The sequence below is a fragment of the Agrobacterium sp. K11 genome (assembly GCF_059429395.1).
Genome location: NZ_JCAHRB010000011.1, coordinates 284,298 through 332,648, shown reverse-complemented (window position 1 = coordinate 332,648; position 48,351 = coordinate 284,298). Strand labels below are relative to the sequence as shown.

The window sequence follows — 48,351 nt, the reverse complement described above, 5'->3', positions numbered from 1 at the left end:
TTGAAATCATTGGCATGTCGCACTTGAAAATAGAATGTACCCGGCTACATACGGTAATCGCATAAGATAGATTATGGAACTTATATTGATTGAAATGTCTTGCATTTTCAGTCCAAATGACCGTTAGGCAACCTTCAGAACTCGTTTTGAACCTTATCTGGTTGTTGCGTTATCACGCTGAGTCGAAGCGTAACGCATCCTTTCGCTCTAAACAAAACACCACTCAATTTCCGCCTCACATTATTGCCTCAAGCGATACTGATGGAGGTCGCTCTTGCTGCGAGTATGCCTTGTCAGTCGATAAGCAGGCTATGATCTTCAACCACATCTACATTGTACGGTTGATCAGTATTGAGCTTGCTGACGTCAATCGGCGCGGCGCACGTCGCCGTTTCCTTCAACAGCCAAAATGGCAACAGCAAAACCCATATCTATGACCCAGAACGCCAAGGCGGTCCGCTATCAGAAGAGCCGGTAAGGCGGCGTAACGACGCAACCATCTCTGAGAAGACGGCGTCACCCTCGCCCGTTTCTCGACCTTCCACCAGGTGACGTCAGACCCGGGCCCTTCGCGGCGATATACACGATTGTGAACCCTAAGGCGTCTTCCAGGTCTTCAACAGCATTTCCACGAATTTCTCCGCGGCGGGAGATAAGGCGCTGCTTCTTCTTTGCACGATACCAATGGTTCGGGAGACCACGGGATTAACGATCGGCCGCGTGACGAGGAAAGGATGGTCATCCTGTGGGGTAGCCAGTCGCGGCAACACGGAAATCCCCAACCCAGCCTCCACCAGGCCAAGCGACGTATTGAGATGGGTCACCTCGTAGAACCAGTTCAGCTTTAGATTGTGCCGCGCGAGTGCGCCATCCAGAAGCGTTCTATTGCCGCTGGAGCGATCGACGACAACCAGCGGGTAAGGCTCCAGTTGATTCCATTGGATCGTTTCGAAAGCCGCCAGAGGATGGTCTTTCCGCATCGCCAGCACAAATGGGTCATCGATGAGAGGTTCGAATGCCAGGTCTGGATCAGAATTACCCATGAGGTTTATCCCGAACTCCACCTCGCCCCGCGCAACCGCCTGCAGCCCCTCGTTTGCCGTAAGGTCTCTGATACGCAGCCTAATATGCGGATATTGCTTGCTAAATGTTTTGATCACGGTGGGTAGAAAATAAAACGCTGCGGTTGGAACGCAGGCCATCGTGATGAGGCCGCGCCGATGTGCACCATCTTTCATCGCAAAAAGCGATCCGTCGAACTCTTCCAGCATGCGCCGGACAAGCGGCATTACCTCCTGACCCATCGCTGTCGGGGCAACGTGGCGTGTGGTCCTTTCCAAGAGTGGCGCGCCAATGGCCTGTTCCAGTTTCTGGATGCGCCGGGTAAGCGCCGGTTGCGAAATATGCAACGCGTCGGCAGCCCTATGAAAACTTTCAAGCTCAACTACTGCTTGAAATGCTCTTAGATCCAAAATTTCGCAATTGATGCTCATATCGCAATAATACCTCCGAACATTGCATTTAACAGATTAGATTCTTTTGCTCATATTGCAACAACAAGGCGGATTGATCCACCAAATGCAAGATTGAGGCAATAAATGAACGACCTGCTTAAGATACCCTGTGTGCTGATGCGCGGCGGAACATCTCGTGGACCGTTCTTCCTGGCGTCTGACCTTCCGCGTAATCGAGCGGAACGGGATGCGGCACTTCTGTCCATCATGGGTTCCGGTCATCCGCTGCAGATAGACGGGATAGGAGGCGGCAATCCGGTCACCTCGAAAGTGGCGATCATAGGTCCTTCCACCGTCGAAGGCGCAGACATCGACTATCTCTTCGCCCAGGTTCGTACCGACAGGCAGTATGTCGACTATTCGCCCAATTGCGGAAATATGCTGGCCGCTGTCGGTCCCTTTGCGATCGAAGCGGGACTTGTCGAGGCTCGGGGAAGCGATACCGTGGTTCGCATCCACAACGTGAACACCGGAAAATTGATCGAGGCAAAGGTGCCGACGCGTGGTCGCGAAGTAATTTATCTCGGAGACGCATCCATCGACGGCGTTCCGGGTCTGGCTGCACCGATCGCCCTGACTTTCGTGGATGCGGCGGGGGCGAAAACCGGAAAACTGTTGCCGACCGGAAACCCTGTCGACACGGTTGAGGGAATAGATGTGACGGCGATAGACTGCGCAATTCCGATGGTCCTCATGCGTGCGGGAGACCTCGGCGTCACGGGATATGAAGATCCGCAGACCCTGACTTCCAATAGCGATCTCATCGAACGATTGACCCGCATACGCATTCAGGCAGGCAAATTGATGGGGATGGGGGATGTAACGGATATGGTCATACCAAAACCCGTGATCGTAGCGCCGGCCCGCAAGGGAGGCACTCTGTCTGTCCGGTACTTCATGCCCAATGAGTGCCACCCTGCCCTGGCAACGACCGGCGCCGTTGGCATAGCAACCGCAGCGATCACGGAAGGCTCCGTGGCATTTGAACAAGCGGGAAATCGATCTGTTCCGACCCAGATCTGCATCGAGCATCCCGCCGGTCGGCTCGACGTGCAACTTGAGATGCGGAACGGAGCAATAACAGCCGGGCTTGTGAGAACGGCCCGCAGACTTTTCGAAGGCTTTGCCTTCGCCAAACCAAACGCTGCGATTGAAGACGCAGCCTAGACAAAGCCATACTGGCTCAAAACATAGCAAAACTGGGAGGAGACCCTCATGCGTAAATACTTGCTTGCAACAGCGGCGCTCTGTGCGCTGGCAGCGTCGGCAAATGCAGAATCTGTCAGAATGAGTGTTGGTTCGTACAACCTCAACAACCTGCCTTTTCCGGTGGCGGCCAGCCTCGGCTTCTACAAGGACGAGGGCCTTGAGGTGACGACCGAGAACTTTGCCCAAGGCGGTTCGAAAGTCCTGCAGGCGCTCGTCGCAGGGTCCACGGATGTAGCCGTCGGTTTCTACGATCACACGATCCAGATGCAGTCCCAAAACAAGCACGTGGTTGGCTTCGTTCAGCTTGCCCGCAATTCCGGGCTGGTTCTCGCAGGAAAGAACGATACAGACTTCGATCCGGCAAAACCTGAAACCATCAAGGGCAAAAAGGTCGGGATCACCTCGCCCGGGTCTTCGTCCGATTTCTTCATTCGTTATTACATGAAGCAGCACAATCTGAGCGACAACGACATCGCCATCATCGGCGTTGGCTCCGGCGCTGCTGCTGTAGCCGCTCTGCAGCAGGGCAAGATTGACCTGTTGGTCAATTACGATCCGGCTGCGACGATCGTGGTTGAGCGTGGTCTTGGCAAGATCTTGATCGATGCCCGCAGCGATCAGGGCGCCAAGGATGTCTATGGCGGGATATACCCCACATCCGTCTTGTATGCGACGCAGGAATACATCGATGCACATCCCGAGGTGATCCAGAAGGTTACCAATGCCACGGTAAAGGCGCTGCATTGGATGAAGGAGCATTCGGCCGAGGAAATCGTTGCAAAGCTTCCCGATGATTTCGTGTCCGGCGACAAGCAGACCTACATCAAGGCCGTCGAAGCCGCCAAGGCGATCTTCTCCGAAGATGGAACCTTCAACCAGGCCGATCTGGAAACCCCGTTGGCGGTTTTGAAAAGCTTCAACGACGCAGTCGCGAAGGCCACGATCGATCTCAACACGACCTACACCAACAAGTTCGTCGAGGCTGCGGCTTCGAAGGGCGTAAACTGAGGGTCTTCAATGTCTTTGCCAATTAGAAAGTTAGAACCCGTGGCGGAACTCAATCTTCAGCCAATGGTGGCAATCGAGAACGTAACAATGGCCTTTGGCGCGTTCGTTGCGGTCCAGGATGTGAACCTGAAAGTTGGAGATGGTGAGTTTCTCTCGATTGTCGGCCCAACCGGATGCGGAAAGTCCACCATTCTCAATGCCATCGCGGGTTTGCTGAAACCGGCGCAGGGAAAGGTCTCCATCGATGGTTCAGCCGTGCAGGGCGTGCAGAACAACATTGGATATCTCTTCCAGCAGGATGCGCTGCTTCCCTGGAAAACGGCCTATCAGAATGTCGAGCTTGGCCTGCTGTTCCGCGGCGTATCCGAACATGAGCGCCGTACCAAAGTTCTGGCCTGGCTGGAAAAAGTTGGCCTGAAGGGGTTTGAAGAGCGCTTTCCGCATCAACTTTCAGGCGGACAGCGCAAACGTGTCCAGATGGCGCAGGCGCTTATCACCGAGCCGAAGGTCATCCTGATGGACGAGCCCTTCTCCGCACTCGACATTCACACGCGCCACCTCATGCAGAACGAACTCCTGAGATTGTGGCAAGAGGATCGCCGTGCAGTGGTCATGATCACGCACGATCTCGAAGAGGCGATTGCACTCGGGGACCGGGTTGTCGTCCTTGCTGCCGGCCCCAAGAGCCGGGTTATCGAGAGCTTTCCGGTTGATCTGGAACGGCCCCGCAACGTGGCCGAAATCAAGCTCGATCCGAAATTCATGACCCTATATCGCGATATATGGGCGTCTTTGCGCGGCGAAGTGGAGAAAAGCTATGCAAGCCGTTAATGTTCGCATCATCCAGATCGTGCTTCTGGTCGTGCTCCTGGGTGGGTGGCAACTCGGGGTAAGCTCCGGGGCGATCGACCGCTTCTTCTTCCCGGCACCCATCGACATCGTCAAGCAGGTCATCACCTGGGTTGCCGATGCCGGCTTTTACAGACATGTCGGTATCACCTTGAGTGAAACGGTTCTCGGTTACCTCATCGGTACAGGTCTCGGCGTCGGCGCCGGTGTCTGGCTGGGCCTCAGTCCCTTTGTGGCCCGTGTGTTGGATCCGTTCATCAAGGCAGTGAATGCCATCCCGCGTGTGGTCCTCGCGCCAATTTTCGTCCTTTGGCTGGGGCTCGGCCTCTGGTCAAAGGTCGCTCTTGCGGTCACCCTCGTCTTCTTCGTGACGTTCTTCAACGCCATGCAAGGTGTTCGCGAAGTAAACCCCGTCGTGCTTTCCAACACGCGCATTCTCGGTGCAAAGCGCTCTGATCTCTTGCGTCATGTTTATTTTCCGGCGGCAGCCAGCTGGATTCTGTCGTCGCTGCGCACATCCGTCGGATTTGCGGTGGTTGGCGCGATCATCGGCGAATATCTCGGGTCTTCCGCAGGCCTCGGTTACCTGATCGCCCGTTCGGAAGGTAACTTCGACGCGGTCGGCGTTTTCGCGGGTATCATCATTCTCGCCATTTTTGTTCTCGTCATCGATCTCATTCTCGATGTCGCCGAGAGAAAGCTGATCACCTGGAGGCCGAACGCGGGCGAAGAACGGCCTGCTTGAGGTTTCGACCCAGTCTCATATCAAGCGGGGCGGCCAGTTGGTCGCCCTGTTTTTGTTCTACTGACGTCATCACGCCGATTTCTCGGCTATCGGACGCCGGCAGACCTGCTCACGGACAATATGCAAAAAGATCGTGGATCCCCTACCCTGTAAAACAGGAATAATTCACTTTGTCGTTGGAACCAAATTCCCATTCAAACATTTTAGGGAACCGTTACCTTCAGGACCTTGCATGAAAGATAATGATCTCCTCCGGCAGGATGCTCAAGACGCTGGAGAGCGTCTAGTATCTAGCCACGCTTCTGAAGATCCGTTTGCGGCAGCCTTCAAGGCCACCCGCATGCCCATGATCATCACAAATCCGCTCCAGAAAGACAATCCAATCATCTTCTGCAATGCTGCTTTCAGCAGATTGACGGGCTATTCCGCCGAAGAGCTGGTTGGTCAAAATTGTCGTCTTCTCCAAGGTCCAGACACGGATCCTGGCTCAGTTACGAAGCTGCGTGAGGCAATCGCAGCCGAGCAGGATTTGGCGATCGACATCCTTAATTATCGCAAGGACGGATCAGAGTTTTGGAATGCTCTCTTCGTTAGTCCTGTTCGCGATGCTGCCGGAACCGTCATCTATTTTTTCGCCTCGCAACTCGACTTCACCGATATCAAGAGCAAGGAAGCCGAACTCGCTCGCGCCCGCCACATCGCGGAGGGAGAGGTGGCGCTGCGAACGGCGGATTTGACAGAGGCATTGCGGGCAAAAACAACCCTCGTCCACGAAGTTGATCATCGCGTAAAAAACAACCTCCTGACGATCGCCTCAATCGTGAAGCTTCAGGCGCGGATGACTGATAACGATGTTGTGGAGCGGACATTGATGTCTGTGCTGAACAGGGTCGAAGCACTCAGCACCGTTCAGCGCAAGCTTCTGAACGATGAAGATGTAGGGCATTTCGATGTCGCGGATTTTGCCAATACATTGATGCTCGACAAGATCGGCGCCTTGAAGCGAACCGACATCATTCTCACCACCGATCTTCACGAGGTTGTGGTTCCGGCGACCAAGGCCTCCCCCCTTGCGTTGATCATCAACGAACTCATCGGCGACGCCATTCGCAGAGGATTGAAGGACCGTGGCGGGCAATTGCACCTGGAGGTCAAGCGCCTAAACGGCCACTTCCTTGTCAGGGTTGCCGATACCGTCACGCCGGGCGAAGTGGACAAGGAAGAAGCAGCCTTTAGCAAAAAGATGCTGGAAGCGTGCGTAAAACAATTGCGTGCTACGATAGTTCGGACGGTTGAAGGTTGCCTCTCGGATGTTCGTGTCACGCTTTCTGTAAAAGACTGAAAGGATCTCCTGTGAAAATCTTGATCGTAGAGGACGAAGCTCTGCTGGCGATGGAACTTGAAAGCGAAGTGGAAGATGCCGGACACGAGATTGTGGGGATCGCTGCCGACAGCAAGGAAGCTATCGAGCTTGCCAACAAAGCACTGCCGCAATTCGCATTTGTAGACATTCAATTGCTGGATGGTCCAACGGGCATAGAAGTCGGCCGATATCTTTCCTCGAGCTCCATCCCCTATGTTTTTGTTTCGGGTAACCTGAAGAGAATACCTGAGGACTTTGCAGGCGCACTTGGAGCGATCGAGAAACCTTACACGATGAACGGTTTGCAAAATGCCTTGCAGTTCATTGAAGGCATCGTTATTGGCGCAGAGCGCTCCGCTACCCCTCCTCCCAGCCTTGTTGTTTCGCCCAAACTGCTTGCCGCCTTGTCGGCTTGACCAACGCCGCCCTTGTGCGGATAAGGATTGACCTTGAATTCACCGTCGGAACGCATTGACGCAGTTCGAAACTCTGGGCTGCTTGATGTCCAGAGCCCACCCGAATTCCAGGATATTATCGAGGTCGTCAAAACCGGCCTGAAATGCCCAGTGGCTTTGATCTCCATTCTGGACGAGCACCGGCAGGTTTTCATCGCTCATGTCGGGTTGCCACCCAAATGGGCTGAAGCAGCGGAAACGCCACTCACGCATTCATTCTGTCAGCATGTGGTTCGCGACAGACAGCCTTTGATCATCGGGGATGCGACGGTTCATGATCTCGTTAGAAATAATCTGGCCATAACCGATCTGGGTGTGATCTCCTACATGGGAGTGCCTGTAACCCTCCCTGATGGCATGGTGATCGGCGCGCTCGCAGCAATCGATGGCGAACCACGCACATGGACGGAAAGCGAGCTGCAGTTACTGAACCAGATCGGAAGGGTCGCCTCGAACCAGATTGCGACCTTCCTTTCCGAGCGACGCTGGGGTGCGCTTTTCCAGCAATTGGAGGAAGGCATCGTCGTAGGCTCGGTGATCCGTGACGTCGACGGAACGATTGTCGATTGGCGGTACGAGACGGTCAATCCCGCATGGAGCACTCTTCTTGGATTACCAGGCGATAATGTGCCTGGTCGAACCATGCGCGAACTCTTTCCAGAATTCGAGAATGAGTGGGTTTCCGATGTGGTGGAGGCCGTCGAGACCCAACAAAGCAAGCGTTTCACCCGCAAGATCGGATCGATGGACCGGTGGTTTGACGGCTATGTTCAAGCCACTGGTGAAGACGCGTTCGTCATCATGTTTGTTGAAGTCACTGACCGTATGCAAGCCCAGGAGGCTTTACGCGACAGCGAAACGAAGCTTCGCCTGATCGTCGAAGGCGCCAAAGACTATATTATCATGACGATCGATGAAGACCAGCGCATTACAAGCTGGTTCGGTGGAGCGCAGGAGACATTTGGCTGGTCGGAAGCCGAGATGCTCGGACGGCCGTTTGAGTCGATTTTTACTGAGGAGGACCGGGCAGCCGGCGTTCCTGCGGCTGAAGTGAGCAGAGCCACGTCCGAAGGGGTTGCACCCGACCGCCGATGGCACCTCGCTGCTGATGGCTCCAGCATCTTTCTGGACGGCACGATCCGGCCGATGGCCAACCATTCGTCGCCCAAGGTCCCGGGATATATCAAGGTCGCACGCAACGCCACCGCTCAAAAACTGTCGGAGGACAGGCAGCTTGCATTCCTGGAACTCGGCGAAAAGATCCGCGAGCTGGATACTGTTGCGGAAGTGGCATTTGCCGCCGCCGAGATTTTGGCACGGAGTCTGAGAGGCGCGACGCGGGCGGGCTACGGCATCGTTGACCCTATCGCCGAGACGGTGCAGATGCTTCCCGACTGGTGTGCGGAGGGAATGTTCACCGTCGCGGGGCTCCATCATTTCAGGAATTACGGATCCTACATCCAGGATTTGAAGCGCGGCGAGACGGTCATCATACCCGATGTGGCGACAGATCCGAGAACCTCCGCTTCAGCCGAGCTTCTACACTCATTAGGCATCTCCGTCCTCGTGAATGTGCCAATCATCGAAAGAGGTGCATTCGCGGGGGTCATGTTCGTACACTACGACAAGCCGCATGAATTCTCGTCCGAGGAGCGTGATTTTGTGCGTGCGATAGCGGACCGCACGCGTGAGGCGATCTCCAGGATTCGGGCCGAGCAGGAACAGCAGGTTCTCAATCACGAGATCAGCCACCGGCTCAAAAACACGATGGCCATGGTTCAGGCGATTGCGACACAGACGCTTCGCCCCGTCACCGACAGAGCCCCTGTCGAAGCCTTCACGAGCAGATTGCGCGCGCTTTCCAATGCGCATGAGGTTCTCCTGAACCAGGACTGGTCGTCGGCGCGCATGGTGGCAGTGATCGATTCCGTGCTTCGCCAACTTTCTCTTCCCGAGCGATACCGCATATCGGGCACCGACATGGAAATCGGGCCTAGGACTGCGCTGTCGCTGGCTCTCCTGATGCACGAGCTTGGCACAAACGCTTTGAAATATGGAGCCTGGTCTTCTGATGCCGGAACCGTCGTTATTTCATGGACGATAGAAGATGCAGGCGGCGAGAACGCGCTTGTTCTGGAATGGAAGGAGCAGGACGGCCCGCCGGTGACCGCTCCATCGGGTAAAGGTTTCGGATCGAAGCTCATCCAGCTTGGTCTGATGGGTACAGGCGGTGTCGAGGTCAATTTTGATCCTGACGGCCTGCGGGTAACGATGCAGGGACTGGTTTCCCATTTGAGACAGTCATGATGACCGTGACCTCGAATGCTGCCGATGTGGCAACCATACTCGTCGTCGAGGATGAGCCGCTGCTGCGCCTTGCCGCCGTGGATCTGGTTGAAACCGCAGGATACACAGCGCTTGCTGCGGCAGATGCTACGGAGGCGGTCAATATCCTTGAGGCACGCGCAGAAATACGAATTGTTTTCACTGATATCGATATGCCACGCGGCGTCGACGGCCTGCAACTGGCAGCCATTGTTCGTGACAGGTGGCCCCCTATCAAAGTTATCCTGGTTTCCGGCCATCTCGAAGATCCCGGTCATATGATCGCGGCAGATACGGCTTTCTTTACGAAACCCTACTGCGAAGAGCAGATCGTGGAGACGATAAGACAGATGCTGCGGTAGCCGGGAATTTTTGAGGCTACCGGGATTCACCGCTCCGCTTGAAATTTGGAGATGGTGACAGAGTCGGATAAGGCTTGGCAGTCGATCTGCCGACTGATTGCCGCTGGTCCCTGAGGTTGGAATTGACGGATAAATTACCTGCTGAACTTGATGGTTTGCATCGCAATACCTTTGAATATTTCTGGTCCGGGAGCCACCCGGAGAGTGGCCTACCGCGGGATCGTATGCGATCCGATGGTCTTGCGATCCATGAGATCGCGTCGGTCTCCGGGATCGGGTTTGGTTTTCTTTCGCTCATTGTTGGTGTCCGCCGTTCTTGGATAACCGAACAGGAAGCCATCGCCCGGGCGAGCCGGATGTTGAGATCGCTGGCAAGTGTGAAGCGTTTTCATGGCGCCTTCCCTCACTTCATCGATGCGTCCAGCGGAAGAACGATACCCTTCGCGAAATTCGACGACGGCGGAGATCTCGTTGAAACCGCTCTTCTGGTTCAGGCGCTGATCTGCGTCAGACAGTTTTTTGGCGCGCAGACATCCTCCGAAATCGATTTACGCCGGTCCATAAATGAAATCGTCGAGACGGTGGAGTGGGGCTGGTTTACCAGGGGAAAGCCCGGGCCGCTGTTCTGGCATTGGAGCCGTCGGTATGCATGGGCGAAAAACTTGCCGATTGTGGGCTGGAACGAGGCCCTCGTCTGTTATGTGCTCGCGGCGGGTTCAACGACGCATGCAATCAGCGCGGAGTCTTATCATTCCGGATGGGCAAGCGATGGCGAAATCCGGAACGGATCGATGTATCTCGGTGTTCGGCTGCCGCTTGGCCAGCCGTATGGAGGACCGCTTTTCCTGTCGCACTATTCCTTCTGCACACTCGATCCGCGCGGTCTCGGCGATGTTTATTGTCACGACTATCTGGAGCAGGTTCACGCGCATTGCATGATCAATTACCGCTATTGCCGCACGCGTTACCCAAGTGAGGCCGGCTGGGGTCTGTCTGCGTGTGATGGGCCAAAGGGCTATGTCGTAAATTCTCCGACCGACGACGACGGCATCATTGCGACAACGGCAGCCCTCTCGAGCATGCCCTTCTTTTCTCATCGGTCACGCGAGGCGGCTTTGCGTTTTCTGCAATGGAACAATGGTGCACTCATCGGCCGCTTTGGCCTCATGGATTCATTCCAGCCCTCAACCGGCTGGGTGTCCGGAACGCATCTTGCGATCAATCAAGGGCCTGTTGTTGCGATGATGGAAAACTATCGCAGCGGCCTGATCTGGGATTTATTCATGAACGCGCCGGAGGTGAAAAACGGCTTGGCCAAACTGGGCTTCCATCAGGACAAGTCGTTCGAAAAGTCGAGCCTGCAGGAAGGACGGACCGACCCCTGAGAACCGGTGTTTGAGTACCGCAAATGCATCCTTGAAGACAACGCCGGAAGGCCTTGGCAATTCCTTGGCAAGGCCTTCCGGCGCGCAGGATATGCTGGGGTAAAGTCGTGGTCATCGTCTCAAAACTGCGGGAGTTTTGATGTTCGATAAACGGCGTGCCGTCATTCGGCTGGTTTCGAAGACGCGCTTTCGATATAGGCGATAAGATTATCCAGTTCTTCCGGTTTGCTGATGCCCGCCAAGGCCATCTTGTTTCCGGGGATTTTCTTCTTGGGAGCGCTGAGAAAATCTCGCAGTTCCTCCGGTGTCCACACCAGCCCTTCCCCGCCTGCTTTTTTCATCGCATTCGAGTAATTATAGTCCGGATCGCCGCCCGCAGTGCGGCCGATGATCCCGTTAAGCTGCGGGCCGACCTTGTTTTTCGCGCCCTCGCCGATGGCGTGACAGGCGGAACAGCGCTTGAAGGCCGCCTCCCCCTTGGCAACATCGCCCTCTGAAAAAGCGGGAATGGCGCTTACTGCCAGCATTGCCGCCGTGATGATCATTCTCTTGCGCATCGTGTCATCCTTGTTCTGCCGTATGAACGCGCCCGCCTGCGAATGCAGGCGGGCGGCTTGTTCTCAATTCAGGTCGTGCCCCAGGCGGGCGTACCCTTCTTGTAAGGAACGCAGGTCTCAAAGCCGCCGGGGATTTCGTCGTAAACGAGAACCTCGGTGGCGCCGATCTTCGAGGTGAAGAAACCGAGCAGCGTCAGCTGCTTGACGAGTGTGAAGGGATGCGGTGCGGTCGGTGTCTGTTCCGCCCGGGCCTGTTTGTCCAGCGCAGAAATCAGCGTCTGCCGCTCCTGCGACGTCAGCTCCAGAAACGCCTTCTTGTATTCCGTCCGGCTGCGGTTTTCGATGTCAGCCATCGCGGAGAGGAAGAGTTTCCGCTGTTCGCCCGTATAACAATCGGCCGCATAGACTGCCATGAATGCGCCAACGGCGGCGTCCTTCGCACCCGGGGTGGATGTGCGAGGGATGATCGTTTCAGCCACCTCGTCCAGAAGCCGGATTTCCTCCGGGCTGAACACGTGGACGTCGCCGGCGGGCTTGGCGGCGTTTTCCGCCGCAGTGACCACGTCAGCGCCGATCAGCGGAAGACCGGAGGCAATGGCTATCAGTTTCAGCAGTTCACGTCTGTTCATCACAGATTCCCCTTCTTGCGTTCGGAAACGGCAAATTCGGCGGCACGCGCCGTCAGCGCCATGTAAGTGAGCGACGGGTTGACGCAGGACGCCGAAGTCATGCAGGCACCGTCAGTGACAAAGACGTTCGGCGCATCCCAGACCTGGTTGTTGCCATTGAGCACGGAAGTTTTGGGGTCGCGTCCCATGCGGGCCGTGCCCATTTCATGGATACCCATGCCCGGCGCATAGCTACCCCTCGACGGTTTGACGTTCTTGATGCCGACCGCTTCGAACATCTCGACTGCGTCATTGACCATGTCTTCGCGCATATCGAGTTCGTTCTGCTTCATCTCGACATTCATCGACAGGACTGGCAGGCCCCATTTGTCCTTCTTGTCGTGGTCAAGCTTCACGCGGTTCTCGTGATAAGGCAGCATTTCACCGAAGGCAGTCATGCCGATAGTCCAGGCGCCCGGCTGGGTCAGCGCTTCCTTGTAGTCGGCTCCGATGTTGAGTTCGGCGATTTCCCGCTCCCAGCGCGAACGGCTGGCGGATCCCTGATAACCGAAACCGCGCAGATAGTTCCGCTTGTCGTCGCCGGTGTTGCGGAAACGGGGAATATAGAATCCCGCCGGGCGGCGGCCCTTGAAATAAAACTCTTCGAAACCTTCCACCTCGCCGGTGGCACCCATGCGGAAATGGTGGTCCATCACATTGTGGCCGAGTTCGCCCGAGCTGCTGCCGAGCCCTCCCTCCCACACGTCTGTGGCCGAGTTCATCAGAACCCAGGTGGAGTTGAGCGTCGAAGCGTTGAGGAAAATCACATCGGCGGTGTATTCATAGGTCAGGTTCGTTTCGGCATCGATGATCTCGACACCGCGAGCCTTCTTCTTGTCCTTGTCGTAAAGGATTTCCTTGACGATGGAGAAAGGCCGGAGCGTAAGATTTCCGGTGGCGACTGCCGCCGGCAGGGTCGATGACTGCGTGCTGAAATAGCCGCCGAAAGGACAGCCCAACCGGCACTTGTTGCGGAACTGGCAGCGCGTGCGCTCCTGATCGGGAAGTTCCTGGGTGATGTTGGCGCAGCGCGAATTGATGAGGTGGCGCGTGCCTTTAAAGGCAGTTTTCAACCGGCGTGCCACATCCTCTTCAACGCAATTCAGCGGAATAGGCGGCAGGAATTCACCATCAGGAAGAATGTCCAGCCCCTCGCGGCTGCCGGAAATGCCGGCGAAACGCTCGACGTAATCATACCAGGGAGCAATGTCCTGATAACGGATCGGCCAGTCAACGGCGATCCCTTCTTTGGCATTGGCCTCGAAATCGGTCTGCGACCAGCGGTAGGTCTGGCGTCCCCACAGCAGCGAACGGCCGCCGACGTGATAACCACGGAACCAGTCGAAACGCTTTTCTTCGACATAGGGCGTTTCCTGCTCGTCGGCCCACATGCCGAGCGTGGCCTCTTCCAGCAGATAGTCGCGGCTGAGCACCGGATACTTCGCCTTCATCTCCTGCGTGGCGCGGTTGCGATGGGGATAGTCCCAGGCTTCCTTGTCGGCATTCTGATAGTCGGTAATGTGCTCGATGTTTCTGCCGCGCTCCAGCAGCAGGACCTTCAGGCCTTTTTCCGTGAGTTCCTTTGCAGCCCAGCCTCCACTTATGCCTGAACCGACAACAATCGCATCATAATGATTGTCCGCCATGATAACTCCTCCGATTGGTACTTGGGTAAAAAGTCGACGAGACAATGCGCTCCCCGTCGCAACGCGGCGGAAACTTCATCATGCGTCTGTCGAACCTTATGCACCCCGGCGAAACCGGCCGCCGGGGTGCGGTTCTGGTTTTACTGGCAGTGTTTACTGAATGGTCGGCAGGCGCTCGCTCAGGAACGCGTTGCCCTTGGTCACGACCGCTTCGGCATCGAGCGGAAGGTCGTGTTCAAGGATGAACCACTGTGCGCCGGCATGTTTGGCCGCCGGCAGGATCGTCTTCCAGTCGAGAACGCCGGTGCCAATCGTTGCAAAGCCGCGCTCGTTTTCGGCCGTGCCGGCCGGTGCATTGTCCTTGGCGTGGATTGCAAAAACCCGACCGTTCAGAGTGCCGAGGAACTCAGCCGGATCATTGCCGCTGCGCGCCACCCAGGCGACGTCGAGTTCGCTCTGCAGTTTCGGGCCTGCGGCATCGAGCAGCAGTTCAAGCGCCGTCTTGCCGTCGAACTTGACCATTTCAAAATCATGGTTGTGATAGGCCATGGAGAGGCCAGCCGCGGAAAGCTTGTCGGCATATCCGCCAAGTTCCTTGCCGAAGGCTGTCCAGCCTGCAGCGTCCTTAGGGCGGTCTTCGGGCTTGAGGAACGGCACGGTCACGACCGGATTGCCGACAGCCTTCTGCTCGGTGATGACCTCGTCGAGATTGCCGCGAAGCTTGTCGATCGGCACATGCGAGGAAATGACTTTGATCTTGTGCTTTTTCAGAAGCGCGTTCAGCTCGCTGGCGCTGACCTTCTGCATATCCACCGTTTCCACGGCGGAAACGCCCGCGCGGTTGAGGATGGCAAGCTGCTCTTCAAGCGTTCCGGCGTTGCGCAATGTGTACATCTGCGCGGCAATCGGCAGCGTCTTGCTGTCATCGGCAAAAACCGGATTTGCGAAACCGGCCGCCAGTCCGACGACGAATGCCATCTTTGCGAATTTTGACTTGAACATTTTCAAACGCGTAACTCCCTTTCCGTTTGATCAATATGACGACACGCCTGCCCGTGATCTTCCGAACAATTAGGTAATGCTGAGCACAACCTCCGATGCCCTGCGTCGTCAGTCCCCGATATCCAGTGATCTAGATGTCGATCTCTACCCAGGACGAGGTCAGGCTGGACCGCACGGCCGCATCGATGAATGCGAGACCCGCAAGGCCGTCCTCTATGCCGGGATAAATCACATCCCCGGCGGCTGCTTTTCCCTCCCTTTTTGCGATGATTGCGTCTGCGGCTTCACGGTAGATCGTCGCAAAACCCTCGAGATATCCCTCCGGATGCCCTGATGGCACACGGCTGACGCGGTTTGCGGCAGCGCCTGCGCCCGCGCCATTGCGCGTAATCAGCCGCTTGGGCTCGCCGTAAGGTGTGAACCACAGCTCGTCCGGCACGCGGTGGTGCCATTCAAGGCCGCCCTTATCGCCATAGACCCTGAGCGACAGGGCGTTTTCATTGCCGACAGCGATCTGGCTTGCCCAGAGCATGCCCTTCGCGCCGCTTTCGTAACGCAGCAGAATATTGGCGCTGTCATCCAGCTGCCTGCCCGGAACGAAGGAAGTGAGATCTGCGTAGAGGCTCGCGGGAATTTCACCGGTCACGAAGGCGGCGGCGTTGAAAGCGTGGGTGCCGATGTCGCCGATTGCCCCGCCCGCGCCAGAGCGGCTCGGATCGGTGCGCCATTCCGCTCCCTTTGCGCCGGTCTTTTCGACCGCTTCGGTCAGCCAGTCCTGCGCATATTCGGCCTGGACATGGCGCAGCTTGCCGATGGCGCCGTTGGCCACCATCTCCCGCATCTGCCGCAACATGGCATAGCCGGTGTAATTATGCGTGAGGATGAACAGCCTGTCGGATGCCCTCACGATATTCGCCAGCTCCTTGGCCTCCTCCAGCGTCGCTGTGACGGGCTTGTCGCAGATGACGTGGATGCCAGATTCGAGGAAGACCTTGGACGGGGCGAAATGCAGGTGATTGGGGGTGACGATGGCGACCGCCTCGATACCGTCTTCACGACCGGCCTCGGCCGACGCCATCTCCTCAAACGAAGCGTAGGACCGCTCGGGCGCAATGCCTAGCAGGGTTGCCGAAGCGCTGGCGCGTGCCGGGTCGGAGGAAAGCGCACCGGCGACCAATTCGTAACGGTCGTCGAGCCGCGCGGCGATACGATGCACCGCGCCGATAAAGGCACCCTGACCGCCACCCACCATGCCGAGACGAATGCGGCGGCTATTAAATCTTGCTGTTGCGGAGGACATGTCTATCCCTTTCAAAGCCCGAGAAGGCGACGGTTGGCGGCATCATCGACGCCGCTTTTGGCGAAATCGTCGAAAGCCCGCTCAGTCACGCGGATGATGTGATTTTCGATGAAGCCGGCACCTTCACGCGCCCCGTCCTCCGGGTGTTTCAGCGCGCATTCCCATTCCAGCACGGCCCATCCTTCGAAGTCGTATTGGGTGAGCTTGGAAAACACCGCGCCGAAATCGACATGCCCGTCGCCGAGTGAGCGAAAGCGCCCCGGCCGGTCGACCCAGCCTTGATAACCGCCATAGACGCCGGACCGCCCGGTCGGATTGAACTCGGCATCCTTGACGTGGAAGGCCCGGATGCGCTCGTGGTAGATATCGATGAAATCAAGATAATCCATCGCCTGAAGTACGAAGTGCGAGGGATCATAAAGGATGTTGGCGCGGGAATGATTGCCGGTCGCCTCCAGAAAACGCTCGAAGGTAATGCCGTCATGCAGGTCTTCGCCGGGATGCAGCTCGTAGCAGAGATCGACGCCATTCTCCTCGAATGTATCGAGAATGGGCGTCCAGCGCTTGCCGAGTTCAGCAAAGGCCATTTCGACAAGACCTGCGGGGCGCTGCGGCCAGGGATAAATGAAAGGCCACGCCAGCGCGCCGGAAAAACTCGCATGGCTCTTGAGGCCCAGATGCTGCGAGGCTTTCGCCGCGCACTTCAGCTGGTTGACCGCCCATTCCTGACGCGCCTGCGGTTTCCCGCGCAGTTCGGCGGGCGCAAAACCGTCGAACATCTCGTCATAGGCAGGATGAACAGCGACGAGCTGGCCCTGAATATGGGTTGAAAGCTCGGTGATCTCGACGCCTGTCTCGGCCAGACGTCCCTTGATATCATCGCAATAAGCCTTGGAAGCGGCAGCTTTCTCGAGATCGAAGAGCTTGGGATCGGTCGGCACCTGAATGCCCTTGTACCCAAGGGAAGCCGCCCATTGGCCGAGATTGTCGAGCGTGTCGAAGGGTGCCTTGTCCCCGACAAATTGCGCGAGGAAAATCGCCGGGCCTTTGATCGTCTTCATGTCCTTACACTCCTTGCATTCACAGTCTGGCCGCTACCGGTGCGGCGAACGGCAGGGCGCGACCGAGCCGCGCACCACCAGTTCCGTATCCAGCACGATGGTTTCGGCCGTGCGTTTGCCATTAAGCCGGTCGACCATCAGCGCCATGGCTTTGCGGCCCATTTCCTGCCGGGGCTGGCGCACTGTCGTTAGCGGTGGTTCGAAGGCATTGGCGAAAATTATATCGTCGAAGCCAATGACCGAGACATCGGTCGGCACGGACAGCCCGCGCCCGCGCAGCTCGCTGATCGCGCCAATCGCCATCTGGTCGCTCGAGGCGAAGATGGCGGTGAAGGAAATGCCGTTTTCGAGAAGTCCGGCAATCGCCTGTCTACCGGCTTCGATGCTGTAATCGCCTGTCACGACGAGTTCATCCGCGTAACCGATACCCGCTTCCTCAAGCGCGTCGCGGTAGCCCTCGAAACGCTCCTGTGCCAGACTTTCCGGAAAAGGTCCGGCGAGATGTGCGATCTTCGTGTGCCCTGCTTCGATCAGATGATGCACGGCGTTTTTGGACGCGGCGCGGTTATCGACCTTGACGGTGGGCAGCGCGATGCCTGGCACGGTTTCCGAAGCGATGACGATCGGCGGCAGCGCGTCACCCTGACCGAGAAGCTCTGAAGGAAACTGGCCGGTCATCAGGATGAGGCCGTCAGCATGTTTCTGCCTGACCATGTCGATATGTGTCGCCACGCGGTTTTCGTCGTTACGGGCGTCGCCCATGAGCACCTTGAAGCCCGCCTCCCCCGCCGCTTCCTCCACGCCCTTGTAGATCTCGAGATAAAACGGGTTGCCGATATCGCGAACGAGAAGAATGACGGTATTGTTGGATTGACGCCTGAAGCTTGCGGCCTGGGCGTTGGGAACAAAGTTCGCCTGCCTGACGGCATCGAAAACCTTCTTCCTCGTTTCCGGGCGGACTTTGTCGGGTTGTTGCAGCGCCCGTGACACGGTCGCGATCGAAACGCCCGCGAGAGCTGCAACTTCCCTGATATTCGAACCTTGGTCTTTGCTCATCTGTCACACACGCAACTGCTTTTGGCGGCCATAAAGCAGCATCAGCGCAAGTAACGTGACACCGAATATGATCTGCCGGGCCCATACATCGAGGTTGAGCGTTATCAGTACGCTTTGCAGAATGGTGAGCGCAACTGCCCCGGCCATGGTTCCGATATATCCGCCCGCACCACCGGCAAGCGAAGTGCCGCCGATGACAACAGCGATGATCGATGGAAGGACATATTGGTCGCCGACAGAAATGAAGGAGGTGCCGGTATAACCGATCACGCAGACCCCGGTCAGACCGGCAAACAGGCCGGACAGGCCGTAAAGCAGCGTGCGGATCAAAGACACGGGCAATCCGACCAACGTCGCCGCCCGCTCGTTGGAGCCGATGGCGTAAATGGAGAAGCCGAAGGCCGTGCGGCGCAGCACGAACAGCATGATCGCGGCAATGCCAAGCCAGACGAAGAGGACGCCGGGAATACCGAAAACGAGAGGCCGGTTGATGAAACCCGCCAGGAGGGGCGCCGCCGCACCTGATGGAACGCCCTGCGAATAGACCACAAGCCCGCCCTGGATCACCGCTGTCATGCCGAGTGTCATGACCAGCGGCGGAATGCGCACGAAGGTGATGCCGAGGCCATTGATGAGGCCGATCAGGAAGGGAATGCCACCTGCGACCAGTATGGCGAGCGGTATTCCGACATTCTGTCCGTTCATCATGTTACCGGCAAGGACCGCGCCGAGCGAGATCATCGCGCCGACGGACAGATCGATGCCTTCGCGTCCGCCGAGGATCACAAGATTTTGGCCCGCCGCGACGATGCCGAGAATGGCGGCGATCGTCAGCAGCCGCACGATCTGCGACCCCTGTGCGAAGCCGGGCGACAACAGTTCGCCGACCAGCAGCAGGAAGACTGACGCGCCAATCGCAATGGTCAGCGGATCGGTGATGATGGATTTGATTTTCAAACCGGAATTTGTCATCTCAACGCCTCGTCACCAGAACGCCACCGGCAAGTGCCGTCAGCACGATCAACCCCTGCACCAATGTCTGGTACTCGAAGGGCAAGCCCGCAAAGAAAATCACATTGCCGATCATGCCCAGCACCAGCGCGCCGGCGATCGATCCTGTCGAGCTGCCGAACCCGCCGGAAAGTGCTGTGCCGCCAAGAACGACCGCCGAAATGGAGGAGAGCGCCAGGCTTGCACCGAGCAAGGGGTCGCCGGAGGCGGTCTCGCCCGTCAGGCACAGCGCTGCGAGCGCCGAAAACAGACCGGAAATCATGTAGGCGCCAATGCGAATGCCGGAGAGGCGCAGGCCCGTCTGGAAAGCGCCCGTGCGATTGCCGCCCACGGCCAACAAATGCACGTGAAACGGAATGCGCGACACAACGAGCGTAAAGGCAATACCAGCCAACAGCATCCACAGCACGAAAGGCAAACCGATGAAACTACCGGAATAGGTCTGCCAATAGGCTTCCGGCACGGGAAGACCGGCCTGCGGCAGAACCCAGATCGCCAGACCGGCAAAGATGATGCCCGTCGCGAATGTGGTGACGATGGGCTGGAAACGCAGGCCGGATATGAACAGGCCGTTGACCAGCCCACAGATCAGTCCAACCGCAACTCCCGCTCCCATACCTGCGAAGACGGCACCTGCCGTTCCGCCAAGTGCAGCGATGACGCTGACGGTAACGACATTGGCGAGCGCTACGATGCTTCCGACCGACAGATCTATATCCCCCGCCAGAATGACATAGGTCTGACCGATGGCGACCAGGATAAGGGGAAGAAATGTCGTCAGGTTCGACTGCAATACGGCCGGCTGCACGAAAGACGGCTGCAGAAACGTGTTGACGCCGATGAGAACGGCCAGAACCACAAGAGTTATGATCCAGGGTTGCTTACGCATAAAACCGAGGGAATTCATGCGGCGTCTCCATAGGCGGCGCGGGTCATGTTGACGGATGTCATGTCGGCTCCGGTCAGCTCCGCAGAAATGCGTCCGCCGTTGAAGACGAGAATGCGGTCGGCATATTCGAGGATTTCCGCATCTTCCGAGGAATAGAGAAGAATGGTCGCGCCCGCGTCAGCCTGCTGGCGCATAAGCGCGAAGAGATCGGCCTTGGCGCCAAGATCGATACCCTTGGTCGGATCATCGAGCAGCAGCAGTTTCGGTGCGGTGGCAAGCCAGCGGGAAATGAAGATTTTCTGCTGGTTGCCGCCTGAGAGCGTGCCTATCGGCATATCCATGCCAGCAAACTTCGTCTTCATGTCGTCCGCGACCTTCTGCACACGCGGCTTCAGCGTCGCGGGCCGGACCAGTCTCATCTTTTCGCGCACCATCAGAGCTGCAACAAGATTTTCGAAGATCGACCGGCCCTGAAGCGAGGCATCACGTCCGCGGTCGCCCGACACATAGGCAAAACCGTTATGAACCGCCTGCGAAGGCTTGCCGATGGCGACATCACGGCCCTCGAACTGGATTTGCCCGGCGGCAAAGGGGCTTGCGCCGAACAGGCCCTTCAGCAAGGCCGACTGGCCCTGCCCCTGCAATCCCGCCAAACCGACGATTTCACCCGGATAGGCTTCAAGACTGACACCGCGAACACCCTCGCCCGCAACGTCCGTCACCTTCAGGCTGGGCGCTGAACCTGCGCGTCCCTGCTGGCGGGCAGGCGCGGCGCGGACATCGCCGACCATGTCATGCACCACGGCCTCGCGGGTGGTAGCGGCGGTGTCGAGTTCCGAAATGGTCGCACCGTTACGCATGACGGTGATGCGGTCGCAGACAGCAAAAACCTCATCGAGCCGGTGGGAAATCATGATGGTGGAGATACCGTCCGCCTTCTTGGCTCTGAGTATCTCAAAAAAACGCTCAGACTGGCGGCCATCGAGGGCCGCTGTCGCCTCATCCATGATCATGAGTCTGGCATTCTGGGCGAAAACTTTCAGGATTTCGACGAGCTGGCGCTGATCGGGCGGCAGATTGCCGACGATCGCATCCGGCTCCAGACCGGTGCCGGCAACACCGTCAAACAGCGCGATCAGCCTGCGCGCCTCGGCTTTCAGGGCCTTGCTGTCGACAAAAACGCCGCGCTTCGGTTCGCGACCGAGAAAAATATTGTCAGCGACGGAAAGCTGCGGAATGAGGCTTAGCTCCTGATAAAACAGCGCAATGCCGGCATTTTCGGCGTCACGCGGGCTTTTGAAGCGCACGTTTTCGCCGTTGAACCGGATGGTGCCGCTGGTCGGCGCGACCGCACCTGCAACGATCTTGCAGAGCGTGCTCTTGCCGCAACCATTCGCACCGAGCAACGCGTGAATTTCACCGCGACCAACGGTCAGCCTGCCGTCGGAAAGCGCACGCACGGCGCCAAAATTCTTCTGTATGCCGGCCGCTTCCAGAGCGTTCGCCATCGCATGTCCCCGAATTTTACTTGTCATTGTGCTTCGTCACTGGCGGACGCGCGCAATACGCGGTCCACATTCGAATTTCAGGTTTCGGGCTGGCGTTTGCGGCCAGCCCGAGACTGATCTTACTTGAAGAACTCGCCAGCCTGTTCCGGCGTCACGGTTGCCGTGACAGACCAATAGCCCGGCTTACCTTCGGCGGACTTGATGTTGTCCGCGAGGTTGTCGTTGCTCACGAAGGGTATCGGAATATAGATGGCGTTGCCGTAGGTACCGCCGAAAATGCCGTCCTTGAATTCCTTGCCCTGCAGCTTCAGAACCGCAACGTTGAGCGCGCTGGCCATGACACCCGGAGGATTGACGGAGGCGCCGGAGTTGAACTTTTCCTTCTCCCAGCGCGTCATGAAGTCCTTGCGGATTTCACCTGTCGCGGCGATGTTCTTGGTCTTGCCGGCGGCTTCGATTGCGCGCCATGCGCCATCGGCCATGCCGTCCTGCACCCACACACCGCTGATATCGGGATAAGTGGCGAGAAGGTTTTGCATTGCCTGCTGACCCTGCGCCTGATCCCAGCTCGCATTGGCTTCGTTCAGCACCTTGATATCAGGATATTTCTTGAACACTTCGCGGTAACCGGCGACGCGGGCTTCGTTGGCGGGATTGCCGGCGATACCGTTGATCGCGACGACGCTTCCCTTGCCCTTCAGCGAATCCGCAAGCCACTGTGCGGACTGTGCCGCCCAGGCCTTCTGGTCGATGCCGACATAGATCGCGTCCTTAGAGGACACTTCCGCGTCGGTTGCGATGACGAGAATGTTGCGTGCCTTCGCCTGAGCGAAGATCGGATCAAAGGCAGTCGGGCTGCCGGGATTGATGAGGATCGCATCAACGCCCTGGTTCATGAAATTGCGGATATGGCCGATCTGCCCCTGCACATCGACATTACCGCTCTGAACGACGACTTCGACCTTCACGCCCTTTTCGCCCCACGCCTTTGCGGCAGCCTGGGCTTCCTCGATCATCTGCGTGCGCCACTCGCTGCCGACGAAAGAATTGGAAAGACCGATCTTGAAGCTCTGTTCCTGAGCATGCACGGACGTGCCCGCCGCCAGCACCATAGCGGCAGCAGCCATCAAATGTTTAAACATGAAAATTTGCTCCTCCAAGCACGGTTTTTAACCGATGAAACCGTTTACATGAGGGAATGTAACCGGTTTCATAAATGAGTCAACCCAGCTGGGATTTTTTATGCACCCGTTGCCACAGCAAATTGCAGACCCTTGGCGGAGAGATGGGACGGCAATTTAAGGAGGAACAGCGGCATCATACTGGCGTGGATTTCAGGGCCGACAGCGCCCCAATTTTGTTCATGTGCGGACAGCTTGAGGCTCCGCTACTTCAACAAGAACAAGCTGCTGGCGTGTGTCTATAGACCGGGTGGCGTGAGACTAATTGCCCCCATCCACCATCTTGGTACGGGCCAAAGCATCCGCGAGATCGTTCCCGGCTATACCGGAATGTCCCTTGCACCACGCTATCTCGACGTTCGGATTACAAAGGAGCAAACGATCCACATTCTGCCACAGACCGCCATCTGGTATCTGTCGTTTGCGTTTTCGCGAATCTGGATTGATGCGTTTCCACCCGTTGCTCCGCCAGATTTCGCGCCAGCGATGGCAACCTTCCATCACGTGAGCGGAGTCTGTCCAGAGCTTGGCTGGCCGGCCTGGAGCCTGTGCATCGAGCCATAAAAGTGCATTCATGACCGCCATGACTTCAAACGAATTGTTCGTAAGTCCGATTTCCGTTCCTCGCGCAGCATGGATCTGCCGCTCGGTTTCAAACACGATGAATGCCCAGCTTCCCGATAATGCAACGGGGTCGTATGAACCATCCGCGTAGATGACGAGTGGAGCAGTCATGTAGCTCGTTTCCTTGCGTCAAAGGCGTTTGGAAAGACTGACAGCGCTTTCGGGTGTTTTCTGTAGATAGCTTGTACAATCATCTTATTCGAGTCAGATTCACGTCCAGGGATGAAACATGATCTTCAAACGCATCGTCGCAGGAATAGTCGATCTCATCTTGCTCATCAGTGTGGCGTTTGCACCGACATTCATCGCCGCAGAGTGGCTACCGCAGTATATGGACGCTCCAGCGGGGCAACCGCCGACACCTCTGATGGGTATAACGCTTTTATGGCTGGCATCCGTGTTGTTTTGCTATTTCCCGGCCTTCGAAAGCAGCGCCTTCATGGCAACTCCCGGAAAACTGCTAATGCGATTAAAGGTCGTCCGGCGCACCGGCGAAAGACTGACCTTTACGCAAGCGCTCTATCGCATGGTCTTCGGCCCGCTCGCAATATGGTTTCTGCCCTGGTACCGCGACCATTTCTCGGGTGGTGCGATTGTAAAGGACCGCTGAGTTTGTGGTTGTGTGATTTCACACTCAACCCCTCACCTTTCCCGTTTCCCATTACCAGTCCCGTTTCAAGGACGGCGGCAGGTCAGGATGAAACGACGGTAGACGAAAGTTCGCAGCCTGTTGCGCAGGTTGGTGTTTTTCCGCTGCGCTCTCGCAATCGGGGCATGTGAGTGCAGTTCGATGCCGGTAAAGCCGGCGGCGATCAGGAGCGGCTTCAGCATCTGCGGGCGCAACCCCTGCCCGAACGGAAGCGCCTTCATGATTGCGGCATGATGGCTGCTTTGGGCACCATCGTAATTCTTGTCGGCCCCCACCGAAAGATCGATGAGCCGGATCAAAAGGCTGGCGAGACGCCCTGCCGGTTTTGGCGTTGCCCAGTCACCATCGAAAAACAAGAGCCGACCGCCCGGACGAAGCAGCCTGAACCACTCGCGGAAGGTCTCCTCAGGCTGCGTCAGTGTCCAGACCAGATGCCTGCAAATGATCGCATCATAGGACGCATCCGGCTCCATGGTGTTTTCGGCATCCGCCATCACGAAACGTAGCCTTGGTTTTCCCGCATGTTTGGCGCGCGCTACGGATAACATCGCTTCTGGAAAGTCGAGTGCCGTGACCTCGTGGCCGAGATCATGAATAAGCCGCGTCACCTCGCCGGTGCCACAGGCCAGTTCAAGGATATGTTTCGGCTCAGGTCCCATCAGGTCGCGGATCGGCTTCTGCCATGCATTGGCCTCGGCGCCAGCTGCTATCTTGTGTCCAAAGGCCAGATCGAAAGTCTCTGATCTTTTCGACCAATAATCGCGGATTTCCTCCTTGAGATCGAAGTTGCCGCCATCCATGGTCTATTCCTTTGAGTACTCAAATCGCATCCGCTGCGGCGAATGACAGCTTGCTTCACAATGTGATGCCAAGTTAGCCCATGCGACATCGCTGGAAAATCAGAAGTCTGTGGCCCCGAGATATAGATCATAATAAACCTATATATTTCAAGATATAAGTGCAGTTTCCTGATGTGATTTATAACTCTCCTGACGCCTCCCGGCGCCTTTGCTCGAGCTCTTCGCTATACCGCCTCAGCGTATGGCTTTCCGTCAGCAGGCCCACGGGTCGGTTTTCGATCTTGTCGTTGACGACAACCAGAGCTTCGCTTTCGGTAGCATCGAAGGCTGCCGCCGCCTGACGTGCGTTCATCGCCGGCAGCAGCACGTCGTTCTTGTAATTGAGGTAGGTCTCGAGGCTGATCTTGGAGGGATCGCGATCCATCGGATCGGCGTAGATTTCCGGCACGAGGACCATGCCGGCATAACGCCCGTCATCGTGTGTCATGATAACCCGCTGCGTAGAGCCTAGCGGAAACTTCTCCTTGAAGGCCGGAAGTCCCATGCTGACATTGGCCTTGCGAATATCGGCGCGCATCATCTTGCCCACCGTCAGGTCGCGGATCCAGCCGATATCGTGGGCGCTGCGGATGCTTTCGCCCCGCAGGTGAAAACGCCAGGTGGCGAAGGAGTAACCGAAGGTGGTGCGTACCACGAGCGATGTCGTGATGACGGCCGCCAGCACCAAAGCCGTGATCTGGAAGTCTCCGGTCAGTTCCAGCGCCAGAAACGTCATCGTCAGAGGACCGCCGATAATGGCGGCGGCAAAAGCACTCATGCCGACCACGGCGTAGACCACGGGTGCTGTCGAGCCATAGCCGATATAGGGTGCGCAGAGTGCGAAAATCTTGCCGACCAGCGACCCCATGAACAGCGAGGCAAAAAACAGGCCGCCGCGGAAATTCGAGCCGATGGAAATCGCGCTCGCCGCAGCCTTCAGCAGGAAAAGCCCGGCCAGCCCGTATATCGTCAGATCGGCATCGATGTTGAGATGGAGCGCACCGTGGCCGCTCGACAGGACCTGCGGTGAAATCAGCGCAAGTGCGCCCACCGCCACGCCACCGATTGTTGGACGCAGCCATCCGGGAATGGCGCTTTTGCGGGCCGTTTCCTCGATAAGGGAGACCGTCTGCATCAGCACGATGCCGATAAACGCACATACCACGCCGAGAAAGATGGCCGGTACATAATCCGGCGGCGTCACACGGCTGGCATCGTAGATATCGATGGACAAGCCATGTCCGCCGATAAGCCCTGCCACGATGCTGGCAACCAGCGCAGAGACAATGAGCGGCGCGAGTGTCACGACGGTATAGGTGCCGATGATGAGTTCTATGGCATAGAATGCCCCGGTCAGAGGCGCGTTGAAGGCAGCGGCAATGGCACCAGCAGCACCACAGCCGACGAGGATGCGCATGTCTCCTCGTCTCAGCTTTAGCTTGATGCCGATCTTGGAAGCGACACCGCTGGCGATCTGCGTATAGCCTGCCTCAAGCCCGACAGATGCGCCGAAACCGTTTGAGACGATGTTCTGCACGCAGACGATGATGCTGTCCGTCAGCGACAGGCGGCCGCCATGCAGCGCATTTGCCTCGATGGGGTCGACCATTGGCTTTTTGCGGGTTTTCGACAGAATGAAGAGGATCAGGCCGAGTACGATGCCGCCAATGACCGGCCCGGCAAGCACGATCCAGCCGGAGAGTTCACTGCTGCTCAGCCGCTCGACACCGAAGACCAGCACATGAAGGGCCGTACTCAATCCGCCGATCAGCGCCACCAGAAGGCCGGCCGCAATGCCGATGAGGACGGCGAGAGCCACCAGCCCCAGCTCGCCGCGCCGGAACATCGCCCGCAGGCGACTGGAGCGCAGATTGTCGAAGAAGCTCGCCATACTGGGTGCACGGAAAGGCCGGGTCGACATGCTGTTCCTTTTCAGGCGGTATTAGGGCGCTTCAATCTCGAGTTCGACTTCGAAACGCATCTGGTCGTAAGCCGGTTCAACATGATCAGGCGTTTCGCGCATCACCGTGTCATAATCGAGCGGAATGTGCATATGGGTCAAGATCGCCCTTTTGGGTGCAAATCTATCGATCCAGCCGAGCGCCTGTTCGAGCGAGAGATGGCTGGGGTGATAACGGTGCTGCAGCGCGTCGATGACGAGGACGTCGAGACCGGCAAGCTTGGGCACGCTTTCGACCGGAAAATCGCTGACATCGGTGCAATAGGCGACATTGCCAATCCGAAAGCCGAGCGAGTGCACGTCACCATGCTGCTGCATGTGCACGTTGAAAGGTATCGACCCGCCTGCCCCGTCGATGATCAGGGTCGCGTCGATGTCGGCGATGATCCTCGGCTCGACGATCGGCGGATAATTGCTGCCCGGAGGTGTTTCCAGGCAATAGGCAAAACCATCCCAGATGCGCGCCATGGTGACTGGATCGGCATAGATCGGAATGCGGCTCTGCTGAATGGCGAAATAGATGCGCAGATCGTCAATACCGTGCAAATGGTCGGCGTGGGCATGAGTGTATAGAACCGCATCGACTGCCTCCACTTTGGCGGCAATCATCTGCTCGCGAAAATCGGGCCCGGTGTCGATGACGACGGTGGTCTTACCGCCATCAGGTCCGATCTGCTCCACCATGAAGGCCGCCCGAGTACGCCGATTCCTGGGGTTTTCAGGATCGCAGGCGCCCCAGTCGCCGTTGATGCGCGGTACGCCGGGAGACGACGCACATCCGAGAACCGTAAAGCGGCGACGGTAGATTGCCACGCCTACACCCTTGTCATCTTCGAAAAGCAGCGGAAAGCATTCTCGGTGGTGATTTCGGCCATGCGCTCGAACGAGATGCCATGTACCTCGGCCAGCACTTCCGCCGTGTTCACCACATAAGAAGGCTCATTGCGCTTGCCGCGCCAACGCTTTGGCGCGAGATAAGGCGCATCCGTTTCCACCAGCAGACGGTTGAGCGGCACGGTGGCTGCAATATCGCGGATATCCTGCGATTTCGGGAACGTCAGAATGCCGGAAAAGGATACGTAACCGCCAAGTTCGACGCCGGTTTTTGCGAGATCAGGACCTGCGGAAAAGCAGTGCAAGATAAAGGGAAAAGCACCCTTGTCGCTTTCTTCACGCAGAATCGCAGCCATGTCCTCATCAGCGCTGCGGCTGTGGATGACGAGCGGAAGCTTGGTTCTCCGCGCCGCCTCGATGTGGCGAACGAGGCCGGTCTTCTGGTCTTCCGGCTTTTGCGTGTCGTAGAAATAATCCAGCCCCGCCTCGCCGATCGCCACGATCTTGTCGTGGCTCTCGGCAAGCCGCACAAGCTCGTCGGCCGAAATGTCGAGTTCTTCGTCGGCATTGTTCGGATGCGTGCCGACCGAGCAGAAAACCGACGGGTATTTTTCCGCAATCTTCAGAAGCTCGGGCAGACGGCGCACCCGGGTCGAGATCGTCACCATCTGGGCAACGCCGGAAGCATGGGCGCGGGCGATGATATCGTCGCGCTCAGCCTCGAAATCGGGAAAATCCAGATGGCAATGCGTATCGATCAGCATGGTCGTCGCCTTCACGCTTCCGGTGCGACGTAACGCGGGAAGACCGGCTTCGGTGCCTCAAGCGGCGTTCCCGGAACCAGACGTCCGGCTTCGCCGAGTGCGGCAAAATCCCGTTTGTCGGCAGGGGCGGCGACGAGATCGAGCAGCTTCTCGCAGGATCCCGGCATGAAGGGCTGTAACAGAATGCCGATCTGGCGGACGACTTCCGCCGTCACGTAAAGCACTGTGCCCATGCGTTCTGGGTCGGTCTTCTTCAGAGCCCACGGCTCCTGCGACGCGAAATAGCGGTCGGTTTCCGAAACGACGGCGATGATGGCCGCAAGCGCGCGATGGATGAGCTGCTTGCCCATTTCCTCACGGCAGAGTGCCAGAAGCCCGTCGGCGGAGGCGAGCATCGCCTTGTCTTCATCGGTCAACGGCCCGGGCGTCGGGATCTGTCCGTCACAATTCTTGACGATCATCGACAGCGAGCGGCTGGCCAGATTGCCGATGCCATTGGCAAGATCTGCGTTGATGCGGGTGGCGATGCCCTCTTCGCTATAGCTGCCGTCCTGGCCGAAGGAGACTTCGCGCATGAAGAAATAGCGGACCTGATCGAGACCGAAATGGTTGACCAGATTGACCGGATCGACGACGTTACCAAGCGACTTCGACATCTTCTCGCCCTTGTTGAGCAGGAAGCCGTGCGCATAAACCCGCTTGGGCAGCGGCAGCTTGGCGCTCATCAGGAAAGCCGGCCAATAGACCGCGTGGAAGCGAATGATGTCCTTGCCGATGATATGCACGTCGGCCGGCCAATATTTTGCGCGCGGACCGTTCTTGTCTTCGATGTAACCCGTAGCGGTAATGTAGTTGGTCAGCGCATCGACCCAGACATACATGACGTGCTTCGGATCATCAGGAACCTTGATGCCCCAGTCGAATGTCGTGCGGGAAATCGACAGGTCCTTGAGGCCGGATTTGACGAAGGAGATGATCTCGTTTCGACGCTCAGCGGGACCGATGAAATCCGGGTTCTCCTCGTAGAGCTTCAGCAGCTTGTCCTGATATTCGGAGAGCTTGAAGAAATAGCTCTCCTCCTCGACCCATTCGACGGGCGTGCCCTGCGGCCCATAGCGAACGCCGTCGGCGCGCACTTCCGTCTCGTCCTCGCCGTAATAGGCCTCGTCGCGCACTGAATACCAGCCGGCATAGCTGTCCTTGTAGATGTCGCCGCTGTCGGCCATCAGGTTCCAGATATTGCGCGAGGTCTCGTGATGACGTTCTTCCGTGGTGCGGATGAAATCGTCGTTCGAGGCGTTGAGCAGCTTGCCCATCTCGCGGAACTGGTCGGAATTGCGCTGCGCCAGCTCTTCCGGCGAAATGCCTTCCGCCCTCGCTGTCTGCTGCATCTTCTGGCCGTGTTCGTCGGTGCCGGTCAGAAAGAAAACATCCATTCCATCCAGGCGCTGAAAGCGTGCCATGGCATCCGTCGCAATCAGCTCGTAGGCATGGCCGATATGCGGCTTGCCGTTAGGATAGGAGATCGCGGTGGTGATGTAGAAGGGTGTCTTGTCTGTCATGACGGTCTATCGACTTTACAGGCTGTTTTTTGGATAGACCGCTCTTAAACGATTGTTCGCAACAGCGAAAGCAAAAGCGTACGTTCCGTACGATCTCTTGGGTCTCACACGCCGCGAACATCTTCCAGAATGGAAAGCACCATCTGCTTCTTGTCGAGATTATAGGCCTGCGCCACGGTAATTCGTTCCGAAAGCGTCGACGAAAGGCGCGCATGTTTCTCTGCCGCTGCGATATCACCGGCCATCGCCGCCGCTTTTGCACGCGTCATCAACTCCTCCGTCACGTGCTCCATGAAGAAGCCGAGAACGATATCGCCATCCTTCTGTGCCAGAACTTCGGCAAGCTTGTGCATCTGCTTGCGTGCACCGGGCCCTTCGGCCGTCATGACGGAGGCGAGCGCCTCCACAATGTCGGAGCCGCCGTAATTCATCAGTTTTAACGCCTGCGCGACGCTGCCCTTGGAGGCGGAAAGCAACGCATCCCGCTTTTCGCCAGCCGTGCTGATACCGAGATGATCGAGCGACTGCACCATATCCGCATCCGAAAGCGGCAGCAGCCGGAGCGGCATGCAGCGCGAGCGGATGGTCGGCAGCAATTTGCCCGGCGCATGCGACAAAACGAGGAACATCGCCCGCTTTGGCGGCTCTTCCAGTATTTTCAGAATGGCGTTTGCGGCATTGCGATTGAGATCGTCAGCCGGATCGATGATGACGATACGCCAATTGCCGGTGCCCGAGGTTTGCGAGAAGAAGTGCCCTGCCCGCCGCACCTCATCCACCGTGATGGCGGATTTCACGCGGCCGGTCTTTTCATCCGCCGGGCGGGTCAGATGCAGCAGATTATGCGACGCACCGGAGGTGATCTGCCGGCTGACAAGCGATTCCGTATCGGGATCGGCCAGGAAATCCGGTGCTGTGGCTGGATCGGGATGGGTAAGTACGTGGTTGGCGAAACGGAAAGCGAGTGTTGCCTTGCCAATGCCTTCCGGGCCTTCGATCAGGATCGCATGGTGGCCCTTGCCGGAGCGATAGGACTGCGCAAGAAACGCCTCCGCTTCGCCATGGCCGAAAAGCTTCGTGTTCTGCTGCGGCGCAATTGCGCCGTCGAGAACGCCCTGAACCTCACTCATGCGCCGTGCCCGCCGCAGTCTCCAGCCGCTCGAGCAAAGGCTCGACAAATGACATGACGTCTTCCGTCACCTTTTCTTCCGGCTGATCGGCATTGACGATCCGACAACGACGCGGCTCGGCAAGCGCAATATCCAGATAGGCTTCACGCCGCTTCTCGTGGGTCTCGATTTCCTCTTTTTCGAAACGGTCCGGTGCGGCACCCTCATCCGCACGCTTTCTGGCCCGGGCAAGGCCTTTTTCGGCGGCGATATCGAAGATCAACGTCAGTTCCGGTACGACGCCATCAATAGCAACGCGTTGCAGCGTCTCGATGAAATCCGGCTCCAGATTGCCGGTCGTACCCTGATAGACACGTGAGGAATCAAGAAACCGGTCACAAAGCACGATTGCGCCACGTTCCAGTGCCGGGCGAATGACCTCCTCGACATGGTCGTTGCGCGCTGCCGCAAACAGGATTGCCTCCATGCGCACGCCGAAGGATTCGGCAGCACCCGACAGCAGAACATGGCGAACGGCCTCCGCCCCCGGCGAACCGCCCGGCTCACGGGTTACGATCACATCGAAACCACGGTCGCGAAGCGCCTCGGCAAGCGTGCGAATCTGCGTCGACTTGCCAGCGCCTTCGCCGCCCTCGAAGCTGATGAACAATCCGGTCTTTTCGGCCAATGTCACGTCCTGTGAGGAATTCTCAGAAATATCGAAATGCCTGTTTACAGCATCGAACCGAAAAGTGTGAAGCGCTTTTCAGAAAATCCGGTGTCTGAACAAAAGCATAGGGAAAGTTGCGGCTTGCGGGATAGGCATCAGAGCCAGAACAGCAGCAATTCTTTGAGCGCCCCGGCTGCATTCTGGGTCAACGTGCCCTTGCCGACTGCCGTTCTCGTATAAAGCGGCACTTCCCGCAACAGCCTTTCGCCCGAAAAAACCTTGAGTGTTCCGACATTCGCACCAGTGTCGAGCGGTGCATTGAGCGGCCAGCGATAGACGATCCGCCCGGAAATACGCTCGGGATTATTGACCGGTACCAGCACGCTGACATCTTCCCGGGGCGACAGGTCTATATGCGAGACGTCGCCACCGTAGACGCTGACCGAACCGACGGCTTCGTCCTTTGCAAAAAGATGGCGTTTTTCGAAGGCCGTCAGCCCCCAGTCAACCACCCGACGTGCTTCGTCCTGCCGCGTCTTGTCGTCAGCGATGCCGCCAAGCGCCAGATAGACCCGGCGCCCTTCCCGCTCTGCCGAAACGACTGCCGCGAAACCGCTTCCTTCCGCAAAACCAAGCCCGAGACCGTCTATGCCGTTACCCAGCAGCGAGTTCTTGTTACGCTGGAAAATCCGGTTCCATTCGAAATCCGGCTTGGTGAAAAGCCCATAGCGATCGGGATAGGTATCGCGCAGATGCTGGGCGAGAAGCACCATATCTTTCGCGGTCGTCTGGTTGCCCGGATCGGGAAGACCCGTCGAATTGGCAAAGACACTGCGGTTCATGCCGAGTTCGCCGGCTCTCACCGTCATGCGCTTGGCGAAAGCGGAGTCGGACCCTGCCATGCCTTCGGCGACAATGATGCAGCCATCATTGGCGTTCTGCACAATAATTCCCGTCAGAAGATCGTTGACGCTGACGGAAGATTTCAGCGCTGCAAACATGGTCGAGGTCCGCGACGGAGCACCACCCGTGCGCCAGGCATATTCAGAAACGGGATAAGCTGTCTCGGGCGTTACCTGCCCTTTGGCCAGCGCATCCAGCATCACCTCCACAGTCATCAGCTTGGCAAGCGAAGCGGGCGGAAAGGATTGATTTTCATTCTGGGAAAGCAGCACCGTGCCGGTTTCGGCATCGATCATATAGGCCTGTTCGGCCTTGGCGATGAAAGGTGCTGTTTGCGTTTGCGCTTGCGCCGGACCGTTACCGAAAAACGCAAATGCGAGCGCTGCCGCGACCGGGAGAAAAGAACGATGAATGGCCTTGTGCATGAAACCGCCCAGCTTTCCCTGCCGCAACCCGCCGCTCGCGACGAAAACGCAAGTCAGCCATAAACTCTTCAACCCGTCAGCGCGTCTTCGCCTGCTGACGCTTCACATGGGCAAGTATGGAATCCTCGTTGAGCGCTCCGCGATCGACGAGCACGCTGTCGAACGCACGTGAGGTTCTCGAAACAGCAGAGGATTCCTCGGAATAAGCCGCTGCATATTTGGACGACGGCGTTGGCACGCGCAGATAGTTGCCGCCAGGTGCTGCCGGCTCACGCGTAAAATTGCCTTCCGGGCGTTCCGCCAGGAACGGACCGATTTCCGGCAGGATTGCAAATTGTTCGAAAGCCGGTGCGGGGCCGTTGACCAGCGGCATGGCCTGGAGCGCTGCATTCTTTTTGGTGCCAACCAGCGCCGTCTGCGTCGAAGCACCGTAATTCGGGTTGGATGTCGGGGCCGGCACGAAATTCGGCGAAGCCGAAGCCACCATGACACCAGTCGCGATCTGCCCTTCCGGCGCAACACCCGGAGAACGAGAGCCCTTCGGAACATAGGACGCCATCAGATAAGGCATGTCGTGCCCATCAAGCGGCGCGCGGCCTGCATATTGCACCCGCACATTCGCCGTTCCAGTGCCCTTCATGTCGAGAAGATCTGCGGTCTTGCTGGAAACGTCGATCAGGCGACCTTCATGGAATGGTCCGCGATCGTTGACGCGCACCAGAACCGATGCACCGTTTTCCATATTGGTGATGCGCGCATAGCTCGGCAGGGGAAATGTCGGATGCGCAGCGGAAAGATGTTCCTTGTCATAGACCTCGCCATTTGCCGTCAGGCGGCCGTGGAAAGCGGAACCATACCAGGAGGCAAGACCGGTCTTGTTGTAACCCGGCTCTTCCTTCGGAAAATAACGTCGGCCCTTGACGGTATAGGCATTGCCGAGAAGCTCACGCCCGCCGCCCTTGGGAATGTTCTGGCCGTCGGCCACGCGCGGGCTGGCTTTGACGCCATATTCCGATTCGGAGAAATATTCCTTGCTGCGCTTCTGCTTCGGTTTGGTCTCAGAGGTGGTGGAACACGAGGCTGTCGCGGCGCAAAGCACGGAAATTGCAAGCCACTTCACGCCCGATCTGGCGTTGATGCCGAGTTTCTTGACCGTAGATTTCAAATCGTCTGCCCCACGCTGCTTGCAGGCTCGAAGAACCGCACCCTCATTTGCCTCGATGCATGCCCCTGCCATCGAAGCACCTAACAGTCGCTTAATCTTGTGCATAACGTGGCAAAAATGCGAACGACTTCTGCAAATTCGATAAAATTGTAATGAACGTGGTTAACGATTTATGTCTTTTCCGCAGCACGGGAAGCCTGATGCGCCTGTAAACGCGCCGTCTTGAGATGTCTCCTGCTCAAGGAACAAACGAAGCCCGACCGCGTTTTCTCCTCGCAAACACACGAGCTTCCGCCGGTTTTCGGCTGAGTGAGGGAACATGATCAAGTCAATAAAAACCGCCGGCCTGGCACTCGGCATCGCGTTGGTGTCCATTGCCGCGCCTATTCACGCAAGTGCGCAGGACATGGAGCTGCGGATCGGCCCAGACGGCGTTCGCCCGGTTATACGTGATCGCGACCGCGACATGGACCGCCGAGGACCTCCGCGCATGCGTGGTTGCGGCGAACGCGAAGCCCGCGCCGCCGCCCGCGAGGCAGGCCTGCGCGACCCCGAAATCGTGCGCGTCACACCCGGTCGCGTCGTCGTCCAGGGCTTCACCCGCCGAGGACCGGAGCGCATCACATTCGCGAACGAACGCGGCTGTCCTGAACTCTAATATATTAATCAACGGAACCCGCCGACAGGCGGGTTTCTTCATTTCGGCGATTCAAGAAATTTCCAAGCTAAAGTACACCGCGTCGCTAACGCTGCCGGTCCTGTTGATTTCAAACTGTCTGTTTGGAATTTTATGGCAGATGGGGTGTTTGTCACGTTTAAGCACCTACCGCGTTGAAATCGTCCATGCGAAGAATATTGCGATGCGATCGAGCGCCTAGTGAAAGATGTTGACCCGTAAGAAAATGCTGATTTAATATATTACTTATATTTGAGGTAATTATTATGTCAGCACTTAGATTTTTGGTCTCATTGTATATTGTTGTCTATCACATGCTGGTGGTTTCACCGTGGGATTTGCGGGTGGTCTCTCCAATTTTCCACAAAGGCTGGATCGGAACCGACTTCTTTATAATCTTGTCGGGTTTCATCATAGCAATCGCATATAAAGAAAAACTCCAATCGAAAAAACTTTCTCCCGGTGATTTCATGAGGGGTCGATTACTTCGCTTGTGGCCACCACACGCAATAATCATGATGCTTTTTCTATGTTACTTTCTGCTCACAAAGGCGGCTGGATTTACAACTAACGACCCTTCATTTTTTGCGCCCTCCGCATTCGTGTCGCAACTATTACTGACTAATAGTTTTATTTTTACGGATCAGGCTTGGAACGTACCCACGTGGACGCTGTCTGCACTCTTAGTCTGCTACGCGATCTATGCCTTTTCCATTCCCTATTTCCCAAAGGTTGGCAGTCCGCACCATATCTTGGTGGGAGCTACTTTTTGGTTGTCTGCAGCGGCGATCGTCGTTTTTGTTTTATTAGGAAAGTCGATTGCGCACTTACATGAGCACTTGGCTCTTGTTCGCGCCATACCGCTTTTTTTCTACGGGGCGATATTAGGCCATTTTTCACTGGCGATTGGATCGTTGCACATAAAAAATCGGGGCACGCGCGCCATTTTCTTGGTAATCTTTGCGTTAATCGTCGCGCATTCATCGTCAGGAGCCATAGCAGACACTATCATCTTGCTGCTGACGTCGGGGCTAGTGTTACTATGTTCTGATCTACGCAGTGGGAGGCTCATGCATGCCCTCGGGCGTCTATCTTTCGCAATCTATTTGCTGCACGTTCCGATGATCTATGTCTATTTCCCAATCATCAGAAGAATTGCTGGTCTAGATAGGACGGATGGCGCGTACATAACGCTTTGGCTGACTTTCCCCCTGATAGTCGTTGCCGCGGCTTATGTCTTTGAGAGATTTGTCGAGCGACCTTTGGCCAAGCGTCTCAAGCCGGCGGCACAGGAGCATCGGACAATAAGTGCCACCGCTTAGGCCACACGTAGGGATGCCGATCGACAACGGGTGGAACTGTGAGAATATCGCGAAATGAGCATGCCATCTCAGACCGCAAGCAGTCCCTTCGGCGGCAATCCCTCAGTGATAAGCACGCGCTGGACGATAAGAGGATCGTGGTCGCAGGGTTTGGAACCTGCTGCGACGGGAGCCGCGCAAGGGCCAATGAGAACATATGCAAAACGAAAGTGGCAGATGGGGTGGGATTCGAACCCACGGTACGCTCTCACGCACGCCGGTTTTCAAGACCGGTTCCTTAAACCACTCGGACACCCATCCATCGGTGGTGAGGCTTTATAGCGTTTTGAAAAAGGCCGTCAATCCCGATGGCGCACGCGCGCACAGCCTCTTCGCATCCGTCAGCACCTCATTGTCCTTGTGTCGTTGCCGGCGGCAGCAGAGACCCCTCGCCCGAAGGAAGTGCCGGACTTTGCTGAGGCGAGTGGAATAGCGCCAGACTCAGCACGATTGCCACAAGCACCAATAAAAGCGCCACGAAGAAGATTCCGGATTTATCCATGCGTCTGCTCATGTCCCGTTATGTTAGGCGCGAATATGTGCAATTCGAGGCAATCGAAGAATAAAACGACCTCCTGTCAAGTTGCCTGACAGATTTGGCCAGTTGATATTCCTAAATTCTTCCTGCTTGAGCAAATTTTATGCGTCGGCGTACTGTTTGGGACGGAAGTGGCCTATCGCGTCAGTAATATTGTCATTTATATAGCCGCATCGCTCCCGGGCATTGCCCAACTTTCCCCGAGCGATCAACCTGCCCCGCCCGTTTGCGGGGCTTTTTTCTTTTATACTACCGAAAAACTGCGACCGGCGGATAAAGACTGGGGTGCGTTACCTGCTTTATGGTTTAGACACCGATGCTCGGTCCGCCATCGCCGTGCCGAAAACCGCCCCGGAAAATATCCTCGAAAAGGTTCAGCAGCGCCGGCGGTAACGTGTCGGAAAACTCCATAATGATCTCGTTGGCGCGATTGTAGGAATAGATGGCGCAAAGCGTCAGCACCAGCAGCACGATCCACGGCCAGATTGGCTTGCGCCTAGGCGGCGCCCCATTGGGTTGTTGCGGTACAGTCATCCCGGTACCTTCCGTTCAGGCCTTGACGCGCGGCTCGCCTCCCGGCGCATAGGCGGTTTTTTGCAGGAAACGGAATATGTTGCCGCACTGACCGCAGCGGATCATGAATTCCGTTGGATCGACCGAGGCACGCTCGGTGCGGAATCCACGCGGCATTTCATCAACGCGAAAATCAAGGTTACGGCGGTCTTTCTCATCCGATTCCGACACCTCGGCAAAACCCTGATGACCGCATTTGGAACATTCGAGTTTCCGGGAATATCTGTCGCGCGCTGCCATATGCCGTCCTTTGCTTGCACCCTATCAGGTAGCAGCGGCAAAACAGCATTTCAATGGCGATCGCCGCAGGTTAAAGCTTTGCCCGTCTGTTTTCAGTGTGGAAAACGCGTCCAGTGGCAAGAACAAGTCGGAAGCTCATGCACAACGAAGCCCCCCTGCTTTCATCCTCCCTGATACGGCGCGCAATCATCATTGCCGTCATTATTATATGCTTTGTTGCTGCCCTTAATATCGGCGTTAAATGGTACGGCGAGCGGATCCTTCAGGCGGGCCACACGACAGCAACCGACGCGGTGGAGATCACAATCGGCAATGACCGGCTGAAACTTGCGAAAAACACGCTGCGTGTACCTTCCGACCGCCATGATGGAGAGCGAGAGCGGGCCGATCTTTATCTCACCTGGCCGGATCTCGAGGGATATGAAGACTCCAATCGCGCTGTTTTCGATGATCCGGCGCAGGCAGCAGGGCTTATTTTCATCCAGCTATCGCAAAGCACGATGTCTGAGGACATGTCCGGCCGTTTCGGGCCGATCTATGCCCGGTTGACGGAAGGAGAGCCTGTGCCGCTGAAACACGGCCTCACACTGCACCGCCTGCGTGCCGACGCAGGTTACGGCAAGGAAGTCATATTGACCGGGCAGCGAGAGGGCGAAAGCGACTATGTCGTGCGCTGCCTTCTGCCGCAAACCCAGCAGGAGTCGACGGGCAGCGACTGCCAGAGGGATATCCACGCCGGCCAAGACCTCAGCCTGTTCTACCGATTCTCCGCAACCTTGCTGCCACAATGGAAAGAACTCGACGCAGGCGTGAAACGCTACATCGAGCAGCGCCTCGTAAAAGACTGAAATCCGTGAAAAGGCGTGAGACAGATTGCGCCCGAAAAGTCGCATTTTATGGAGCGTGGATACCTTTCATAAACCACTTGGTAACGCCATCCCGATAAAGTTTCTTCCCGGAGCACTCGGGCGGGGCGCGTCCGAGCGGAACAGAAATATGCGATTGAAGAGTTCAGCAGTGTTGAAAAGTCTATTTGGGGCAAATTCGCGCAAAGCGGGTGCGACGTCTTTGGTAAGGTTTGTTGCGTTGACCCTTGCTGCGGCGTTCATAACCGCAACATCCGTTGGCACCGCACAGGCGGACCCGAAATATGCGGGCATCGTCATTGATGCCAAGACCGGCAAGGTTCTCTATGGCGAAGATCCGGATGGCCTGCGCTATCCTGCCTCGCTGACGAAGATGATGACGCTTTATCTTACGTTCGAGGCGCTCAATTCCGGGCGAATTTCGCTCGATTCCAAGGTGCCGGTTTCGGCCAACGCCGCCAAGGAGCCTCCTTCCAAGCTCGGCGTGCGCGCCGGTGGCAGCATCACGGTCGAGCAGGCAATTCTTGCGCTCGTCACCCGTTCCGCCAACGACATGGCCACCGCACTCGGTGAATATATCGGCGGCTCCGAAGACCGATTTGCCAGAATGATGACCGCCAAGGCCCGTGCGCTCGGCATGACCCGCACGACCTATCGTAACGCCAACGGCCTGCCAAACACGGCGCAGATGACGACGGCGCGTGACCAGGCCCGCCTTGGCATCGCCCTTCGCCAGCATTTCCCGCAATATTACGGCTACTTCTCCACGCGCACCTTCAATTTCGGCAAGCAGGTCATCGGCAACCACAATCGTCTCGTGGGAACCGTGCGCGGCGTAGATGGCATCAAGACCGGTTATACCCGTGCTGCCGGAAGCAATCTTGCAACATCGGCACAGCTAGACGGTCGCTCCATCGTCGCCGTCGTTCTTGGCGGCCGCTCGAGCGCTGCCCGTGACGCCACCATGCGCAAGCTTGTTGCGACCTATCTGCCGCAGGCCTCCCGCAGCGGCAACAGCAACCTGATTGCGCAGACGAGATCGGCACCTGTCGAAGAGCCAGTCGCTGTGGCTGTTGCTGCTCCACCTGTGGCAGTCGCTGCTCCGTCCGCAGCTGTCGCTGCGACAGATTCCGGCCTGCCCCATGCCGGCCCCGTACCGCAGACCCGTTACGAGGACGCGCCGGTTACTGCCTTTGCAGGCTCCTCTTCCAATGCGGCCGTAAAGGCCATGGAAGCCGCCACCTGGCAGAAGGGCAAGGATCCTATTTCTCAGGTAGCCGTCGCGCCTGACCGCAAGTTGATTACCAACTCGACCAAGGTGGACAATATCGTCACCGCGTCCACACCGGCATCTGTGCCCTCCACCCCTTCCGTTTCGGCAAAGGCTGAAGCTCAGCAGGGCGGTTGGGTGATCCAGATTGGCGCATCGCCGGATGAAAACTCGGCACGTGGCCTGTTGCAGAATGCGCAGGAAAAAGGCGGCGCCGCCCTTCGGTCCGCAAAACCCTTCACGGTGGCCTTCAGCAGAGAAGGCTCCCAGGTATACCGCGCCCGCTTCGGCGGCTTCGACGGCCAGGCCGCCGCGGTAAATGCATGCAATGCATTGAAAAAGAAAGGCGTCAGCTGCTGGGCGTCACTCCAGTAATCGACGTTCGCGCAGGCGGTGGCTTATGTGTTGAAACATCGCCTGTCTCCTCGAATTGTGTAATGTGTAGCGAGGCTTTCCAAGATGGCAGTTAACGAGAACTATTCGGACATTGCGTCTGGCAACGGGCAAGGCAGTCTGTCGGTTCTGCATCCCATTCACGAGGCGGCAATGCGCATTGCCGATCTCGGTCTTAACCGCTCCAAGGCAAAGACGCGTGATCTCGTCAGCCTGCTTCTGTCGCATGGCGCCCGCGCCTGGCGTGCCAATCAGCCGGAAGCAAATATCCACCTTCATGTCGGCCGCCGCTCCGGGCGTGCACCGGTCCATATCCGGATCCGCTGACAAACCAAACATAATCGGACGAGACAAAGAAAAACCCCGCGGAGCCTGTGCACCGCGGGGTTTTTGTTGATTGACAATGAAGAAACGAGGCGGCTTACGCCTCGCTCTCCGGTGCCTCTGGCGTATCCGGCAGAGTGTCTGCCACATCTTCGCCATTGCCGTTTTCCGCCTCTTCGTCGCCTTCAGGCTCGTTGATACGTTCCACGGAAACCACCTTCTCATCCTTGGCGGTGGAGAAGATCGTCACGCCCTTGGTGGCGCGGCTTGCGATACGGATGCCGTTTACCGGCACACGGATCAGCTGGCCGCCATCGGAAACCAGCATGATCTGGTCGCCTTCGTCCACCGGGAAGGCCGCAACGAGTTCGCCGATTTCCGTCGTCTTCGAGGTATCTGTGGCGCGGATGCCCTTGCCGCCACGACCCGATGTGCGGAAGTCGTAAGACGAAGAACGCTTGCCATAGCCTTTTTCAGAGACGGTCAGCACGAATTCTTCGCGTGCCTTCAGTTCCTGATAACGCTCTTCGCTGAGTTCGCCTTCTTCCGCGACTTCCTCGCCAACCAGTGCGATATCTTCCTCATCGACCCCGGCGGCACGCCGCTCGGTGGCCGAACGCTTGAGGTAGGCCGCACGCTCCCACGGTTCAGCTTCCACATGGCCCACAATGGTCATGGAGATGATGCGGTCGCCATCCGCCATGTTGATACCGCGCACGCCAACCGAGTTGCGGCCGGCGAAGACGCGGACATCGTCGACGGGGAAGCGGATGCACTGGCCGAGTGCCGTCGTTAGCAACACGTCATCCTGGTCGGTACAGGTTTCGACGGAGAGGATTTCATCGCCCTCCTCCTCCAGCTTCATGGCGATCTTGCCGTTGCGGTTGACCTGCACGAAATCGCCGAGCTTGTTGCGGCGAACCGTGCCGCGCGTCGTCGAGAACATCACATCGAGCGTTTCCCAGGTCGTTTCGTCCTCGGGCAACGGCATGATGGTGGTGATGCGCTCGCCTGGTTCCAGCGGCAGCATGTTGATGAGGGCCTTGCCCTTCGACTGCGGCGTACCGATCGGAAGGCGCCAGACCTTTTCCTTGTACACGATGCCGCGCGAGGAGAAAAACAGCACCGGCGTATGGGTATTGGCGACAAAGAGACGGTTGACGAAATCTTCGTCGCGCGTCGCCATGCCGGAACGGCCCTTGCCGCCGCGACGCTGTGCCCGGTAGGTGGTCAGCGGCACGCGCTTGATGTAGCCGAGATGCGAAACGGTGACGACCATATCTTCGCGGGAGATGAGGTCTTCATCATCCATGTCAGGACCGCCTTCGACGATCTCGGACCGGCGTGGCGTGCCGAACTCATCGCGGATGGCAATAAGCTCATCCTTGACGATCTGCATGATGCGCAGCCGTGAAGACAGGATTTCGAGATATTCGCTGATTTCCGCACCGATCTTGTTCAGCTCGTCGCCGATTTCGTCGCGGCCAAGCGCCGTCAGGCGGGCAAGGCGCAATTCGAGAATGGCGCGTGCCTGCTCTTCGGAGAGATTGTAGGTGCCGTCTTCATTGATGCGGTGGCGCGGATCGTCGATGAGACGGATCAAGCTTTCCACATCCTGCGCCGGCCAGCGCCGCGTCATCAGCTCCTCACGGGCCGAAGCCGGATCGGGAGCATGACGAATGACGCGGATGACTTCGTCGATATTGGCAACCGAGATCGCCAGACCGACCAACACATGCGCGCGGTCGCGCGCCTTGCGCAGCAGATACTTCGTGCGGCGGCTGACGACATCCTCACGGAAGGACACGAAGGCGCGCAGCATGTCCAGCAGCGTCATCTGTTCAGGCTTGCCGCCGTTCAGCGCCACCATGTTGCAGCCGAAGGAGGTCTGCAGCGGCGTGTAGCGATAGATCTGGTTCAGGATGACTTCGGCATTGGCGTCGCGCTTCAGCTCGACGACGACGCGATAACCCTGGCGGTCGGACTCGTCGCGCAGATCGGAAATACCCTCGATGCGCTTTTCCTTGACCAGTTCGGCCATCTTCTCGATCATCGTCGCCTTGTTCACCTGATAGGGAACCTCGGTGATGATGATCTGCTCGCGGTCGCCGCGCATCGGCTCGATGGTCGCACGGCCGCGCATGATGACCGATCCGCGACCCGTCTCATAGGCAGAGCGAATGCCGGAACGGCCCATGATGAGCGCGCCGGTCGGAAAGTCCGGGCCGGGAATGATCTGCATCAGTTCCAGCAGCTCGATCGCCGGATTGTCGATGAGGGCGATACAGCCGTCGATGACTTCGGAAAGATTGTGCGGCGGAATATTCGTCGCCATGCCGACGGCGATGCCACCTGCCCCGTTGACCAGAAGGTTCGGGAATTTCGCGGGAATGACGACCGGCTCATGCAAGGTGCCGTCATAGTTGTCGCGGAAATCCACCGTTTCCTTGTCGAGATCGTCGAGAAGCGAATGCGCTGCCTTTTCGAGACGGCACTCGGTGTAACGTTCGGCCGCCGGCGGATCGCCGTCGATGGAGCCGAAGTTGCCCTGTCCGTCGATCAGCGGCAGGCGAAGAGACCAGTCCTGCGCCATACGCGCCAGCGCATCGTAAATCGCCGCATTGCCGTGCGGATGGAATTTACCCATCACGTCACCGGTGACGCGGGCGCATTTGACGTATTTCTTGTTCCAGTCGATGCCGAGTTCGGACATGCCGTAAAGAATACGGCGATGAACCGGCTTCAGACCGTCACGGACATCGGGAAGCGCGCGGGAAACGATAACGCTCATGGCGTAATCGAGATAGGACCGCTGCATTTCCTCAATGATGGAAATCGGTTCAATGCCTGGCGGAAGTTTTCCGCCGCCGGGGGGGCTCTGGTCAGTCAAAACGGATCACATTCTCTGTTAAGAATCGGATGGATTTTTATAGCGGAAACAGCCACGTTAAGCCAATTTCCCGGCGAGTTTTGAACAGTCTTTTGCGTCATTTGCAAGACATACCCCGCTTTTCGCCATTTAGGTTGGCAAAAGCGACGCCGCTCCCTTTCAAAGCGAGTACGACTTGCGTAGGCTCCGGCCTAAAAACAGAACAGGCGGGGAAAGAATGGCCAGCAGCGAAACGCTCATCAACGCGCTTACAACACTTCTGGTCACGCTCGATCCGCCCGGTCTCGCGCCCGTATTTCTCGCACTCACGGTTGGAATGACGCGCGACCAGCGCGCCCAGGTGGCTCTGCGCGGCTCAATCATCGCCTTCGGCATTCTCGCCATCTTCGCCCTGTTCGGTCTCACCATCCTCAACCTTCTCGGCATTTCGCTGGGTGCCTTCCGCATCGCCGGTGGCCTGCTGCTGTTCTGGATTTCCTTCGAGATGATTTTCGAGAAACGCCAGGAGCGCAAGGAAAAGACCTCGGAGATTGCCATAACCAAGGACCATCTGCACAATCTGGCGGTCTTTCCGCTCGCCTTGCCGTTGATCGCCGGGCCTGGCGCCATTTCCGCGACCGTGCTCCTGGCGGGAACGATGAAAACGACGCTCGAAATGGTCGTGCTTATTCTCATCCTCGCCTTCGCCATGGCCCTCGTCTACGCCACCCTGATCGTCTCGGAACGCATGGACCGTTTTCTCGGCAATACCGGCCGCGCGATCCTGACAAGGCTGCTCGGCGTCCTTCTTGCCGCGCTTTCCGTGCAGTTCGTAGTGGACGGCATAAAATCGGCCTTCGCATTCTGACGACCATCGGTTCGCAACAAAATGCCGCAACCGGCCGGATTTGCGAAAAATCCGCCCTTTGAATCCGGCTCCTGCCTCGGTTAAAAGACGCGCATCTTTTTTCCGCACCAGAAAGCTCTCTCCATGCGATCCACGCTGCGCCGCCTCATCCCGGATGCCGCTCCCGTCAGTAACCGGGAAAGGCTGCGCGCTGCGGCGGGCGCCTTCGTCGGCATTTCGCTGACCGGACTTCTGGGCAGCCTTGCTTTCCGCTTAGACCCTGCCCTGCCCGCCATGATCGCGCCGATGGGCGCCTCGGCGGTGCTTTTATTCGCCGTGCCATCCAGCCCCCTTGCGCAGCCCTGGTCGATCCTCTGCGGCAACATCGTGTCGGCTTTCGTGGGTGTGACGGTGGCTTTACTCGTTCCGGATATTTTCCTTGCCAGCGCGCTTGCCATAAGCCTTGCCATTGCTGCCATGATGGCGCTGCGCTGCCTGCACCCGCCAAGCGGCGCGGTGGCGCTGACGGCCGTTCTCGGCGGTCCCGCCGTGCATAGTCTCGGCTATGGCTTTATTCTCTGGCCGGTCGCCGGAAACTCGCTCATCCTTCTCATCCTCGCGCTCGTTTATAACAATGCCACCGGCCGCGCCTATCCGCACGGCCTGAGGTTTGGAAAGGCCAGCCACGGCACGGCAGACCCGACGCCGATACAGAAAATCGGCTTTTCCTCAGCCGATCTGGACGAGGTGCTGAAGGAATATGACGAGGTTCTCGATATTGATCGCGATGTGCTGGAGATGATTTTGCGCAAGACGGAATTGCGCTCCTGGCGCCGCCGCGCCCTCCACCTCGATTGCGCCAGCGTCATGTCGCGCGATGTGGTCGGCGTCGCCCCGGATGATAGCCTGCGCCACGCCCATTCACTGATGCGCAACCGCCATTTCAAGGCTCTGCCCGTGACCAACGACAGGGCCGAAATCGTCGGCATCGTCACTCAGACGGATTTTCTTGAAAAGGCTAGCTGGAGAAACGGCCGCCCTTCCATCGGTTTCCTGCAGCGCCTGCGCCTTATCCTCTCAGGCGAAAGCGCACCTAACGATACCGTCAAGGATATGATGACATCGCCTGTTAGAACCGTGCGGCCGGAAACGGCGATCGAGGAAGCAATCATCCGCTTTGCGGAGGAAGGCCTGCATTACCTGCCGGTGATCGACGCCAACGGCAAGATGGTGGGTATTCTTTCGCAGTCCGATGTCATGGTTGCGATGCTGGCGGACAAAGCCGCGGCATAGGTCGTCGCGACCTTGAAGCGGGCAACCGGTTCGACCGGCGCCCGCCCCGTCAATCTCGGTCCCGATCAGAACGGGATATCGTCGTCCATGTCACTGGAGAAGCCGCCGGAAGGCTGGCTGCCGCCACGCGAGGCACCGCCGCGGGCCGCCGGCTGCTGGTCGTAACCGCCACCGTAGTTACCGCCGCCGCTGCCATAATCTCCACCGCCGATGTCGCCACCGCTGCGGCTGCCGCCGCCACCTTCGCCGCGACCGTCGAGCATCGTCAGCGTGGAGTTGAAGCCCTGCAGTACCACTTCGGTGGAGTAACGGTCGTTACCGGTCTGGTCCTGCCACTTGCGCGTCTGCAGCTGGCCTTCAATATAGAGCTTGGCGCCCTTTTTCACATATTGTTCGACAACCTTGCACAGGCCTTCGTTGAAAACGACGACCGTGTGCCATTCTGTCTTTTCCTTGCGCTCGCCGCTGTTGCGGTCCCGCCACGTCTCCGACGTGGCGATACGCAGATTGGCAATCGGACGGCCGTCCTGCGTCCGGCGAATTTCGGGATCGGCGCCAACGTTCCCAATCAGAATTACCTTGTTTACGCTACCAGCCATCTCGTCATCCTGTCCGCCAGCCATCGTGACCGGCAATTGCATTTCAAAAAATCCCGTACACAATAACCATCGCCGCCCGCAAAGGGCACCGCAACGGGGAACAATCCACAGCGAATAATCCCGACTTTCTCAGAGAGTACATTCGCACTTGCAATTTGTTCCTTTTTTGTTCTATTAAATCACGAAATTCGAGTCAAGTGAGCCGAAAAGCCATCGATCGATAGGGAATAAACCTCGACACGTCCGGTTGCGTCACTACATAAGGACGCGCCGCCATCAGGCCTGTTAATTTTGTCCGAGCTTTATCATGAGTGAACTGAAGACGATTTCCATCCGTGGTGCCCGTGAGCATAACCTCAAGGGTATCGATCTGGATCTACCGCGCAATAAGCTGATCGTCATGACCGGGCTCTCCGGCTCGGGCAAGTCGTCGCTCGCCTTCGACACAATCTATGCTGAGGGCCAGCGCCGTTATGTCGAGAGCCTCTCGGCCTATGCGCGCCAGTTCCTCGAAATGATGCAGAAGCCGGATGTAGACCGCATCGAGGGGCTTTCTCCGGCGATTTCCATCGAGCAGAAAACCACCTCGAAGAACCCGCGCTCCACGGTCGGCACGGTCACGGAAATCTACGACTATATGCGCCTGCTGTTTGCGCGTGTCGGCGTGCCTTACTCGCCGGCGACGGGCCTGCCGATCGAGAGCCAGACGGTCAGCCAGATGGTCGACCGTATCCTTGCCTTCGAGGAAGGCACGCGCCTTTATATTCTCGCGCCGATCGTGCGCGGCCGCAAAGGCGAATATAAAAAGGAACTCGCCGAGCTGATGAAGAAGGGCTTCCAGCGCGTCAAGGTGGATGGCCAGTTCTACGAGATCGCTGACGTTCCCGTCCTCGACAAGAAGTACAAACACGATATCGATGTGGTGGTGGACCGCGCCGTCGTGCGCCCGGATATGGCAGCACGCCTTGCCGACAGTCTCGAGACCTGCCTCAAGCTTGCCGACGGGTTGGCAGTGGCCGAATTTGCCGACAAGCCCCTGCCGCCGGAAGAAACCTCGGCTGGCGGCTCCGCAAACAAATCGCTCAATGAGACCCACGAGCGTATGCTGTTTTCGGAAAAATTCGCCTGCCCGGTCTCCGGCTTCACCATCCCGGAAATCGAGCCCCGGCTTTTCTCCTTCAACAATCCCTTCGGCGCCTGCCCCACCTGTGACGGTCTCGGCTCGCAGCAGAAGGTGGACGAAAACCTGATCGTGCCCGAACCTGCACGCACCCTGCGGGATGGCGCGATCGCCCCCTGGGCCAAGTCGTCTTCCCCCTATTACAACCAGACGCTGGAGGCGCTGGGCAAGGCCTTCGGTTTCAAGCTGTCGAGCAAATGGACGGACCTTTCGAAAGAGGCGCAGCACGCCATTCTCCAGGGCACTGACGACAAGATCGAGTTCAACTATCAGGACGGTGCGCGCTCCTACAAGACGGTGAAGAATTTCGAAGGCATCGTTCCCAATCTGGAGCGTCGCTGGAAAGAGACTGACAGCGCCTGGGCGCGCGAGGAAATCGAGCGTTATATGTCGGCGGCCCCCTGCCCGGCCTGCGCCGGCTATCGCCTGAAGCCGGAAGCGCTCGCCGTCAAGATCAACAGGATGCACATCGGCGAAGTCACCCAGATGTCGATCCGTATGGCACGCGACTGGTTCGAGACGCTGCCGGAAAATCTGAACGCCAAACAGAACGAGATCGCGGTTCGCATTCTCAAGGAAATCCGCGAACGTCTGCGATTCCTCAACGATGTCGGGCTGGATTATCTCAGCCTGTCACGCAATTCCGGAACGCTTTCCGGCGGAGAAAGCCAGCGCATCCGGCTTGCTTCGCAGATCGGTTCCGGCCTCACGGGTGTGCTCTATG

Annotated in this window: 45 protein-coding genes and 1 tRNA gene (1 of these 46 cut by a window edge); 18 read left to right on the top strand and 28 right to left on the bottom strand. The window is 57.6% G+C overall.

Annotated features, from left to right (window positions below; all coding sequences use genetic code 11):
• Positions 1-596: 596 nt before the first annotated feature.
• The gene (locus AC5SEO_RS21445; RefSeq protein WP_003515217.1) at positions 597-1,493 is read right to left on the bottom strand and encodes a LysR family transcriptional regulator; all 897 of its coding nucleotides are present in this window, start codon (positions 1,491-1,493) and stop codon (positions 597-599) included.
• Between the two features lie 105 nt (positions 1,494-1,598).
• Between AC5SEO_RS21445 and AC5SEO_RS21440 the strand changes: the two genes are divergently transcribed.
• From AC5SEO_RS21440 to AC5SEO_RS21415, 6 genes are all read left to right on the top strand, one after another.
• Complete coding sequence (locus tag AC5SEO_RS21440; protein ID WP_025593409.1) at positions 1,599-2,681, top strand: 4-oxalomesaconate tautomerase; 1,083 nt, start codon at positions 1,599-1,601, stop codon at positions 2,679-2,681.
• A gap of 48 nt (positions 2,682-2,729) precedes the next feature.
• Positions 2,730-3,731, top strand: coding sequence for an ABC transporter substrate-binding protein (locus AC5SEO_RS21435; protein WP_003515219.1), 1,002 nt, complete (start codon positions 2,730-2,732; stop codon positions 3,729-3,731).
• Positions 3,732-3,794: 63 nt separating this feature from the next.
• Positions 3,795-4,562 (top strand): ABC transporter ATP-binding protein, encoded by a 768-nt coding sequence (locus AC5SEO_RS21430; protein ID WP_034502326.1) that lies wholly within the window; start codon positions 3,795-3,797, stop codon positions 4,560-4,562.
• A complete protein-coding gene (locus AC5SEO_RS21425; protein WP_174068350.1) occupies positions 4,549-5,325 on the top strand; it encodes an ABC transporter permease in 777 nt (258 codons plus the stop codon). The genes AC5SEO_RS21430 and AC5SEO_RS21425 overlap by 14 nt, the downstream gene beginning before the upstream one ends.
• 232 nt (positions 5,326-5,557) lie before the next feature.
• Positions 5,558-6,667, top strand: coding sequence for a PAS domain-containing protein (locus AC5SEO_RS21420; RefSeq protein ID WP_111799676.1), 1,110 nt, complete (start codon positions 5,558-5,560; stop codon positions 6,665-6,667).
• Positions 6,668-6,678: 11 nt separating this feature from the next.
• Entirely contained in the window at positions 6,679-7,104 is a 426-nt protein-coding gene (locus AC5SEO_RS21415; protein WP_003515224.1) for a response regulator, read from the top strand.
• 39 nt (positions 7,105-7,143) lie between these two features.
• Here AC5SEO_RS21415 and AC5SEO_RS21410 read toward each other — a convergent pair whose 3' ends face one another.
• Positions 7,144-7,305 (bottom strand): hypothetical protein, encoded by a 162-nt coding sequence (locus AC5SEO_RS21410; RefSeq protein ID WP_236735600.1) that lies wholly within the window; start codon positions 7,303-7,305, stop codon positions 7,144-7,146.
• On the opposite strand from AC5SEO_RS21410, the gene AC5SEO_RS21405 reads away from it, so the two are divergent.
• The 3 genes from AC5SEO_RS21405 (at position 7,243) to AC5SEO_RS21395 (ending at position 11,215) form a co-directional block, all read left to right on the top strand.
• Entirely contained in the window at positions 7,243-9,450 is a 2,208-nt protein-coding gene (locus tag AC5SEO_RS21405) for a GAF domain-containing protein (protein ID WP_236771240.1), read from the top strand. The two genes, AC5SEO_RS21410 and AC5SEO_RS21405, sit on opposite strands and share 63 nt — an antisense overlap.
• The gene (locus AC5SEO_RS21400) at positions 9,447-9,830 is read left to right on the top strand and encodes a response regulator (RefSeq protein ID WP_174068351.1); all 384 of its coding nucleotides are present in this window, start codon (positions 9,447-9,449) and stop codon (positions 9,828-9,830) included. The genes AC5SEO_RS21405 and AC5SEO_RS21400 overlap by 4 nt, the downstream gene beginning before the upstream one ends.
• A gap of 224 nt (positions 9,831-10,054) precedes the next feature.
• Positions 10,055-11,215: a glucoamylase family protein gene (locus AC5SEO_RS21395; protein ID WP_112674378.1), complete on the top strand. Its 1,161-nt coding sequence runs from the start codon at positions 10,055-10,057 to the stop codon at positions 11,213-11,215.
• Positions 11,216-11,376: 161 nt separating this feature from the next.
• Here the strand turns inward: AC5SEO_RS21395 and AC5SEO_RS21390 are convergent, their stop codons facing one another.
• From AC5SEO_RS21390 to AC5SEO_RS21335, 12 genes are all read right to left on the bottom strand, one after another.
• The gene (locus tag AC5SEO_RS21390; protein WP_112674376.1) at positions 11,377-11,772 is read right to left on the bottom strand and encodes a c-type cytochrome; all 396 of its coding nucleotides are present in this window, start codon (positions 11,770-11,772) and stop codon (positions 11,377-11,379) included.
• A gap of 68 nt (positions 11,773-11,840) precedes the next feature.
• Complete coding sequence (locus AC5SEO_RS21385; RefSeq protein ID WP_080798554.1) at positions 11,841-12,401, bottom strand: gluconate 2-dehydrogenase subunit 3 family protein; 561 nt, start codon at positions 12,399-12,401, stop codon at positions 11,841-11,843.
• On the bottom strand, positions 12,401-14,086 hold the full coding sequence (locus tag AC5SEO_RS21380) for a GMC oxidoreductase (protein WP_003515231.1): 1,686 nt from the start codon (positions 14,084-14,086) through the stop codon (positions 12,401-12,403). The genes AC5SEO_RS21385 and AC5SEO_RS21380 overlap by 1 nt, the downstream gene beginning before the upstream one ends.
• Positions 14,087-14,239: 153 nt before the next feature.
• Positions 14,240-15,094, bottom strand: a complete 855-nt coding sequence (locus AC5SEO_RS21375) for a sugar phosphate isomerase/epimerase family protein (protein ID WP_162696587.1) — start codon at positions 15,092-15,094, stop codon at positions 14,240-14,242.
• Between the two features lie 124 nt (positions 15,095-15,218).
• Positions 15,219-16,388 (bottom strand): Gfo/Idh/MocA family protein, encoded by a 1,170-nt coding sequence (locus AC5SEO_RS21370; RefSeq protein ID WP_065702520.1) that lies wholly within the window; start codon positions 16,386-16,388, stop codon positions 15,219-15,221.
• 11 nt (positions 16,389-16,399) lie between these two features.
• Positions 16,400-17,449, bottom strand: a complete 1,050-nt coding sequence (locus AC5SEO_RS21365) for a sugar phosphate isomerase/epimerase family protein (protein ID WP_019566280.1) — start codon at positions 17,447-17,449, stop codon at positions 16,400-16,402.
• A gap of 33 nt (positions 17,450-17,482) precedes the next feature.
• Positions 17,483-18,505 (bottom strand): LacI family DNA-binding transcriptional regulator, encoded by a 1,023-nt coding sequence (locus AC5SEO_RS21360; RefSeq protein ID WP_003515235.1) that lies wholly within the window; start codon positions 18,503-18,505, stop codon positions 17,483-17,485.
• 3 nt (positions 18,506-18,508) lie between these two features.
• Positions 18,509-19,477: an ABC transporter permease gene (locus AC5SEO_RS21355; protein ID WP_003515236.1), complete on the bottom strand. Its 969-nt coding sequence runs from the start codon at positions 19,475-19,477 to the stop codon at positions 18,509-18,511.
• A 1-nt stretch (position 19,478) separates the two neighbouring features.
• On the bottom strand, positions 19,479-20,423 hold the full coding sequence (locus AC5SEO_RS21350; RefSeq protein ID WP_003515237.1) for an ABC transporter permease: 945 nt from the start codon (positions 20,421-20,423) through the stop codon (positions 19,479-19,481).
• Positions 20,420-21,913, bottom strand: a complete 1,494-nt coding sequence (locus AC5SEO_RS21345; protein ID WP_003515238.1) for a sugar ABC transporter ATP-binding protein — start codon at positions 21,911-21,913, stop codon at positions 20,420-20,422. The genes AC5SEO_RS21350 and AC5SEO_RS21345 overlap by 4 nt, the downstream gene beginning before the upstream one ends.
• Positions 21,914-22,032: 119 nt before the next feature.
• Entirely contained in the window at positions 22,033-23,055 is a 1,023-nt protein-coding gene (locus AC5SEO_RS21340) for a substrate-binding domain-containing protein (RefSeq protein WP_113291723.1), read from the bottom strand.
• Between the two features lie 300 nt (positions 23,056-23,355).
• Positions 23,356-23,829 carry a ribonuclease H family protein gene (locus AC5SEO_RS21335; protein WP_013636090.1) on the bottom strand — a complete coding sequence of 158 codons (474 nt, stop codon included), beginning with the start codon at positions 23,827-23,829 and terminating at the stop codon, positions 23,356-23,358.
• Positions 23,830-23,947: 118 nt separating this feature from the next.
• On the opposite strand from AC5SEO_RS21335, the gene AC5SEO_RS21330 reads away from it, so the two are divergent.
• On the top strand, positions 23,948-24,328 hold the full coding sequence (locus tag AC5SEO_RS21330) for an RDD family protein (RefSeq protein WP_111789223.1): 381 nt from the start codon (positions 23,948-23,950) through the stop codon (positions 24,326-24,328).
• Positions 24,329-24,393: 65 nt separating this feature from the next.
• Here the strand turns inward: AC5SEO_RS21330 and AC5SEO_RS21325 are convergent, their stop codons facing one another.
• The 9 genes from AC5SEO_RS21325 to AC5SEO_RS21285 all read right to left on the bottom strand — a co-directional run bounded on the left by AC5SEO_RS21325 (position 24,394) and on the right by AC5SEO_RS21285 (position 34,598).
• Positions 24,394-25,167, bottom strand: coding sequence for a class I SAM-dependent methyltransferase (locus AC5SEO_RS21325; RefSeq protein ID WP_174068353.1), 774 nt, complete (start codon positions 25,165-25,167; stop codon positions 24,394-24,396).
• Between the two features lie 178 nt (positions 25,168-25,345).
• A complete protein-coding gene (locus AC5SEO_RS21320; protein ID WP_013636093.1) occupies positions 25,346-27,127 on the bottom strand; it encodes a chloride channel protein in 1,782 nt (593 codons plus the stop codon).
• Positions 27,128-27,148: 21 nt separating this feature from the next.
• A complete protein-coding gene (locus tag AC5SEO_RS21315; protein ID WP_038490991.1) occupies positions 27,149-27,979 on the bottom strand; it encodes an MBL fold metallo-hydrolase in 831 nt (276 codons plus the stop codon).
• A gap of 2 nt (positions 27,980-27,981) precedes the next feature.
• Complete coding sequence (locus AC5SEO_RS21310; RefSeq protein ID WP_003515245.1) at positions 27,982-28,764, bottom strand: TatD family hydrolase; 783 nt, start codon at positions 28,762-28,764, stop codon at positions 27,982-27,984.
• Positions 28,765-28,775: 11 nt separating this feature from the next.
• On the bottom strand, positions 28,776-30,326 hold the full coding sequence (gene metG, locus AC5SEO_RS21305; RefSeq protein WP_003515246.1) for a methionine--tRNA ligase: 1,551 nt from the start codon (positions 30,324-30,326) through the stop codon (positions 28,776-28,778).
• Between the two features lie 104 nt (positions 30,327-30,430).
• The gene (locus AC5SEO_RS21300; RefSeq protein WP_003515247.1) at positions 30,431-31,456 is read right to left on the bottom strand and encodes a DNA polymerase III subunit delta'; all 1,026 of its coding nucleotides are present in this window, start codon (positions 31,454-31,456) and stop codon (positions 30,431-30,433) included.
• Entirely contained in the window at positions 31,449-32,123 is a 675-nt protein-coding gene (gene tmk, locus AC5SEO_RS21295) for a dTMP kinase (RefSeq protein WP_003515249.1), read from the bottom strand. Before tmk ends, AC5SEO_RS21300 begins: the two co-directional genes overlap by 8 nt.
• 137 nt (positions 32,124-32,260) lie before the next feature.
• Positions 32,261-33,433 (bottom strand): D-alanyl-D-alanine carboxypeptidase family protein, encoded by a 1,173-nt coding sequence (locus tag AC5SEO_RS21290; protein ID WP_003515250.1) that lies wholly within the window; start codon positions 33,431-33,433, stop codon positions 32,261-32,263.
• A gap of 76 nt (positions 33,434-33,509) precedes the next feature.
• The gene (locus tag AC5SEO_RS21285; RefSeq protein WP_025593441.1) at positions 33,510-34,598 is read right to left on the bottom strand and encodes a septal ring lytic transglycosylase RlpA family protein; all 1,089 of its coding nucleotides are present in this window, start codon (positions 34,596-34,598) and stop codon (positions 33,510-33,512) included.
• A gap of 319 nt (positions 34,599-34,917) precedes the next feature.
• Between AC5SEO_RS21285 and AC5SEO_RS21280 the strand changes: the two genes are divergently transcribed.
• Positions 34,918-35,256, top strand: a complete 339-nt coding sequence (locus AC5SEO_RS21280) for a hypothetical protein (protein WP_003515252.1) — start codon at positions 34,918-34,920, stop codon at positions 35,254-35,256.
• 284 nt (positions 35,257-35,540) lie between these two features.
• The gene (locus AC5SEO_RS21275) at positions 35,541-36,596 is read left to right on the top strand and encodes an acyltransferase family protein (RefSeq protein ID WP_003515253.1); all 1,056 of its coding nucleotides are present in this window, start codon (positions 35,541-35,543) and stop codon (positions 36,594-36,596) included.
• Between the two features lie 210 nt (positions 36,597-36,806).
• Here the strand turns inward: AC5SEO_RS21275 and AC5SEO_RS21270 are convergent.
• The 3 genes from AC5SEO_RS21270 to AC5SEO_RS21260 all read right to left on the bottom strand — a co-directional run bounded on the left by AC5SEO_RS21270 (position 36,807) and on the right by AC5SEO_RS21260 (position 37,986).
• Positions 36,807-36,896 (bottom strand) — tRNA-Ser (locus tag AC5SEO_RS21270).
• Positions 36,897-37,479: 583 nt separating this feature from the next.
• Entirely contained in the window at positions 37,480-37,707 is a 228-nt protein-coding gene (locus tag AC5SEO_RS21265; protein WP_025593443.1) for a hypothetical protein, read from the bottom strand.
• A gap of 15 nt (positions 37,708-37,722) precedes the next feature.
• Positions 37,723-37,986 carry a hypothetical protein gene (locus AC5SEO_RS21260; protein ID WP_003515255.1) on the bottom strand — a complete coding sequence of 88 codons (264 nt, stop codon included), beginning with the start codon at positions 37,984-37,986 and terminating at the stop codon, positions 37,723-37,725.
• A 137-nt stretch (positions 37,987-38,123) separates the two neighbouring features.
• Here AC5SEO_RS21260 and AC5SEO_RS21255 point away from each other — a divergent pair, with 137 nt between their 5' ends.
• The 3 genes from AC5SEO_RS21255 (at position 38,124) to AC5SEO_RS21245 (ending at position 40,842) form a co-directional block, all read left to right on the top strand.
• Entirely contained in the window at positions 38,124-38,834 is a 711-nt protein-coding gene (locus AC5SEO_RS21255; RefSeq protein ID WP_495364014.1) for a hypothetical protein, read from the top strand.
• A 148-nt stretch (positions 38,835-38,982) separates the two neighbouring features.
• Positions 38,983-40,497, top strand: coding sequence for an SPOR domain-containing protein (locus AC5SEO_RS21250; RefSeq protein ID WP_174068355.1), 1,515 nt, complete (start codon positions 38,983-38,985; stop codon positions 40,495-40,497).
• 84 nt (positions 40,498-40,581) lie between these two features.
• The gene (locus AC5SEO_RS21245) at positions 40,582-40,842 is read left to right on the top strand and encodes a hypothetical protein (RefSeq protein WP_003515258.1); all 261 of its coding nucleotides are present in this window, start codon (positions 40,582-40,584) and stop codon (positions 40,840-40,842) included.
• A 94-nt stretch (positions 40,843-40,936) separates the two neighbouring features.
• On the opposite strand, the gene gyrA is transcribed toward AC5SEO_RS21245, so the two are convergent.
• The gene (gene gyrA / locus AC5SEO_RS21240; protein ID WP_025593447.1) at positions 40,937-43,729 is read right to left on the bottom strand and encodes a DNA gyrase subunit A; all 2,793 of its coding nucleotides are present in this window, start codon (positions 43,727-43,729) and stop codon (positions 40,937-40,939) included.
• 217 nt (positions 43,730-43,946) lie between these two features.
• Between gyrA and AC5SEO_RS21235 the strand changes: the two genes are divergently transcribed.
• Complete coding sequence (locus AC5SEO_RS21235; protein ID WP_003515260.1) at positions 43,947-44,576, top strand: MarC family protein; 630 nt, start codon at positions 43,947-43,949, stop codon at positions 44,574-44,576.
• Between the two features lie 123 nt (positions 44,577-44,699).
• Entirely contained in the window at positions 44,700-45,848 is a 1,149-nt protein-coding gene (locus AC5SEO_RS21230) for an HPP family protein (protein ID WP_174068356.1), read from the top strand.
• A gap of 65 nt (positions 45,849-45,913) precedes the next feature.
• Here AC5SEO_RS21230 and AC5SEO_RS21225 read toward each other — a convergent pair whose 3' ends face one another.
• Entirely contained in the window at positions 45,914-46,489 is a 576-nt protein-coding gene (locus AC5SEO_RS21225; protein ID WP_003515262.1) for a single-stranded DNA-binding protein, read from the bottom strand.
• A gap of 265 nt (positions 46,490-46,754) precedes the next feature.
• Here AC5SEO_RS21225 and uvrA point away from each other — a divergent pair, with 265 nt between their 5' ends.
• Positions 46,755-48,351, top strand: the 5' portion of a protein-coding gene (gene uvrA, locus AC5SEO_RS21220; protein ID WP_003515263.1) for an excinuclease ABC subunit UvrA. 1,325 nt of this gene lie beyond the right edge of the window; only the first 1,597 of its 2,922 coding nucleotides appear in the window; the start codon lies at positions 46,755-46,757; its stop codon lies beyond the right edge, outside the window.

Bases quoted from the DNA above. Each gene is read 5' to 3' on its own strand.
- AC5SEO_RS21320 (WP_013636093.1), bottom strand. From the start codon at position 27,127: ATGTCGACCCGGCCTTTCCGTGCACCCAGTATGGCGAGCTTCTTCGAC.
- AC5SEO_RS21445 (WP_003515217.1), bottom strand. From the start codon at position 1,493: ATGAGCATCAATTGCGAAATTTTGGATCTAAGAGCATTTCAAGCAGTA.
- AC5SEO_RS21235 (WP_003515260.1), top strand. From the start codon at position 43,947: ATGGCCAGCAGCGAAACGCTCATCAACGCGCTTACAACACTTCTGGTC.
- AC5SEO_RS21390 (WP_112674376.1), bottom strand. From the start codon at position 11,772: ATGCGCAAGAGAATGATCATCACGGCGGCAATGCTGGCAGTAAGCGCC.
- AC5SEO_RS21330 (WP_111789223.1), top strand. From the start codon at position 23,948: ATGATCTTCAAACGCATCGTCGCAGGAATAGTCGATCTCATCTTGCTC.
- AC5SEO_RS21335 (WP_013636090.1), bottom strand. From the start codon at position 23,829: ATGACTGCTCCACTCGTCATCTACGCGGATGGTTCATACGACCCCGTT.
- AC5SEO_RS21290 (WP_003515250.1), bottom strand. From the start codon at position 33,433: ATGCACAAGGCCATTCATCGTTCTTTTCTCCCGGTCGCGGCAGCGCTC.
- metG (WP_003515246.1), bottom strand. From the start codon at position 30,326: ATGACAGACAAGACACCCTTCTACATCACCACCGCGATCTCCTATCCT.
- AC5SEO_RS21325 (WP_174068353.1), bottom strand. From the start codon at position 25,167: ATGGATGGCGGCAACTTCGATCTCAAGGAGGAAATCCGCGATTATTGG.
- AC5SEO_RS21250 (WP_174068355.1), top strand. From the start codon at position 38,983: ATGCGATTGAAGAGTTCAGCAGTGTTGAAAAGTCTATTTGGGGCAAAT.
- AC5SEO_RS21435 (WP_003515219.1), top strand. From the start codon at position 2,730: ATGCGTAAATACTTGCTTGCAACAGCGGCGCTCTGTGCGCTGGCAGCG.
- AC5SEO_RS21310 (WP_003515245.1), bottom strand. From the start codon at position 28,764: ATGCTGATCGATACGCATTGCCATCTGGATTTTCCCGATTTCGAGGCT.
- AC5SEO_RS21260 (WP_003515255.1), bottom strand. From the start codon at position 37,986: ATGGCAGCGCGCGACAGATATTCCCGGAAACTCGAATGTTCCAAATGC.
- AC5SEO_RS21340 (WP_113291723.1), bottom strand. From the start codon at position 23,055: ATGTTTAAACATTTGATGGCTGCTGCCGCTATGGTGCTGGCGGCGGGC.
- AC5SEO_RS21380 (WP_003515231.1), bottom strand. From the start codon at position 14,086: ATGGCGGACAATCATTATGATGCGATTGTTGTCGGTTCAGGCATAAGT.
- AC5SEO_RS21385 (WP_080798554.1), bottom strand. From the start codon at position 12,401: ATGAACAGACGTGAACTGCTGAAACTGATAGCCATTGCCTCCGGTCTT.
- AC5SEO_RS21245 (WP_003515258.1), top strand. From the start codon at position 40,582: ATGGCAGTTAACGAGAACTATTCGGACATTGCGTCTGGCAACGGGCAA.
- AC5SEO_RS21395 (WP_112674378.1), top strand. From the start codon at position 10,055: ATGCGATCCGATGGTCTTGCGATCCATGAGATCGCGTCGGTCTCCGGG.
- AC5SEO_RS21230 (WP_174068356.1), top strand. From the start codon at position 44,700: ATGCGATCCACGCTGCGCCGCCTCATCCCGGATGCCGCTCCCGTCAGT.
- AC5SEO_RS21280 (WP_003515252.1), top strand. From the start codon at position 34,918: ATGATCAAGTCAATAAAAACCGCCGGCCTGGCACTCGGCATCGCGTTG.
- AC5SEO_RS21425 (WP_174068350.1), top strand. From the start codon at position 4,549: ATGCAAGCCGTTAATGTTCGCATCATCCAGATCGTGCTTCTGGTCGTG.
- AC5SEO_RS21360 (WP_003515235.1), bottom strand. From the start codon at position 18,505: ATGAGCAAAGACCAAGGTTCGAATATCAGGGAAGTTGCAGCTCTCGCG.
- AC5SEO_RS21275 (WP_003515253.1), top strand. From the start codon at position 35,541: ATGTCAGCACTTAGATTTTTGGTCTCATTGTATATTGTTGTCTATCAC.
- AC5SEO_RS21365 (WP_019566280.1), bottom strand. From the start codon at position 17,449: ATGAAGACGATCAAAGGCCCGGCGATTTTCCTCGCGCAATTTGTCGGG.
- AC5SEO_RS21350 (WP_003515237.1), bottom strand. From the start codon at position 20,423: ATGAATTCCCTCGGTTTTATGCGTAAGCAACCCTGGATCATAACTCTT.
- AC5SEO_RS21370 (WP_065702520.1), bottom strand. From the start codon at position 16,388: ATGTCCTCCGCAACAGCAAGATTTAATAGCCGCCGCATTCGTCTCGGC.
- AC5SEO_RS21255 (WP_495364014.1), top strand. From the start codon at position 38,124: ATGCACAACGAAGCCCCCCTGCTTTCATCCTCCCTGATACGGCGCGCA.
- AC5SEO_RS21400 (WP_174068351.1), top strand. From the start codon at position 9,447: ATGATGACCGTGACCTCGAATGCTGCCGATGTGGCAACCATACTCGTC.
- AC5SEO_RS21225 (WP_003515262.1), bottom strand. From the start codon at position 46,489: ATGCAATTGCCGGTCACGATGGCTGGCGGACAGGATGACGAGATGGCT.
- AC5SEO_RS21420 (WP_111799676.1), top strand. From the start codon at position 5,558: ATGAAAGATAATGATCTCCTCCGGCAGGATGCTCAAGACGCTGGAGAG.
- AC5SEO_RS21345 (WP_003515238.1), bottom strand. From the start codon at position 21,913: ATGGCGAACGCTCTGGAAGCGGCCGGCATACAGAAGAATTTTGGCGCC.
- AC5SEO_RS21300 (WP_003515247.1), bottom strand. From the start codon at position 31,456: ATGAGTGAGGTTCAGGGCGTTCTCGACGGCGCAATTGCGCCGCAGCAG.
- AC5SEO_RS21430 (WP_034502326.1), top strand. From the start codon at position 3,795: ATGGTGGCAATCGAGAACGTAACAATGGCCTTTGGCGCGTTCGTTGCG.
- AC5SEO_RS21355 (WP_003515236.1), bottom strand. From the start codon at position 19,477: ATGACAAATTCCGGTTTGAAAATCAAATCCATCATCACCGATCCGCTG.
- AC5SEO_RS21410 (WP_236735600.1), bottom strand. From the start codon at position 7,305: ATGAGCGATGAAAACCTGCCGGTGCTCGTCCAGAATGGAGATCAAAGC.
- AC5SEO_RS21265 (WP_025593443.1), bottom strand. From the start codon at position 37,707: ATGACTGTACCGCAACAACCCAATGGGGCGCCGCCTAGGCGCAAGCCA.
- AC5SEO_RS21440 (WP_025593409.1), top strand. From the start codon at position 1,599: ATGAACGACCTGCTTAAGATACCCTGTGTGCTGATGCGCGGCGGAACA.